Source organism: Actinomadura spongiicola, from assembly GCF_003432485.1.
Lineage (GTDB): Bacteria > Actinomycetota > Actinomycetes > Streptosporangiales > Streptosporangiaceae > Spirillospora > Spirillospora spongiicola.
In genome coordinates, this window is sequence record NZ_QVNQ01000003.1 from 397,622 (window position 1) to 454,584 (window position 56,963).

Below are 56,963 nucleotides of genomic sequence, written 5' to 3' on the forward strand. Positions count from 1 at the left end.
CCGGCGGCAACCTCGGCGCGAAGCCCCCGTACAAGGGCGGCTACTTCCCCGTCCCGCCGATGGACCACTACACCGACCTGCGTTCGGAGATGGTCACGCAGCTCCTCACCGCCGGCATCCATGTCGAGATGCAGCACCACGAGGTCGGCACCGCGGGCCAGGCCGAGATCGACTTCCGGTTCGACACGCTCCTGAAGACCGCCGACCAGCTCATGCTCTACAAGTACATCGTCAAGAACGTCGCACGCGCCGCGGGCAAGACCGTCACGTTCATGCCGAAGCCGATCTTCGGCGACAACGGCTCCGGCATGCACTGTCACCAGTCCCTCTGGAAGGACGGCGCGCCGCTCTTCTACGACGAGGTCGGCTACGCGGGCCTGTCCGACAACGCCCGCTACTACATCGGCGGCCTGCTCCGGCACGCCCCGTCCCTCCTCGCGTTCACGAACCCGACCGTGAACAGCTACCACCGTCTCGTCCCCGGCTACGAGGCCCCGGTCAACCTGGTCTACTCCCAGCGCAACCGGTCCGCCTGCATCCGCATCCCGATCACCGGCTCGAACCCGAAGGCCAAGCGCGTCGAGTTCCGCGTTCCCGACCCGTCCTGCAACCCGTATCTGGCGTTCTCCGCCATGCTGATGGCGGGCCTGGACGGCATCAAGAACAAGATCGAGCCCGCCGAGCCCGTGGACAAGGACCTCTACGAGCTTCCGCCCGAGGAGGCCCGTGCCATCCCGCAGGTTCCCGGCAGCCTTCCCGAGGTCCTCGCGGCCCTGGAGTCCGACCACGACTACCTCCTCGAAGGCGGCGTCTTCACCCCGGACCTCATCGAGACCTGGATCACGATGAAGAACGAGTTCGAGATCGACCCGATCCGCCTCCGCCCCCACCCCCACGAGTTCGAGCTGTACTACGACATCTAGCCAAAGCCACCCGGGGCACATTCAGGGCACCTCAGCCTCACGGAGGCCGTCGACTGCCTGCCCGTTGCAGTCGAGGGCGGGCAGGCGCGGACAGCTCATTATCCGGGTCGAGACGCATGCCGTCATTGTCCTTCCCGTGCAGCACGTCCCGGGAACGGCGCGGGAAAGAACAAAGCGTGCCGAAACAGAGTTCCGGCACGCTTTGTGGTGAGCGACGGCTACACGGGCAGCGTGATCTCGGCGTTCCAGGTGGCATGCCAGGTCTTGCGGCCAACGATCCCGTCCACCTCGAGTCGTGCCATCTTCTGGAGATCCCTGCAGTCGTCCTCGGATTTCGGGCCGTAGATGCCGTCGACCTTGAGATTGAACCCACGCTTGTTCATCTGGGTTTGCCAGTTCTTCACGTCGTTGCCCTGCCCCTTCATCTCCGGGGGCTGCGTGAAGTCGTAACCAGGATAGGCCGGTCCGGCCATGTCAAATCCCTCCTCGATAGGATCGGGTCCTTACTGGCCAGACTCCACAATGCCACGTTAATACCGCAATGCCCGACAGGGAACATTCCAGCAAAGGCGCCACCTCCGACCTCCCTCGATACGCCGTAAGATGAAAATTCAATATATGTCGTAAGCTGAAAATTCAATGGCTTCTCCAAGCCATGGTCCGAACAGCCCCACTCGGCCTCCGCCTCCTGTGGTCGCGGTCACTAAAGATCACCACGAGGTGGCGAATCAGATCTACGACATCCGAGCGTCCGGGAGGTGGGGCGGAGGGCCCGGCGGTCGCGACCGCCTGGCCCCGCGTCACTTGTGCCTCGACCGCGGTCGCGTCACGCTACTGAGGTGACCAAGATTCCGGAACCGGCTGAGATGAGGGGTTCACCCCACTATCGGGCCTTCCTCCCCCACGGCGTGGCCCTGACGGTCGCGTTCGCGGTCGTGAGCGCGTTGGTACCGCTGTGGCTCCTGGCCCTGGACTCGCGGCTACCGGACGGGCTGCTGATCTTCGCCTCGACCCTTGTCGGATCCGCGGTCGGTGTCCTCCCCGCGCAGCGGGTCGTGCTGTCGACCGACGGCCGCCTCCGCATCACGGGGTTCGGGCAGCGGTTCGACGTCGACGCGCGTCGCCTCACCGCGATCACCGTTTCGCGGAGGGCGCGTGCCGGGTTCGGTTTCGCCGTGGTCCACTGGGACGGTGGTCGACGCCGGCTCTGGCAGTCCATGAAGTACCTGCCCAGGCAACCCACCGGTTTCGGCAGGTGGTTCGGCCGCGGCCCCGTCGCCGAGGACTTCCGCAGCCTGGTGTACCGCCTCTACCTGAGCAACCCGTCGATGACCGTCGAGGGTGTCCGGCCACCGGCCTGGTGGCGGTCACCGAACGGTGGACAACACCCTGGCGAAGTCGCTGGTCTGCACTGACCCGGCCACTGATCAAGCGTCGACGCGGACATCCTTCCCCTGACATGTCCGCGAATTCGTCGTGAAGGCGGACGCTCACCACCGGAAGGGAGCAGCCCGCTGTGGTCGACTCCGTCAAACTGGAGGACTTCGCCGGCACCTCGGACGACCAGCGCCTCACCAAGGCCCTGTCGTACGTGGCCGCGCAGACCTACAAGCCCGCGATCCTGCTCGCCCAGCACCGGCAGTACGTCTTCGCCAAGCGCCGGATGATGTTCGACGGGTTCGCGCTGGCGGGGCCGCCCGTCTCGGGCAGCGAGTTCCGCTACAACGGCAAGGTCAAGGTCAACGTCCCGGGGTCGGGGTGGCTGGACATGACCGGTTCCCAGCTCAAAGGCATCTCGATCAAGAACCTATCGTTCGAGGGGAACAAGGAGACGACCTTCTTCGTCGACAAGACCGACCAACAGACGGTGCTGTGGGCCAGCCACCTGGAGAACCTCGGGTTCAGCCTGTTCAAGCACGTCATCTGGGGCGCGCACACCGCCGTGACGTTCTCGGGGTACTGGGACGTCAACAACTGCTACGACACCGAGTTCAAGCTCTGGGGCAGCGACAACAACTACTGGCCCGACGGGATGCTGCTGGACTCCCCCAACCACCCCCCGGGGGAGCGGTACCACATCCGGCTGCCGCATCTGAGCAAGTCCAACATCGGCCCCGTCTTCGTGACCGGCAAGCACAACGTCACCCCGATGCGCGTCGACGGCGGTCGCGGGCTGGTCGTGTCCGGCGCCCGCCTGGAGGCGCAGCAGGGGAACCCGACCTGGGGCAGCCAGCTCATCATCACCGGCGGCAAGTTCCTGCGTTTCAGGGACGTCTTCTTCTTCAACGGGATGGGCAAACCGGGCTCCACCGGCCACCCCAGCGCGTCCCTGCACCGCGGCGTCGTCACGATGACCGGCGGCACCGACGTGGTGTTCTCCGGCTGCGTCTTCTCCGGCGGCGACGGCCAACAGACCACCTCGACCCCGCCGGGCACTCCGCACCTGTACGTCGCGGGCGGACGCCGCATCCGCATACGCGACCACCAGTCCTCCGACGCCCCACGAATCGTCCGGTCCACAAAGGTGCCCGCCGCGGAGTTCACCACGGACCCCGACCTGACCGTGACGACCGGCTGAGGACGCGGCCGACGCGAGGCGCCGCCCCCCGGCCCGGATCCGGTAGGAATCTCCCGATGGACGGAGGAGCGCAGACCGATCCCGGGCCGCCCTCACTTACCGCCCGATGTGTGGATCTCCTTCTCGATCACCGTGCCGCTCACCGATCCCTACACCGGGTGAGGACGAAGATCCGATCGCGCCACCGTCGGGAGCGGAACCTGAGGGAGCGCGCGTCCGCCACGAGCGGCGCCAGACGCACCGAGACCTCCACGCACGCCCCAGGGACGTCGTGACAGGGCCGCAGCGGGTCGCCCGTCGAGGAGATGAACCAGGGGACGCCGCCCACCCCGGCCTTGACGCTGATGCTCTCGCCGATCATCGGCAGCGACGGTGAGAAGACGCGCAGCAGCGGCGTGGCCTCGTCGTAGCGCGGAACGCACGTCCAGCCCGCGAACGCGAGGGCGTCGGCGAGGGCGTCGAGGTGGGCGCTCATTCGCCGCGCCACACGATGGCGCCCGTCGCCGCGTCCCGCCACGCCTCCCCCACGGTGCGCAGGTCGATATAGGCGGCGCTGCCGTCCGGCGCGAGCGCGACCCTCCGCACCTCCCCCGACGCCCTACTGTCGATACAGCGGAGCGCCTGATGAACATGCCTGATCGCAGCGTCCCGATCATCGGTCACCCCGCTCCGACCGGCATCCGCCGCCCGGACGTCCCACGCGTAAAGCGTTGGTGGCTCGTTGATTCCCGGCATGCGTACGCCTCTCCATGTTGTGTCCGTAACGTCACGGAGAGTTTGTTGCCGGTGCGGGGTGGTGACGGGCGCGGAACGTGCCCGTTGGCGGGAGGGTGCAGTGTGCGCCCCTGCGACGGGATGCGCGGTGCGGCTAGACGGGAAGGTCGAGGAGGTGGGCGAAAGTGCGGGCGCGGCGGTCGATCATCGGGCCGCCGTGGTCGACGGCGTCAGAGGCGATCTGCCGCGCCTGCGGTGAATAGTGCACCGAGTCGTTACAGACCGGGTAGGCGCGTTCCAACCAGTCGAGCGCCGCGGAGTAGTCGCGGCGCTGGTGGTAGGTGCGGGCCGTCTCCACCATGAGGCGGGCGCGCCGCTCGCGGCTCGGAATGCTGTCGGGGTCGATCCGCTGCGCCTCCTCTCGGGCGGCCGAGGTCTTGGCAAGGTCAGCGCGAACGGAGACCTCGTGGACGGCCACGTTGGACACGCCGAACTGCGTCCACGGGTGGTGGTAGCCGGTGGGGAGGCGGTCGGCCGTCGCGCGGGCCTCGTCCAGGTAGCGGAGTGCGTCGCCCTCCCGGCCGTCACGGGCGCTCGTCGTGGCGGCGTGCAGGTGGAGCGCGCCGTACATGGCCTGAAGTTCGGTTGGGCCGTCCTCCAGCCGGGGCCTGAGAATCCCCGCCGCCTCGTTGACAAGGTGGAGGGCTCCGTCCAGGTCGCCCATGGAGCGTTGGACGATCGCCAGCGTCCAGGCGGCGCCCGCCAGCGGAATCGGCCGGTCCGCCGTGTGTGCTGCGGCGACGCCACGGTCGGCGACGACCCAGATCAGTTCGGGTTCGGCCGCCCAGACGAGTTCGTGCTGCACGAGGGCGTACACGTCCGAGAGCAGCGCGTTGGCCGCCCTGCGGTCGTGGTCCTGGCGCGCGGCGAGGCGGACGTCGCGGAGGAGTGCGGGCAGGACGCGGCCGACGTCGGTGCGATGGGTGGGCGAACCGTGCCACAACCGCCACGCCTGCGAGACGCGGCTGGTCAGTGTCTGGAGGTCGAGTTGTGACCTGGTGACGGTGAGCATGGGGTCACGGACGGCGTCGCGGATCGCCGGGATCGCCGCGTGGGGAATGCGGGAGAACGAGGCGAGCGGGATGGACGCGGCGTCGCCGATGTCCATGTCGGTGCCCGCGAGCAAAGCGACGTCTCCGATACCGAGCACCTCGGCCAGCCTGACCAGGGTGGGCAGGCGAGGTGGTAGGCGGCGGCCGGTCTCAATGCCCTTGAGCCAGGACGCGGACTTGCCGACGAGCCCGGCGAGCGTAGGGCGAGTAAGTCCCTTGCGCTCACGGAGAACCTGGATGCGCTCGCCGGTGCGTCTTCCCACGAGATCGTCCATGGTTTCAGGCTAGGTGGGAGTGCCGAAGTCATGTGGCGGAGTGCGCGAGTTGGGGGCGGGGTGACGGACGAGCGCAAGGGTGCGCTTCGGCGTGCGCGCCGGACCGTGGCGGCGCGGGAAGAACGCGCCGAGAGGGGCTGTTGAGCGGGAAACCAGGCGATCAGAAGGGACGGCGATGGCCGAGGTCAGGGTGGAGCGGACCGAAGACGGGTTTCAGGCCGTCAACGACCGGGGCGCGCGGGTCGCCATCGGCGACTCCGGCGAGGAGGGCGTGTTCACGCCGGTCGAGTTGCTGCTCGCGGCGCTCGGCGGTTGTGAGCTGGTGACCGTGGAGCCGCTGACCGTGCAGCGCGGGCACCGGATGGTGCGGCTCGCCGCGCGGGTCCAGGCCGACAAGGTCGCGACGAGCACGCTCGGCACGATCACTGTCACCTATGACGTCGAGCTGCCCGAGGGCGACGCGAAGGCCGCGGACGTGCTGCGGGCCGTGGCCGGGCGGGTGCACGAGAAGTACTGCACCGTCGGCAACGCCCTGCGGGAGCCGATGCGGGTCGACCAGGTCGTGTGAGCCCGTCCGGGTGCGCCGATCGGGGGGGCGGCGCACCCGGACGAGCGGTCAGTAGCGGAGGCCGTGTCCGTACGGGTAGAGACCCTTGATCGTGACGGGCAGGCGTCCACCGGGCTGCTCGCCGAAGACGACGCGGGCGGCGGCCTTGTGCATGGTCAGGTCGATCCGCTGGGTGCGCGCGGTCGTCCCGTAAGTGGCGATGTACGCCTGGACGTCCGGGTACGAGGTGAGGTCGTACGGCAGGCCGATCGCGATCGCCGCCACCGGCTTGCCCGTGGCACGCAGGGCGTCGACGAGTTTCGCCTGGCCCGGCGGCAGCTTCCCGGACGAGAACGTGGCGACGAGGATCCGGTCGGCGGACGCGGCGCGCCGGACCGCGGCGGCGATCTCGGCGTCGGTCGGGTCGGTGGTCGCGGACTGCCAGGCGTCCACCGGGCCGTCCGCGACGGCGGCGATCTCGTCGGCGAGGACCTGCGTCTGGACGGCCCCGGCGACGAGCGTCCTGTCGCCCGAGTCCGGGTCGTAGGGAAGGATCTCCCCGTTGTTCCTCACCAGGGTCGTGGCGGCGACGCCCATGTCGAGGGCGCGGCGCTGGAAGTGGCGGTTCCCGGAGACCTTCTCGGCGGTCTTCGGGTCGACGTAGCGCTGGTCCGCCACCCGGTACTTGCATTTGAGGGCGAGGACGCGGCGCACGGACGCGTCCACCCGCTCCTCGCTCAGGGATCCGTCGCGCAGGGCGTCGGCGAGCGCGTCGACGGCCTCGGCGTGGGTCGCGTAGTCGCCGGTGGCCATGACGACGTCCGCGCCCGCGTTGATCGCCATGACGGTGGCCTCGCGGGTGCCCCAGTTCTTGGCGATGGCGTCCATGTCCATGGCGTCGGTGACGATGAGCCCGTCGAACCCCATCTCCTGGCGGAGCAGGCCGGTCAGGACCTTCGGCGACAGCGTGGCGGGCAGTTCGGGGTCGACGGCCTGGACCACGACGTGCGCCGTCATGATCGAGTCGGCGCCCGCCTCGACGGCGCGGCGGAACGGCGGCAGGTGCACCGCGTTCAGGGTCGCGCGGTCGTAGGTGACGGTCGGCAGTTGGAGGTGGCTGTCGAACTCGGTGTCGCCGTGCCCGGGGAAGTGCTTGGGCGTCGCGATCGTCCCGGCCCGCCGGTAGGCGCGGACCTGCGCCTCGACGAGGTCGGCGACCAGGGCGGTGCGCTCACCGAACGACCGGACCCCGATGATCGGGTTGGCGGGGTTGGTGTTGACGTCGGCGACGGGCGCGTAGTTCCAGTGGAAGCCCATCGCGCGGGCCTCCGCCGCGGTGATCACCGCGGCCTCGCGGGCGAGGTCGCGGTCGCGGGCGGCGCCGAGGCCCATGGCGTTGGGCAGCGGCGTGGTGCCCAGGCGGACGTTGTGGGTGGTGCCGAACTCGAAGTCGCCGGAGATCAGCAGCGGCAGGCCCAGCCGGGTGTCGCGCGCCCAGCGCTGCATCTGGTTGGCGTAGCGGGCCGCGCGGTCGGGTGTGGCCGGCTCGTGGGTGAGGATCGAGCCGATCTTCAGTTCCTGGACGGCGCGGCGGGCGTTCTCGGTCGGCAGGTCGTCCGCGTCGGCGCCGGTGGACGCCATGACCATCTGGCCGACCTTCTCGGCGTCGGTCATCCGGGCCAGCTGGGCGTCGGGGTCGCAGCCGCCGCCGCGTCCGGGTGGCTGCTGCGCCTGGACGGGCGGGGTCAGCGCCAGCCCGACCGCCGTGATCACGGCGACGGACAGCAGGGCGCGGCCGCTGTGGTTCATGCTGTTCCCTCCCTCGGGCTTAATGGTCTAGACCAGTCCATACCGCCCTGGAGGAGCAATGGTGAATGTTGCCAAAAACAGGAATCTTCGGGCAGGCGGCCCGTCAACCGCAGGTGGTTCCGGCGCGCGGGACGGTTCCGTGAAGTAGATAGGCGTGGACGGCCGCGCGGACGCACCGGTCGCCGGTGTCGTAGGCGCCGTGCCCCTCCCCCTTGAGGGTGAGGAGCGTGGCCCGTCCGCCCAGTTCCCTCGTGAGCGCGTGCGCCCACCGGTAGGGGGTCGCCGGGTCGCCGGTGTTGCCGATGACGAGGACCGGCGCGGCGGACGGCGCGGAGACCGCGCGGGCCGCGTCGTCGCCCGGCACCGGCCAGCCCGAGCACTGCAGGAGCGCCCAGGCCATGGACGTCCCGAAGACCGGCGAGGCGCGATGGAACGCCGGAAGCAGGCGCCGCACGTCGGCGGGGCCGTGCCGGTCGGTGCCGTCCGCGCAGGTGATCGCGGTGTTGGCGGCGGTCAGGTTGGTGTAGGCGCCGTTCTCTTGGCGGCCGTTCTGGGCGTCGGCGAGCAGGAGGAGGAGCGTGCCGTCGTGGCGTTTGACGGCGTCGACGAGGGCCTGCGCGAGGTACGGCCAGGCGTCCCGGGAGTACAGTCCGGCGATCACCCCGGTCGTGCCGAGACTCTGGGTGAGCCTCCGGCCGCTGATCGTCGGCAGCGTTCTCGTGTCGAGCCGGTCGAGGATCCGTCCCACGGACCGCACCACGGACGGGCCGTCCGAACCGAGGGGGCACGACCTGCGGCCGAGGCGGGCGCACGCCGTCCCGAAGTCGCCGAGGGCGCGCTGGAACCCCGCCGCCTGCTGGAGCGCGAGGTCGGCGCCGCCGATCGTGGTGTCGACCGCGCCGTCGAGGACGGCGCGACCGACCCGGTGCGGGTACCGGTGCGCGTAGGCGCCGCCGAGCCAGGTGCCGTAGGAGATCCCGAAGTAGTGCAACCTGTCGTCGCCGAGCGCCGCACGGATCAGGTCCAGGTCGTGGACGGCGTTCACGGTGCCGACATGGGGCAGGAGCCTGCCGGAGCGGGCCTCGCACTCCTTCACGAACGCCGCGCGGCCGTGAAGGTAGGCCGCTCGTTCGGCGGCGGTGTCGGGACTGTCGTCCTGGGCGAGGAGCCGGTCCATCTGGCGGGCCCCGGCGCACCGCACCGGAGCGCTGCGCCCGACGCCGCGCGGGTCGAAACCGACCAGGTCGTAGCGGGCGCGGAGGGCGGCGTACTGGCCCGCGACCTGCGTGAGGGTGTCGACGCCGTCACCGCCCGGGCCGCCGAAGTTGAACAGCAGCGAGCCGATGCGGTGCCGCCGGTCGGTGGCCGGAACCCTGATCAACTCGATGTCGATCTTCTCCCCGGACGGCCTGGAGTGGTCGAGGGGCACCGACAGCGTCGCGCAGCGGAACTGGGACTGTGGCGGGCTCGCGCCACGTGGGGGTTTCGGCAGGCCGGCGCACCGCTTCCAGTCCGGTGCTCCGACGGTCGCGGCCTCGGCCGGGCTCGGTAGACTGGTGAACGCCGCCTGGCGTGCGCGGGTACCGCCGGCGGAGTAGTACAGGCCGGAAGCGGCCACTGCTGCGGCGCCGACGGTGATAATGCCAACTATCACCCAAAAGCGGCTCATTCGTCCCCCCGTTCGTGTCGTGGGGGGCGCTGCTGACCTACCCGGGGGCTCCTATGCTGACTCCTGATCAACTCCATAGGCTCCACGCGGGGGAAGCGGAGGGGGAGGTGTCCCCGAGGCCCATCCCCCGAAAGTCCGGACACCGCATCGGGGTCGTACTACTCAGGTCTGAGACGAAGACCATTCGTCGCGGTGATCTCAATCAGGGGGCCGTGCGGCAAAGATAGGTACCATGGCTCAACCGCCCCCCCACACAGCGGCCGCAACGACGCGGCGACGGGTGCTCACCGCGCCTCCGGTGTGGCGTGAGCTTCTTCTGGTCGTGCTCTTCTATGCCGGATATACGCTGACGCGCATCGTCCTGGTTCAGGACGGCACCGGACCGGCGTTCGCCCACGCCGACCAGATCCTCGGAGCCGAACGCGCGCTCGGAATCGACATCGAGCTGTACCTGAATCATACGCTCCTCTCGGTGCCCTGGTTGGCACGTACGGCGAACGTCTTCTACGCCACGATGCACTTCATCGTGACGCTCGGTGTCGTACTGTGGCTGTACCGTTATCGGCCGCAGCATTATCGCTGGCTGCGCACGTCCATCATGGTCGCCACCGGTCTCGCGCTGATCGGCTTCTGGCTGTACCCGCTGGCTCCGCCGAGGTTCCTGCACAGCGAGGGTTTCGTCGACCCGGTGACGGCGCTGCACTCGCTCGGCCTGTACGCCAGCGACGCGTCGGGCACCCTCACCAACCAGTACGCGGCGATGCCGTCGATGCACGCGGGATGGTCGCTGTGGTGCGGCCTCATCCTGGCCAAGCTGGCGACCCAGAAGTGGGCCAAGGCGCTCGGAGCGCTGTACCCGGTCACGACCGTGTACGTGATCCTGGCCACCGCCAACCACTACCTGCTGGACGCGGTCGCCGGGACGGCACTGGTCGGCGGCGCGCTGTGGGTGTCGTGGATCCTCTACACCAGATGCCCGAAACCCCTGGTCGTCGCGTGGGCCCACGTCTCGGACCGGGTCGCGCTGCGGGCCCGTCCCACCACCCGCGAGGCGCGTCCGGGCGCCACCGCGGCCACGCGGGGCGCCGCCACGCGAAGCTCCGCGACCGCGGGCGGAGCCACCCGATATTGATCGATACCGCCGCCTCCTCACGACCCCACGTACATCTCCAGGAGTACGTGGGGTCGGTCGTATCGGCGGGGGGCGTTGCCGGGCGCGTCAGTCGGCGCCGTAGAAGACCCGGTCCACGACGGCGCGAGCCCGGCGGGCGTGCCGGCTGTAGTCCTCCAGGAGGTCGCCCGGGCCGGGGTAGCCGAGCACCCGGGTGACGGCGCTGCGCTCCCGGTGATGGTCGCTGGGCAGCAGGTCGGACGCGCGGCCCCGCACCAGCATGATCGAGCCGCGGATGCGGGTGGCCAGGCACCACGCCTCGGCGAGGACGGCCGCGTCCTCGGCGTCCAGGAGCCCGGCCGCCACCGCGGCGTCGAGGGCGTCCAGCGTGCGGGTGGTGCGCAGCCCGGGGACCTCGTGGGCGTGCTGGAGCTGGAGGAGCTGCGCCACCCATTCCACGTCCGACAGCCCGCCGGGCCCGAGCTTGGTGTGCAGCCGCCGGTCGGCGCCGCGCGGCAGCCGCTCGGACTCCATCCTGGCCTTCAACCTCCGGATCTGCCGGACGGCGTCGTCATCGACGCCGCCCTCCGGCCAGCGGACCGGGTCGATCAGGTCACGGAACCGGTCGCGCAGCTCCGGGTCGCCGATCAGCGGGTCCGCGCGCAGCAGCGCCTGCGCCTCCCACGGCTGCGACCAGCGGGCGTAGTAGGCGGCGTAGGACGCCAACGTCCGGACGAGCGGCCCCCGCTTCCCCTCGGGACGCAGGTTCGGGTCGATCTCCAGCGGCGGGTCGGGCGCGGGCAGCGCGAGGAGGCGGCGCAGCTCCTCGGCGACGGCGTGGGCGGCGCGGCCCGCGGCCCGCTCGTCCGCGCCGGGCTCCGGGTCGTGGACGAACATCACGTCGGCGTCGCTGCCGTAGCCGAGCTCGTGCCCGCCGAACCGACCCATGGCGATCACGGCGATCCGGGTCGGCACCGGCCGTCCCGACTCCGCCTCGACCTTGGTGACGGCGGCGCGGAGCGCGGCCTCGACGGTGGCGGCGGCGATGCCGGTGAGCGCCTCCCCGACCTCCCGGACGTCCACGAGGCCGAGCAGGTCGCCGACCGCCACCCGGAACAGCTCCCGGCGGCGCAGCCCCCGCACCACCGCGACCGTCTCCTCGGCGGGCGTCGTCCCCTCGGCGTGCCGCCGGACCGCCGACAGCGCCTCCGAGCGCAGCGCCTCGAACGGGCGGGGGGTCAGGTCGGCGTCGGTGCCGAGCATCGCGACCGCGTCGGGGGCCCGGAGCAGCAGGTCGGTGGCGTAACGGCTACAGCCGAGGACCCACGCCATCCGCTCGGCGACGGTCACCTCGTCCCGTAGCAGCCGCAGATACCAGGGGGTGGTGCCGAGCGCGTCGCTGACCTGCCGGAACCCGAGCAGGCCCGCGTCGGGGTCGGGGGCGTCGGCGAACCAGCCGAGCATGACGGGCAGCAGCGTCCGCTGGATCGCGGCGCGCCGCGACACGCCCGAGGTCAGCGCCTCGATGTGCCGGAGCGCGCCCGCCGGGTCGGCGTATCCGAGCGCCTCCAGCCGGGCGCGGGCCGCCTCGGGGGTGAGCCGCGCCTCCCGTCCCGGCAGCCGCGCCACGGCCAGCAGCAGCGGCCGGTAGAACAGCTTCTCGTGGATGCGGCGGACCTCGCGGGCGTGGCGCCGCCACTGCGCGGTGAACTCCCCGACGGGGTCGGCGCGCAGCCCGAGGGCGCGGCCGACGCGGCGCAGGTCGGCCTCGTCGTCGGGGACGAGATGGGTGCGGCGCAGCCGGTGCAGCTGGACGAGGTGCTCGACGCGCCGCAGGAACCGGTACGCCGCCGCCAGCGCCGCCGCGTCGTCGCGGCCGACATAGCCGCCGCGGGACAGGTCGGCGAGGGCGTCGAGGGTGGCGCGGGCGCGCAGCGTCTCGTCGGCGCGGCCGTGGACGAGCTGGAGCAGCTGCACGGCGAACTCCACGTCCCGCAGCCCGCCGGGCCCGAGCTTGAGCTGGCGTTCGGCGTCGGCGGTGCGCCGGTCCAGGTCGGCCTCGACGCGGCGGCGCATCGCCTGGACGTCCTCGACGAAGCTCTCGCCGCCGGCGGCCCGCCACACGATCGGGGTGATCATGTCGAGGTAGTCGCGGCCGAGGTCGGCGTCCCCGGCGACGGGACGGGCCTTCAGCAGCGCCTGGAACTCCCAGGTCTTGGCCCAGCGCTCGTAGTAGGCGCGGTGGCTGGCGAGGGTCCGCACCAGCGGGCCCGCCTTGCCCTCCGGGCGCAGCGCGGCGTCCACCTCCCACAGCGCGCCCTCCGCGGTGGTGGCCGAGCAGGCCCGCATCATCGCCGCCGCCAGCCGGGTCGCGGCGCGCAGGGCCGCCTCCTCGGAACCGCCGGACCCGCCGGACCCGGCGTCGCGCGGCTCGGCCACGAAGATCACGTCGACGTCGCTGACATAGTTGAGCTCGCGCGCCCCGCACTTGCCCATGCCGATCACGGCGAGCCGGCACGAACCGTGCTCGGGGACCTCGGCGCGGGCGATCGCCAGGCCCGCCTCCAGCGCGGCGGCGGCGAGGTCGGCCAGCTCGGCGGCGACGTCGGCGACGTCGGCGGCGCCGATCAGGTCGCGTCCGGCCAGCGCGAGGAGCCGCCGCCGGTACGCGACGCGCAGCGCGGCGAGGGTCTCCGCGCCCGCGCCGGGCGCCACCGGCTCCTCGGCGGACGGGTCGGCGCCCACGGCGGCCAGCAGGTCGTCGCGGGGGCTCCCGGCGGGCGGGGCCGCGCCGTCCCGGAGCACCCGCCAATGCTCGGGGTGCCGGACGAGATGGTCGCCGAGCGCGGCGCTGACCCCGAGGACGGTGGTGAGCCGCTCCCGCGTCCCCGCCTCCTCCGCCAGGGCCTCGCGGAGTTCCCCGCCGGCGCCGTTCTCGTCGGCGGACGGCAGCAGCCGCAGCAGCCCGTCCAGCGCCAGGTCGGGGTCGGCGGTGCCGCCCAGGGCTTCGAGGAGGACGTCGAGGAGATCGTCCTTCTCGACGTCGAGGAGGAGACGCTCGGCGCGGGCCGCGTCGGTGAAGCCGAGCCTCGCCAGGCGCCCGGCGAGGGACGAGCGGCGCTCAGGAGTCCGGGACTCGGTCACGGGGTCCACCGTAATCCGGCGGCCCGTGTCACAGGACGGCGAGGAGCCGTTTGCGTTCGAACTCGGTCACCTGGCGGCGGTAGTCCTCCCACTCCTGCCGCTTGTTGCGCAGGAAGAAGTCGAACACGTGCTCGCCGAGGATGTCGGCCATCAGCTCGCTGCGCTCCATCGCGTGGATCGCCTCGTCCAGGTTCTGCGGCAGCGGCTCGATGCCGAGGGCGCGCCGTTCGGCGACGGTGAGGGCCCACACGTCGTCCTCGGCGCCCGGCGGCAGCTCGTAGCCCTCCTCGATGCCCTTGAGCCCGGCGCCGAGGATCGCCGCGAACGCCAGGTAGGGGTTCGCGGCCGTGTCCAGCGACCGGAACTCGATGCGGGTCGAGTGTCCCTTGTGCGGCTTGTACATCGGGACGCGGACGAGCGCCGACCGGTTGTTGTGCCCCCAGCAGATGTACGAGGGGGCCTCTCCCCCGGCCCCGGCGGCGGACCCGACGTTGCCCCACAGCCGTTTGTAGGAGTTGACCCACTGGTTGCACACCGCGGTGATCTCCGCGCAGTGCCGCAGCAGCCCCGCGATGAACGCCCGCCCGACCTTGGACAGCTTGTACTCGGCGCCCGGCTCGTAGAAGGCGTTGCGGTCGCCCTCGAACAGCGACATGTGGGTGTGCATGCCGGAGCCGGGATGCTCGGTGAACGGCTTCGGCATGAAGGACGCGTGCACGCCCTGCTCCAGCGCGACCTCCTTCATCACCAGCCGGAACGTCATGATGTTGTCGGCGGTGGTGAGCGCGTCGGCGTACCGCAGGTCGATCTCCTGCTGGCCGGGGGCGCCCTCGTGGTGGCTGAACTCCACCGAGATGCCCATCGCCTCCAGCATCGTGATCGCGTTGCGGCGGAAGTCGTGCGCGGCGCTGTGCGGGGTGTGGTCGAAGTATCCGGCCGCGTCCGCGGGCTCGGGCTCGCGCCCGTCCTCGGGCTTGTCGTTGAGCAGGAAGAACTCGATCTCGGGGTGGGTGTAGAAGGTGAAGCCGAGGTCGGCGGCGCGGGCGAGGGCCCGTTTGAGGACGTAGCGGGGGTCGGCGAAGCTCGGCGTCCCGTCCGGCATGAGGATGTCGCAGAACATCCGCCCGACGCCCGGGGACTCCGACCGCCAGGGCAGCACCTGGAACGTGGACGGATCCGGCTTGGCGATCATGTCGGCCTCATAAACCCGGGCGAAGCCCTCGATCGCCGAGCCGTCGAAGCCGATGCCCTCGCCGAAGGCGCCCTCCAGTTCGGCGGGGGCGACGGCCACGGACTTCAGGAAACCGAGCACGTCGGTGAACCACAGCCGGATGAAGCGGATGTCGCGCTCCTCCAGCGTTCGGAGCACGAACTCCTGCTGACGGTCCACAACTTCTCCCTCGATACTGCCTGCCGCTACGTCGCAGTATGCCCCGCCGCTGTTACCGCGACGTTACGCACGCGCGGCGTTCCCGGACGTTCCCCTCGGACGTTACCTCCGTCCGGAACATATCCGACCAGCCGGGCTCCTCCGACAACTCAGGCAACCTTCAAGAATCCGGCTTCGGGCTAGTCGGTCTCGCCGACACGGGCGGCCGCCGGGTCGAGGACGCGGGACAGGAACGTCCGCGTCCGCTCGTGGGCCGGGTCGTCGATCACCCGCGCGGGCGGGCCCTCCTCGACGACCACGCCGCCGTCCATGAACACCACCCGGTCGGCGACCTCGCGGGCGAAGCCCATCTCGTGGGTGACGACGAGCATGGTCATCCCCCGTCCCTCCCCCGGCCGGGCCAGGCCGCGCATGACGCCGAGGACGTCGCCGACGAGCTCGGGGTCCAGCGCGGACGTCGGCTCGTCGAACAGCATCACCTCGGGCCCCATCGCGAGCGCGCGGGCGATCGCGACCCGCTGCTGCTGGCCGCCCGACAGCTGCGCCGGATAGGAGCCGGTCTTGTCGGCGAGCCCGACGCCCTCCAGCTGCTCGCGGGCGATCCGCTCCGCCTCCGCCCGGCCCCGCCGCAGCACCTTCCGCTGCGCGATCACGACGTTGCCGAGCGCCGTCAGGTGCGGGAACAGGTTGAACGACTGGAACACCATGCCGATCCGGCGGCGGACGGCGTCGATGTCGACGTCGGGGGCGGTGACGTCCACGCCGCCGACCCTGACCGTCCCGGCGGTCGGCTCCTCCAGCAGGTTGACGCAGCGCAGCAGCGTCGACTTGCCCGACCCGGACGGGCCGATGACGCAGACCACCTCGCCGGACGCGACGCGCAGGTCGATGCCGCGCAGCACCTCGTTCGCCCCGAACGCCTTGCGCAGCCCGCCGATCTCGATCGCGCCGCCGGACGTCTCCGTCTTCACCGCCGTCATCGCCGCCCCCGGCGCTGCCGCGCCTCCAGCCGCCGGGCCAGCAGGCTCAGCGGAATCGTGATGATCAGGTAGCAGACCCCGGCCACGATGATCGGGGTGGTGTTGCCGACCTGGCCCGCGAGGTCGCGGCCGAACTTGGTGAGCTCCCGCTCCTCCAGGACGATGCCGAGGAACAGCACGAGCGAGGAGTCCTTGCAGAGCAACACCAGCTGGTTGGTGAGGGGCGGGATGACGATCCGGAACGCCTGCGGAATGACGATCGACGACATCGCCCGGCCCGCCGACATGCCGAGCGACCGCGCCGCCTCCGTCTGCCCCTTCGGCACGGCCTCGATCCCGGCCCGGATCGTCTCGGCCATGTAGGCGGCGCCCGCCAGCCCGAGTGCGAGACCGGTCTGCCCGACGGCCCCGCCGGGCGCCGGGGAGCCGAACGCCAGCGGCACCCCCACCGTGATGAAGATGAAGATCAGCAGGAGCGGCAGGCCGCGGAAGATCTCGATGTAGACGGCCGCGAACCAGCGGTAGGGCGCGACCGGCGACAGCCGCATCAGCGCGACGACCAGGCCGAGCGCCAGCCCGATGCCGAACCCGACCGCGGTGTACACGACGGTGTTGCGCAGGCCGACCGTGATGATGTCGGGGAAAAGGTCCCGGGCGACGTCCCGGTTGGCGAAGTTGGCGCGCAGCCTGTCCCAGTCGGCCAGCAGCGCGACCAGCACGACCACGGCGAGGAACAGCCCGTACTGGCCGCCGAGCGACAGTTGCCGGCGGCGCCTGCGCGACAGCCCGCCGGGCGCCGCCGCCTCGACCGGCTCGGCCGTCACGAGCCGCCGCCCGCCGACGGCATCGGCCCGATCCACTTCTCGTGGATCCGCTGGTAGGTGCCGTCCGCCTTCGCCTGCGCGATCACCTGGTTGGTGAGCTTGACGAGTTCGGGGTTGTGGCCCTTGCGCATCCACATGCCGTACTGCTCGCCGGTGTTGAGGTTCGCGACGATCTCGTAGGCGGCGTTCGCCGGGTCCTTCAGCCAGCCCTTGACGACCGGGTCGTCCTGGACGATGACGTCGACCTGCCCGGTGCGCAACGCGTCCAGCTCGGCGTTGGAGTTGTCGAACGAGCGCGGGTCGAGGCCCTTGCCGCGGACGAACTCCTCGCCCGTGGTGCCGGCCTGCGAGCCGAGCTTCAGCTTCTTGGCCTTGACGTCGTCGAGCGAGGTGACGCCGCTGCCCTTCTTCGCCATCAGCGACTGCGTGGCGTCGAAGTAGGGGGCGGACACGTCCATGAACTTCACCCGGTCCGGCTTGATCGTCATGCCGCCCATCTGGATGTCGCACTTGCCGGCGTTGAGCGCCGAGCCCGTCCGCATCGTCTCGAACGGCGTGTCGACGATCTTCTGCTCGACACCGAGCCGCTTGGCGACGAGGTCGATGATGTCGACGTCGAACCCGACGACCTCGCCGGACTTCTTGTCCTCGAACTGGAACGGCGGGTACGGCAGATGGGTGCACGAGGTCAGCGCGCCCTTCTCGATGAGCTTCACACCCTGCACGGTGGCGCCCTCGTCGCCGCCGCACGCCGATGCGGTCAGTGTCAGCGCCGCGAGACCCGCGCCCAATACCCAACGCCTCGTCCGTCCGGACACGTTTTTCCTCCTGGGGGAGCGATCTTCGATGGGGAGCGATCGGGTGGAGTTCTACGTGGGTGGTCGTCGAACTATCCCACGCCGGTCCACACGAGCGGGAGACCGAACGACGGTGAAACCGAGATCATCCCCGCCGATCGGTTTCCCGAAAATTGACGTGCCGATCGAACGCCCCCGACGAAATGATCATTAACGTGGTCAGGGTCGTGGACATCTCTCTTCTTCTCTCGATGACCGACCGGGTGCCGGCACTGGCCGCCGCCCCGTCGGCGATGCATCCGGAGTCGTGGCGGCTGGGCGCGCAGGTGGAGACCTGGGCGCGCGGGCGCGGGCTGGTGCTCGGAGATCCGGACACCTCGCCGCTCGGCCGGGCCCGCTGCGAACGGCTCGCCGCCCGGGTCTTCCCGACCGCCGACCTCGCCGCCGTGGATCTGTTCGCCCGCTGGCTGACCTGGACGCTCGCGCTGGACGACACGCTGGACCACCCGCCGCTCGCCGACAGCGGCAGCGCCGTCCACGCGCTGTACGACGACCTGTTGCGCGCGATGCGGCGCGGCCACGCCCGGCCGGGGGCGCGCCCGCTGGAGACCGCGCTGGTGGAACTGTGGGACGTCACGTCCACCGGCATGAGCCGCGAGTGGCGCCGCCGGTTCATGTTGCAGTTGGAGGCGCACCGGGATGGCTGCGCGGAGGAGGCGGTCAACCGCCGTGTCCGGCAGGTCCCGTCGGAGGCGCAGTTCGCGTCGCTGCGCCGCCGGGCGTGCGGCCCGTTCCTGTACGACCTGGTGGAACCCGTTCTCGGCGTCGAGCTTCCGGCGCGGCTGCTGCGGACGCCGAGCTGGAAGACCCTCGCGCACAGCGTCGCCGACGTGGTGGCCTGGTCCAACGACGTCGCCTCGCACGATCTGGAGGCGGCGCGCGGCGACGTCCACGACCTGCCCGCCGTCCTGGCCCACGCCCGCGGCGTCGACCCGGGCGACGCCGACACGATCGCCGCCCTGGTCGCCGGCAGGATCGCCGACCGGCTGGAGGACGCCTGGACGGCCGCGCGCCGGCTCCCCGAGATGCTCGACCGGCTGGAGCTCACCGTCGCGCAGCGCGCCGCCGCCGCGCAGGTCGTCAAGGTGCTGCTGGACGTCCCCCGCGCCCACGTCGACTGGCTCGCCGAGTCGGGCCGCTACGAGCCGCCCGGCGCGAGCCCCGCCCCGGGACGCCTGGACGCGCTCGCGTCACTGCGCTGACGGGCCCGCGAGGGCGTCGCCCGCGGCCGTGCGGACGTAGAGGACGCGGCGGCCGAGCCGGTGACCGGTGACCAGGCCGCACGCGCGCAGGACGCCGATGTGCTGGCTGACCGCCCCGGGAGTCACTCCCAACCGCCGCGCCAGCTCCGCCGTCGAGGCGGGCGTCGCGAGCGCGGTGAGCAGCTCGGCGCGGCGGCGGCCGATCAGCGCGGCGAGCGCGTCCCTCCGGTCGGCGGGCGGACGTCCCGTCTCCCACAGGGTCGCCACACCGGTCGGCGGATAGCTGAGCATCGCCTGGTAGGGCGGCACCATCACCGACACGTTCGGCCACACGAACACGCTCGGAACGAGCAACAGGCCCTGCCCGTCCAGCCCGCCGTGGAACGTCCAGCGGCGGTCGACGCGCAGCGTCCCCGACCCCCAGGACACCGCCTCGTGCAGGTCGCCGAACACTCCCGCGGCACCCTGCGCGGCGAGCGCGGCCGTGCGGCGCAGCACGTCCCCTTCGAGCAGGTCGCGGACGCGCGTCCAGTACGGTTCGACGGCGGCGACCCAGTACCGTTCGAGCGACTCGACCAGCGTGTCGAGGGCGCGTTCGGGGTCGTCGACCATCGCGTGCCACGCGGGCGGCGGGCGGCTCCCGTGCTCCATCTGGCGCAGCTCCGCCGCGACGACCTCGGGTGGCGTGTCCCCGACGGTCTCCAGCTCGGCGTCCAGGTCCGGTAACGGGGTGGCGGGCGGCGGGGTGAGGAAGTCCGGGATGTACCCGGTGGGCCGGACCACCGCGTCGAGCGGTCCGAGGTCGAACCCGCGCAGCCGGGGACGGACGGCGTGCACCCACGGCAGGTGCAGGGCGTGCCCGGACGGGTCGGCGAGCACCCGCAGGCTGCGCACCAACTCCCACAGCGGCGAGAACGCGAACCGGACGCGCGCCACGTCGTCCGGGGCGAACACGAACTCGATCATTTAGTTCAGGCTAAATCAGTTCCGCGTACGGCGCGCCGCGCGGACCATCGTGCAAGTGACCACTCTGGAAGGCGCTCCCGTCGGCCCCCCGTCGGGACGGATCGCGGCGTTCCTGCGTCCCCGGGTCGGCGGCCTCCCCCGGACGTTCTGGACACTGTGGGCGGGGACGCTCCTCAACCGGCTCGGCAGCATGGTGGAGCCGTTCCTCGGCCTCTACCTGACGACCATGCGCGGGCTGTCGCTGGGGCAGGCGGGCATGGTGATGGCGGTCCTCGGCGCGGGCTCGCTCGCCGGGACGCTCGTGGGCGGCACGCTCGCCGACCGGATCGGACGGCGCGCCACGCTGACGCTCGCGACCATCGGTTCCGGTGGGGCGATGCTCGCGCTCGGCTACGCCCAGGGGCTCGCCGCGCTCGTCGCGGCGGCGCTGCTGCTCGGGCTGCTGCTCAACATGTACCGGCCCGCGGCGCAGGCGATCGTCGCCGACATCATCGACCCGGCGGACCGTCCGCGGGCGTTCGGGCTGCTGTTCTGGGCGATCAACCTGGGCTGGGCCGTCGCGATGGTGCTCGGCGGGACGCTGGCGCGGCAGGGGTTCCTGTGGCTGTTCTGGATCGACGCGATCACGTGCGCCGGGTTCGGTGTGCTGACGTGGCGGGCCATTCCCGAGACCCGCGTGCGGGGCGGCGCCGCCTCGGGCGTCCTGACCGGATTCGGTCGGATGCTCCGCGACCGCGTGATGGTCGGATACACGCTGATCACCCTGACATACACGTTCGTGCTCCTGCAGGCCATGACGACGATGCCGTTGGCGATGAAGGAGGACGGCCTCGGCCCGGAGGCGTACGGCATCGCGATCGGCGCGAACGGTGTTCTGATCATCATCCTGCAGCCGCTGGTCAACGCGTGGCTCGCCCGCCGGGACCACAGCCTGGTGATGGCGGCGGGCTGCGTGCTGGTCGGCATCGGGTTCGGGCTCACCTCGCTCGCCTCCTCCATCACCGCCTACACCGCCACGATCCTGGTGTGGACGATCGGGGAGATCATCGCGGCGACCGTCCTGCAGGCGATCGTCGCCGACCTCGCCCCACCCGACCTGCACGGACGCTACAGCGGTCTCTACGGGATGGCATGGTCGGGCGGCTTTCTGCTGGCGCCGCTCGGCGGCACCCAACTGCTCGGCGCGGGCGGCGCGTCCCTGCTCTGGCCGACCTGCGCGGGCATGATGCTCGGCGCCGCGGTCGGGCTGTGCGCGCTCGCCCCCGCGATCAGGCGCCGCCACGACACCGCGCCCACCACCTCCTTTTCGTCAAAGTGACGAAACAAGCTTCGGGCACTTATCCTTGGACCGTGGCACACCTCAGGATCGCGCTCGCACAGGTGAACTCGACCGTCGGCGACCTCGACGGCAACGCCGACACAGTCGTGGAATGGGCCCGCCGCGCCGCCGAGGCGGGCGCGCACCTGGTCGCGTTCCCCGAGATGATGTTGACCGGCTATCCGGTGGAGGACCTGGCGCTTCGCGCGTCGTTCGTCGAGGCGTCCCAGCGGGCCCTCGCGGGCCTGGCCCGCAGGCTCGCCGACGAGGGTCTCGGCGACCTGCCCGTCGTCACCGGCTACCTCGACCGGCGGACCGGCGGGCCCGTCCGCGCGGGCCAGCCCGCGGGCGCGCCGCTCAACGCGGCCGCGTGGCTGCACGGCGGTGAGGTCCTGGTCCGCTCGGCGAAGCACCATCTGCCGAACTACGGCGTGTTCGACGAGTACCGGATCTTCGTGCAAGGTGACCGGCTGCCCGTCGTCCGCGTCAACGGCGTCGATGTCGCCACCGTCATCTGCGAGGACCTCTGGCAGGACGGCGGACCGGTCAGCGCCGCGGGCGAGGCGGGCGCCGGGCTGCTCCTCGCCGTCAACGCCTCCCCCTACGAACGCGACAAGGACGACGTCCGCCTCGACCTGTGCGCCCGGCGGGCGCGCGAGGCGGGCTGCGCCCTCGCCTACGTCAACATGGTCGGCGGCCAGGACGAGCTGGTCTTCGACGGCGACTCGGTCGTCGTCGACCCCGACGGGACACCGCTCGCACGCGCGCCGCAGTTCGTCGAGCACCTCCTCGTCACCGACCTGGCGCTGCCCGCCGCTCCCGCGACCGTCCCGGACGACGCCGCCATCGACCGGCACGTCCTGTCCGCGGCCCCCCTGCCCGACCGTCCGGCGGAGCCGCCGACCCTCGCCGAACCGTTGGACGACCTGGCCGAGATCTACGCCGCTCTCGTCCTCGGCACCCGCGACTACGTCCGCAAGAACGGGTTCCGCTCCGTCGTCCTCGGACTGTCCGGCGGCATCGACTCGGCGCTCGTCGCCACCATCGCCTCCGACGCCATCGGGCCCGAGAACGTCCACGTCGTGCTGCTGCCGAGCCGCCACTCCTCCGAGGGCTCCGTCGTCGACGCCGAGGACCTCGTCAAACGGCAGGGCGTCAACGCCCGCACGATCCCCATCGCCGACATGGTCGAGGCGTTCGAGAGGCAACTCGACCTGCACGGTCTCGCCGCGGAGAACCTTCAGGCCCGCGTCCGCGCCAACATCTGGATGGCCCTGTCGAACGAGCACGGTCACCTCGTCCTGACCGGCGGCAACAAGAGCGAGCTCGCGACCGGCTACTCCACCCTCTACGGCGACTCCGCCGGGGGGTTCGCCCCCATCAAGGACGTCTTCAAGCTCACCGTCTGGGAACTCGCCCGCTGGCGCAACGCCCAGGCGGGCGCCGACCTGCCGTTCCTGCACCCGTTCCCGCACGAACCGATCCCCGAGGTGATCATCGTGAAGGAGCCGTCCGCGGAACTGCGCCCGGGTCAGCGCGACCGCGACACGCTTCCCGAGTACACGGTCCTGGACCCCGTCCTGGCGGACTACGTCGAACGCGACATGGGCCGCGACGCCCTCGTCGCCGCCGGGCACGACGCGGCCCTCGTCGAACGCACCATCCGGCTCGTCGACCTCGCCGAGTACAAGCGCCGCCAGTACCCGCCCGGCCCCAAGATCACCCCGAAGAACTTCGGCCGCGACCGCCGTCTTCCCATCACCAACCGGTGGCGCGAACCGTCCACCCGGAGCTGACGCGTCCGCGGGTCAGGTGGGGGCGTGCGCGCGTAGTCGGCCGATCAGGCGCAGGACGAGTTCACCGGCGGCCTCGTCGTCCCAGGGGCCGGGTCGTCGTTCCGCGAGCGCGTCGTCCGCCGCGCCGAGCGGTACGGCCTGGACGGCGCCTTCGGCCACGCGCACGTCGATCGACACCGCCGTCCGGGCGTACTCCTCGGGCGACAGGCGTGCGGTGCCGGACACCCACGGCCAGGGATCGTTCTTCTGCGGAGACGGCGGCGTCGACCGTTCGAGTTCCTCGGCCAGCAACCGGCCCAGCAGAGCGGGGCCGGCCTGGGCGCGGACGGACGCCACCGGCGTCACCGGCCCGGCTTCGCCCCAGGGGACGATCTGAAGCAGGCCGTCCGTTTCGTACACCCGTACCGCGCCGTGCGAGGGCCGGGCGGGGCTCGTGCGCTCCTTGTCGAAAGAAGGAGCGGGCCGGGAGCCGTGCAGGCTCGGTTCGAACCACGTGTCGCGGGCGTCCTCGTCCCAGGAGACACCCGGCGGGAACTCCCGTACGCCGCGGCCGGGGAGGAAGTCGGCGAACAGGTCCGTCCCGTCCCCGAAGGCCAGCGGGACGTTCAGCCCGGTGAGCCGGTCGAAGACCGCGCGTCCGGCTCGTTCCAGCAACTCCTGACGGGCCTGCGCCGGGACGTTCCGCAGCTCCAGCGACAGTTCGAAGTCGTAGGGCGCGAAGGCGGTGTCGTCGCCGGTCCCGTACAGCTCGCGGTCGAGTGCGGAGAGGTCGACCGAGAGGACGCCGTCGGGGGTCGTCCAAGGGTCGGACCGCAGGGTGAAGGCGAACTCGTCCGCCGACGCGAAATAGCCGGGCACGTCCAGGGCGACGGCGATCCGCGCCATGGCGGCGGCCGGGTCGCCCGGGTGGCGCAGGCAGATCTGAACCGTGCTACTCATTCGCCAAGTCTTCCAGGGCCTGGAGGCCGGGCGCCTCCTGCTCCTCGACCTCGTCCGGGATGGCGCCGCCGCTCGGGTCCTCCGGCGCGCCGCACCACCTGCGGAGCGCCTGCATGGGGATGAGCGCCTCCTTGGCCGCCTCCCGCAGGCGCCGCTCCCACACCGCCCGCGCGTTCTCCCCGTCGGCCCCCGCGTCGGGACGCGCCAGGTAGGACGCCGCGTCGACCGACGCCCACAGGTAACCGACCGTGCGCCCGCGGAGCAGGACCGGGTAGTACCGCACCGGCTCGTCGGTGGACGTCGCATAGTCGCCGGTGAGCTCCTGGAGCGCCCGCAGGCTGGGCGCCTCCCGCTCCTCGGCGTCCGCCGGGATGGCGCCGCCGCGCGGATCCTCGGGCGCGCCCTTCCACTTGCGCAGCGCCTGCAACGGGGTCAGACCCTCGCGGGCCGCCTCGCGCAGCCGCAGCACCCACGGCACTCCCGCGTTGTAGCCGAGCGCTCCGGCGTCCGCGCGGTCCTGCCAGTAGGCGGCGTCGTCGGCCACCGACGCCCACAGGTAGCCGACCACCTTGCCCTGCAGGACGACCGGGTAGTACCGCACCGGCCCGTCGGTCGACGCGGGATAGTCCGTCGCCGGAACCTGCATCGGCCCCAGCGGCTCCCATGCCTTCCGACGATCCACGGGCGTCCCGTCAGGCCAGGTCGGCTCCTTGGCGAAGAAGTCCTTGAGCGGATCCACCCAGTCGGGATTCAGCCGTTCGGTCAGCTCGTCGACGTTCGCGGCCTCCTCCTCGGAGGCGTCGGCGGGGACGCCGCCGCCCTCCGCGTGCTCGGGCGCACCCCGCCATTTCCGCAGCGCCTCCAGCGGCTCCAGGCCGCCCGTGGCCGCCGCGTCCAGGCGTTCCGACCACACCAGCGGAGCGCGGAGCGCGGCGCGCGGCCCCTTCAGCCGCCGCACGAACCCGGCGGCCTGTTCGGTCTTGGCCGCCCACAGGTAACCGATCAACTCCCCACCGAGAGTGACCGGAACATACCGGACGCTCCCCCGCGCGCCGTCCGCGTAGGACGACGCGGCGCGTCTGGGCCGCCGCCCGCTCATGTGATCGTCAGCCTCCTCGTCACAGTCCGTCGTTCACCGGGGTCTCCAGCACCTTGGCATAGAGATGGACCTTCCCGTCCGCCTCGACCCGCGCGTCCATAATCTCGTATCGCGTGTTCCGGGGGAGAATCAGCTCGCGCTGGTCGGGGAAGAGGCTGTTCCTTCCCATCCAGAGGCCGCGTGAGCCTTCGGGGACGTCCATGTGCATGACGATCGGATGGTGTTGGCCGTCGATCGGCGGAGTCGTCCGGCCCAACGCCGTCGACATGAACGACTGCTCCGTCTGGACGGTCCCGATCAAGGAGCGCGGGTTGCCGTTGAACCCGTTCATGAAGTTCACGTCGTGCAGCCCGCGAAGGACCTGCACTCCCTCGGGAAGCCGGTGGCTCAGCGCCTGGTCGATCAACCGGACCCGCTCGTTGAACTCGGCCACGGTCGGGAAACCGTCGAAGCTCCTGGCGATGATTCCGCGCGCCCCGGAGTGTTGGATCCACGCCTCCAACCGCCGACCGGGCTGCGGGTTGTTGAGGATGTCATCGACGATGTGGCGCTGTTCCGGTGTCAGATCGGTTCGGTGCGCCGCGTCGTAGATGTCGCTCATGGACGGCGGGCGGCCGTGGTTCATCTCGAAGAGCGACCACCCGGGACCCACGTTCGCGTACCACTGCCGCAGGCTGTCCCCGACATCGGCCAGGCCGCGCAGGTGCGGGTTGTACGGCCAGGAGTGGCGGGTGTACTCCCTGATCGCGGCGCGCTCCTCCGCCGGCAGGTCGTTGTACTGGTCGGAGAGGTGCCGGTCGCCGTATTCCTGGCCGTCGTCGTCTTCGTCGAACCGGCGGATGCCGTCGTCGTCCATGTGTCCGGGAAGCGGATCGGAACCGCCCGGGTCACCGTCCGGGTCGCCGTCGGGGGTCGGGTCCGCACCGTCCGGGGTCGGGTCGGGGGTGCCGGGGGTGCCGGAGCCGTTCTGCTGCGGCCCCTGCTGACCGCCGTCGGGGTTCCCGTCACCCGGACCGCCCGGGTCGCCGGGACCGCCGGGGTCGCCCGTTCCGCCGTCGGCGCCGTCCTTCACGGGGGTCGCATCGGGACCGTCACCCTCAGGGGCCTTGGCTCCGCCGCCACCGCGCGGATCGTTCGGCGGCTCGGTGCCGCCCTTCGGCGTCCCGCCGTCGCCGCCGTCGCCGCCGTCACCGTCGTCGTCGCCGTTCTTGCCGTCACCGTCGTTCCCGTCGCCGCGGGGTCCACCCTCATCGGGCGTGACGAAGCGGCGGCTGTCCGGGTCCCAGGTGCCGAGGTCGTGCTCGCCATCGGCGTCGATCTTGGTGATCTTGCCGTTCTCGAAGACGATCTTCGACCCGTCCCCGAGGTAGGTCTCGATCCGTCCGAGCTGGTTCAGTCGGGCGTCGCCCTCGCCGAGCATCCGTCCGAGGCGGCTCTTGAGCCCGTTGACGACATGGTCCTCGCTGAGCCCGGCGCGGCGGCCGTCGATGACGATGTCGCCGGACAGGCGGGTGCCGTCGGGCTGCTCGTTGAACTTGTCGAGCCCGTTCTTCAGCTGGTGGTCGAACGCGCGGCGGGTGTTCTTGCCGACGTCCTTGTACTCGGTCGGGGTGCCCGGGTCGTCGGGGCCGCTGCGCTCCAGGGCGTCCATGGACTTGAAGCCGTCGCCGCTGTCGGGGTGACGCGGCAACCGCGTGACGAGCCGGCCCTCGTCCGCCCGCTGCTCGGCGGTCTCCCGCTCCTTGTCGTCGAAGCGGTCGATGTCGTTGGCCTCGGGCGGGTCGTAGACACCGGGACGGAACTTGTCGCCGACGGGGCCCGGCTGCGTGGGGTCCTGGTCGTCGAAGTGGTCGGGCGGGATCTCGTGCCCGTCCGGCCGTCCGTCCGTTCCGGGCCCGTCCCCGTCGTTCCCGGGGTCGCCGTCGGGGGTGCCTCCATCGCCGTCCGGAGTCGATCCGTCCCCATCCGGCGTCGGGTCCCCGCCGTCCGGCGTCGGGTCCGCACCGTCGGGAGTCGGGTCCGCACCGTCGGGAGTCGGGTCCCCGCCATCGGGCGTCGGGTCCGCACCGTCGGGAGTCGGGTCCCCGCCGTCCGGCGTCGGGTCCCCGCCATCGGGCGTCGGGTCGCCGCCGTCCGGCGTGGGGTCCGCGGTGGACGGGTCGTTGCCGCCGTCGGGGGTGGTGTCCTGGGGGTCGCGGTCGTTGCCCGCGGGGTCGCGGCCGGTGCTCGTGGGGTCGTCCTGGCCGTTCTGCTGGTTCTGGCCGTTCTGCTCGTTGCCGCCGACGTGCGCGGGGTCGCGGTCGGGGGTGTTCTGGAGGTCCTCCATGTCGTCCAGGGAGTTCTGGAGGTCCCCGGTGTCCATGTCCAGGTTGTTCACCTGGTTCTGGAGGTCCTGGGTGCTGGGGTTCTGCTGGAAGCCGACCTCCTGCTGGTCGACCCGGCCGTCGCCGTCGCGGTCGCCGCTCTGGCGGCCGCCTCCGTCGGTGTCGGCGTCGCCGCGCTTGAGGAGCTTGATGCCCGCGCGGACCAGGCCGACGCCGACGAAGCAGCTGCCGATGTTGAGGATGCTGGAGGTGATGACGTAGCCGGGACGGTCGCCCCACTCGCGCCACGGGACGAAGGAGTGAGCGACCTCCTTCCAGTTGTTGCCGAGGTTGCTCCAGAAGTGGGAGTCCTCCTCCCACACCCAGCCGTTCTCACCGTGCAGGCCGACCAGGCCCGCCGTGTCCTCAAGGACGCCCATCCAGTTGTTGCCGAGGTTGCTCCAGAAGTGGGAGTCCTCCTCCCACACCCAGCCGTTCTCACCGTGGATGCCGACCAGGTCCGCGACGTCGGTGACGATGCCGACGGCGAAGTCCTTGACGCCGTTCCAGGCGTCCTCGTACCAGGGCGCGTCGTACTCCTGCGGCTTGGCCCAGGGGGTCTCGATGCCCTTGGGCGCCTGGCCCAGGCCGTACCCCTTCTCCCCGGCCTTCGGGTCGCCGTCGCCCGGGATGAAGTGCGTGCCGCCGAAGACGCCGGTGATCTTGTTGGCGCAGGCGCGCTCCGCCTCCTGGTACGCCGCGATCGCCGCGAGGATGTCGTCGTTGAGCTGGTTGTGCTCCTTGACCTTGTCCTCGTCCTCGCGCCAGTCGTCGTCGCCCTCGATGCCGGCGCGGAACTGCTGGGCGTGGCTCTTCAGGCCCTGCAACCGGCTGATGAGCGGTCTGATCTCCCCCGCGAACGTCACCAGCGCGCCGCCGACCGTGGTGACCTCGCCCTTGAAGCCGTGACCGGCGGTGGCGATCGGCTTGGTCGCGGCGAACAGCTGTTGTTCATGGGGCGCGGTATAGAACGCGTCCAGTCCCTGCCAGGCCGAATGGATGTCGTCCCCGGTCTGGGCGATCGCGGTCCCGTCCTTCTGGAGCGCCCGTCCCGCCTCCTCGACTCCGTCGGGATCGGCCTTCGGAATCGGGATCGCGTTCGGGTCGATCACTCCGCTCAACGTCGCACCACCCTGTGTCCTGCGGTTACGCGGTCGTTACGTTTCTGTGTCCGACGCACGGCGGCGCGGCGTCGTTCGGCCGTTCTCCGGCCTTTACTTCCCGATCTTGGGAGCGGGCGCGTTCACCGCGGTGCGCTGCGCCTCCGCCAGCATTTCCATGTCGCCGTTGATAAAGGCCTTGGTGGCTTTGACCGCGCCGGTGATACAGGCGCCACCCTTCGTCACCATGCCCTTCAACCCGGGGGTCGTGTACTCCACGTACTCCTTCAGCGCGGTTCCGACGGGCATGCTCGCCGCCGCCGTCCCGGCCTGTCCGACGTGGGTACCGAAGGTCTCCAGCTGTTTGACCAGGCCCCCGCCGCCTTCGCCCCCCTCGCCCGCGAGAAGGCCGCCGACCTTGGAGACGACCGAGCCCACTCCTGACGGCTTGATGTCGTACGTCGTCAACCCGCGTCCCCCTTTGAGAACCTGCCCGCCCGGAAGTTGCCGGGCGGCCTTGCCTCCGGCCACCGCGTCCCCTGCGGCGGCGTTCCGTCCACGATGTCGGCGAACTCGGCCAGTGCGGCACCGATCCGCTCGCCCTCGGCGCGCGCCTGCGCGACGAGTAGGGAGGCGGCGGCCTCGGCGGCCGCGACCGGGTCACCGTCCGGCACCCCCGATCGAACCGCCTCGTCCTCGGGCGGTTCGACGGTGCTTTCCGGGACGCCGGCCTCCGGGAATTCAACCAGCTCGAACTTCATGACTCCACACCGAAGCGGCGACATCGCCGTTCTATCCTGATCGTCCGGAGCCGTCATGTCTAGTGGACCGGGCGGATTGGAACGTTTCCACAGTGGATCGGTATCGTACGGAACTCAATGGCCGTGGCGCGCGTCTCACACTACGTTGTCGGTGTGTTTCCGATCGGCCACGGCTTCCCTCCCGGGTGGCATGACGGGCGTCGGAGAAACTATCGTCGATGCCAGGCATCGGCAATTGCGAACAATCATGTGCGACGACCTCTGGCAAGCGAGGTAGTGATGGGTCGATGGGACCAAGGGCAGAACACGCTGATTCACCTGGCCAAACAGACCGGGGCATCGGGTGAGGAACTGGCGGGTCTGGTTCGGCAGCTGATCGTGGCCGCCGAGCCGCTGTCCGGCAAGTTCAACGGGGCGGGCAAGGCGGCGTTCGACAGCTTCAAGGCTCGCTCGGACCAGATCTGCGCGGATCTGAAGGGCGGGCTGGACCGCGTCAACACCGGTCAGCTCGGCATGGAGCGCGCGTTCTCCGGCGGTGACCAGGAGATGGCCGACGAGGGGAGCCGCGCCATGGGCGCCGCCAACTTCGACGGCGCGAAGTTCCGCACCGCCTGACACGGGGACGAAGGAAAGGGGACAGCACGGTGACGGACGGACGGCGTAGTTACGACACCGGAGCCTCGGGCGAGGCCCAGGGCAACATCCAGGTGATCGTGTCGCGGTTGGAGGCCCTGATCGGCACCCGCGACACCGACGTCAAGGCCGCGATGGCCGACTTCGAGGCGACCGGGGTCTCGGACGAGTACCACGCCAAGGAGTTGAAGTGGCACTCCGCGGCCAACGAGACCCGTGAGATCATCCGCCTGGTGAAGGCCACGCTGGAGAAGAACGACGAGATCGCGCACACGACGCTCGGCAAGGCGAGCGCCGCGGTACAGGCGATCTGAACGGCCGCCGACCGGTCACCGGTCGGCGGCCGGCCGACGCGGGAGGGAACGCGAAAGGTGCGCGTCCCCTCCCGCGTCAGTGATATGTACAGGTTTCCGGGGCACGCGGGGCGTAGGAGGGGAGGCGGCGTTGGCACGCGACTACGACAACCAGTTGCTGGAGTCGGTGACGGTGCGGCGCCGCCGGCTACGCGACGCGCTGCTGTTCGGCCCGCAACGCACCCGCCGCACGTTCGACGAGCACGTCGGAAAGATCATCGCCGGGTTGTGCGTGGCGGCGGTGCTGTGCGCGGGCACCGTCGGCTGGTCGTACCTCCAGTCGGTGTTCCAGGAGCAGAAGCGCGAGCGGGCCGCGCAGGAGCAGCAGCCCACGGGCGGGGGCGCCGCGCCGGTGCCCGCCGACTGGGTGGGCGCGCAGGTGACCTTCGGCCGGCTGCGGCAGGCGCTGACGAAGGCGGGCGTGCCCGGCGGTCTCTACGTCCTGCCGGGCGAGCCGCGTCCGAGGCCCGCGAAGGTCGCCGGCTACTACGTCATCGCCAGGGGCCAGGACAACTTCACCGGCGGGGTCGTCGAGTTCCGGCAGGCGCGGATCGCGGCCGAGTTCACGACCGAGGACGAGGCGTGCCGCTGGCTGTACGGTGAGCTGGTCGTCACCGAGACGCCCCCGCACAGGCTCGACCCGCCGGCCGAGCGGAAGGCGTTCGAGGACGGCGCGGCGCTGAACTCGCAACTGCGGGGAGAGATCGCCGCGGCGGGGGGCGCGTCGACGACGTTCACGCTGAAGCAGGGCGCGCTGATCGACCGGTTCGGGCCGGAGAGCGGGGCGACGCTGTTCCCGTTCGGCGTCGGGTACGGGTTCCGCGGGCTGCCGGAGGCGGTGCGGGCCGGCGTCCCCGCCGACGCGCCGGCCGGCTACCACCGCTACCGGGTCCGCCGCCAGTTCAAGGTGGCGGCCTCGATCTCGCCGCGGGTCGGGGCGTCGCCCGGCGGCGCGGTGCGGTTCACCATCGAGCCCGGCCTGTTCCCCCGGCCCCCGCTGCTGCCGACCGTCCGGATGCTGCTCCGCGACGGCTACCTTGAACGGGTCTCGGGCACGGCGGTCCCCAGGTGAGAGTCCGGACGGAAGGGCGTTCATGAGCGTGTGGAGCCGGGTGACCCTGGTGGGAGAGGCCCGGACGGTGGACATGGTGTTGCCGGCGCAGGAGCCGCTCGGCGCGCTGATGCCGGACGTGCTGCAACTGCTGGGCGATCCGGTGCGGAACCCGCCGCAGCTGAGGCATCTGGTCACCTCCACCGGCGAGGTCCTCGACCCCGGGTCGAGCCTCGCCGACCGGCAGGTGCCGGACGGGGCCGTGCTGCGGCTCGTCCGGTCCGACGAGCCGGTGCCCGCGCCGGTGGTGCACGAGGTGCCGGAGGTGGTGGGCGACTCGCTCGACCTGCGGCTGCTGAGCTGGAGCCCGGCGGCGGCGCGGTGGACCGCGACCTTCACGCTGGTGGCGCTGGCGGTGGGCGCCGGGCTGGTGATCCGGGCGGGTTCCAGCGCCGCGACGGCCGCGATCGCGACGGCCTGCCTGGCGGCGCTGCTCCTGGTCTGCGGTGTCGTGATCGGCATGGCCGGGCGCGAACCCGCGGGGCTGGCGATGACCCTGGGCGGTGGCGCGGCGGGCCTGCCGGCACTGTGGTGGGCCGCCGCCGCGCACGACTGGCCCGCCTGGGGCCGTTGGGGCGGCGCGGCGTTGCTGCTCGCCGTGCTGGTCATGCTGCTCGGGCTCAGCTCACCGCTGGGGCGCGGCGCGCTGGTCGGCGGTGCCGCGGCCGCCCTGCTGGCCGCGATCGGCACGGTCTGTGCCGCGGCGGGGCTGGATTCCGACCGAACCGGGGCGGTGCTCGCGCTGTCCTGCGTGGTGTTGCTCAGCGTGCTGCTGCGGACGGCGCTGTCGCTGTCCGGGCTGACCTCCCTCGACGACCGGCGCAGCGCCGGCGGCGCGGTGCCGCGGGTCGACCTGATGGCGGCGCTCGACCGGGCGCACCGCACCATGGTGATCGCCACGTTGGCGGTGTCGGTGGCCGCGGCCGTCGCCGGGCTGGGCGCCGCCACCGAGCTCGGCGGGTCGCGGGGCGGCTGGAACGCCGCGCTGGCCGCGCTGCTGGCGCTCGTCGTCGCGGGCCGCGCCCGCGTCTTCCCCCTGGTCCTGCAGAAGGCGGCGCTGCTGGCGGCTGCGGTGGTGATCGTCGTCGGGCTCGGGGTGCGGTGGGCGGAGCAGGTGTCCTGGGGCATCGCGCCCGCGCTGGGTATGCTGCTCATCGGTCTGGCGGCCGCGGTCGTCGTGCTCACCGTCCAGCCGGCCGAGCACACCCGGGCGCGGCTGCGACGGATCATGAACCGGATCGAGGCGACGGCCGTGATCGCGATCATCCCGGTCGCGATCGGGGTCTTCGGCATCTTCGCACGACTGCGCGAGACGTTTTGAGAGGAAGCTTGGCTGACCTCGACGGGGACAGGCCGGCTGAGGAGACCGGGCCGGCCCTGGAATCGACGGTCGTCGATCCTCCCGTCACCTCCCACCGACCGGCGAGACTCCCCCATGAGGGTGCGCCCCCCGCGCCCGAGGCGCGACCGCCGGGCGCGTCTCCTCCCGCGCGACCGCCGTCGTTCGGGGCCGGGACCGGCGCGGAACCGCCGCGTCCCGCCGCTCCCCCACCGCCGCGACCGACAGCCCAACCGGCGCCGGGCCCGGCATCGGTGCCCCGTCCGCAACCACGACCGACCTCGCCACCGACCTCCCCGCCGCACGCGCAGACCCCACCGGAACCGCCCTCGCAACCGCAGCCGGGGCCCGCCCCGGTGCCTCCACCGGTGCCCCGTCCGCAACCACGACCCGGACCGCCGCCGGCCTCGCCGCCGCACGCGCAGACGCCACCGCAACCGCCCTCGCAACCGGAGCCGCGACCGCAGCCGGGGCCCGTGCCGGTGCCTCCGCCGGTGCCGCCGGAGGAGTTGGAGCGGGGGACGGTGCACGGCGACTCGCTGCTGCGTCGCGTGTCCCGCGGCGCGGTCCGGCCGTTCCGCCCGTCCGACGATGTGCAGGCGCTGGCCGAGCACGGGGCGTGGATCCAGCATCCGGTGACGACCGGACGGCGTATCGCGGTGACGGGCCTGCGCGGCGGCGCGGGCAAGAGCACGGTCGCGGCGCTGCTCGCGTCGGTGTTCGCGCGGTACCGGCAGGATCGGGTGCTGGCGCTGGACGTCGATCCGGAGCTCGGGTCGCTGCCGCTGCGGCTCGGCGCCCCGCCCCGGCACACGCCCGCCGACCTCGCCGGTCTCGATCTCGGCGCGGTGCCTTTCGAGGAGGTCGAACCGCGGCTGACGCGGCTCGGCGAGAGCCTGTGGGCGCTGCCCGGTCACCGCGGAACGATGGGCGGCGGCATGAACGGCGACGTCTACCGCGCGGTGGGCATCCCGCTGAGCCGGTTCTTCGGAATCGCCGTGACGGACTGCGGCGCCGGGATCAGCACGGACCTGCACCGGACGGTGCTGTCCGCGGCGCACGCGCAGGTACTGGTGACCCCCGCGACCGTCGACGGGGCCGCCAGTGTGGGCCGTGCGCTCGACTGGATGAACGCGTCCGGCTTCGAGGGGCTGGTCTCCCGGACCGTGGTGGTGTTCGCGGTGCAGAGTCCGCATCTGAAACGGCTCGCGGACGTGCGGAAGGCCGGAGAGATCCTCGCCGAGGCCGGGGTCGCCTCGATCAGGCTTCAATTCGACCGGCAGTTGGCCGCCGGATCGGTGCTCGACACCGGGCGGCTGGCCTACGCGACCCGGGTCACCGCCGTCTCGATCGCCGCCGAGGCGCTGCGACGGGCGCTGACGGCGTGACGGTCACGAGCGCAGCCGTTCCATCGGCTCGCCGCGCCGCCACCGGAACGTGGTGGGCGCGCACGGATCGGAGGAGGACGCGTGCATTTCCTCGGTGACGTCGGCGAACGCGGGAAGGGCGTCCCGGGCGGTCGAGGTGAGCGGGTGGAGCAGCATCGTGCTGTGCGTCGGCACCGAGAACAGCGCACCCTCCGGCCCCGCCTCGGGGACGAAACGCGCGATCTCGGTCAGCAGGACCGGAACGTACCGGGATCCCGGCTTGCTGACCACGCGGACCGACTCCCGCAGCGTGAGGGGCTGGTCGCGGACGTCCACGTCGGCCACCTCCTCGTGCGTGCGGGTGACGACGTAGCCGAGCCGCCGCAGCCCGAGCAGGTTCGCCCGCGCCTTGGTGAGCGGGCCGCCGTACTCGGGATGGTCGATGACGATCACCCCGTCGAAGAACGGTCCGGCGCTCACCGCCATCAGGGGCTCGCGGTCGGCGTCCGACAGCTTCGGCACGATCCGGAGCCGCAACAGTTCGCGGACGTCCCCCAGCAGCTCGATGTCGGCGATCGACAGCACGACGAGGTCGCCGGCCTCGCGGATCCAGTCCTCGACCAGCCGCGGCCAGCGTTCGGACGGCTCCCGGGCGCACCTCTCCAGGGCGACCCAGGTGGAGACGCCGCGTGCGTACCGGCCCACCGGGAAGATCACTCTGGCCGTGGGGACGTCGAAGGTCGCGCCGGGGAACACGACGGGCAGGAGGTCCTCGATGAGGGCGTGCACCCGGCCGGACACCTCCACGATCGGCATGTCCATCGAAACCTCCAAGGGTGATCCGGCTTCCCTGGAACCGACATTAGGGTTGTCTGACGCCAACATGAACGTCGAGGAGTGACGGTCGTGACCATCCGGGTAGTCCATCGACCGGCCCGTACCATCCTGCCCCCTCCGGAGCCCGAGCCGCGTCTCATCGAGGCGCCGCCCACCCTCCCGGAGGAGGGCGCGCAGGGCAACCAGGTGCTGATGATCCTGCCCATGGTCGGGATGATGGCCTCGCTGGCGATCATGACGGTGCTGCGGAACCCGGCGTTCATGGTCTTCGGGGCGGTGCTGCTGGTCGTGGCGGTGCTGGCGGGCGCGGCGATGCTGCTGTCGCGGCGCGGGCAGGTGTCCCGGCAGCGCCGCGCGCAGCGGGAGCGGTATCTGGAGTATTTGGAGACGCTGCGGGAGGAGCTGGCGGCCTGGGAGGCGGCGGAGCGCGCACGCGCCCGCGTCTTGGACCCGCCGCCGGAGGCGCTGTACGACATCGTCCGCGACCCGACCCGGCTGTGGGAGCGCCGACGCCGCCAACCCGACTTCCTGCGGGTGCGGGTCGGTACCGGGTTCATGCCGGGCGCGCCGCTGGACCTCGGGGAGCAGGGCACCGCGCTGACGCCGACCGACCCGTTCATGCTCGCGGAGGCGCGGGCGGTGATGGACCGGTTCCGCAGCGCGCCCGACATGCCGCTGACCTTGCCGCTCGACATGGCGGGGAACGTCAGCGTGGTCGGCACGCGCCAGGACGTGCTGCGGCTGATGCGGGCGTTGCTGGCCCAGTTCGCGGCGTTCCACTCGCCGCAGGACGTGGCGGTCGCGGTGGCCTGCGGCGCCGACCGCGCCGCCGACTGGGACTGGGTGAAGTGGCTGCCGCACGTCCTGGACCGGCATCGCCACGACGGCGGCGCGCCCGTCCGGCTTATCGCGCCGAGCCCGCTGCGGCTGGCCGCGCTGCTCGCCGACGACCTGCGGGAGCGCACCGACTTCGCGGCCGAGGTGCGGCGCGGGCTCGGTCGCAGGGACTCCTTCCAGCTGCTGCGCAGGCTGCTGGTGGTGCACGACACCCACGGCGAGGTCGCCGCCGACCTGGTCCGCCCGGACGAGACGGTGCCGCCCGCCGACCTGGGGGCGACCATCGTCCATCTGGTGGCCGACCAGCGGCAGGAGCCCGGCGACGTGAGCGTCCGGATCCGGGTGGACGGCGACCGCGTCGAGGTGGAGGACCTGCGCGACCCGGCCGGGGCGGCGATGGCGGGAACGGTCGACGACGTGCCGTCCGGAATGCTCGTCGGGCTGACGCGGATGCTGGCGCCGCTGCGGCTGTCGCGCGAGTCGGCCGAGGAGAGCGCGGCCGAGGGCGGCGAGATCGACTTCACCGCGCTGTGGGGGGTGGACGACCCGGCCGAGCTGGACGTGTCGCGCATGTGGGCGCCGCGCAGCGAGCGCGCGTTCCTGCGGGTGCCGATCGGGCTGGACGACGCGGGCGAGCCGGTGGTGCTGGACCTGAAGGAGGCCGCGAGCCTCGGAATGGGGCCGCACGGGCTCTGCGTCGGCGCGACCGGTTCCGGCAAGAGCGAGATGCTGCGCACGCTGGTGTTGACGCTCGCGGCCACGCACCCGCCCGAGCAGGTCAGCATGGTGCTGGTGGACTACAAGGGCGGCGCCACGTTCGCGCCGTTCGCGGACCTGCCGCATGTGGCGGGCGTCATCACCAACCTGGAGGACGACGCCGGGCTGATCGAGCGGGCCTACGCGAGCCTGTCCGGTGAGGTGCAGCGCCGCCAGCAGTTGCTGCGCGACGCGGGCAACATCGCGAACATCGGGGACTACGCGTTCGAGCGGACGCGGCGGCCCGAACTCGCGCCGCTGCCGTACCTGCTGGTCATCATCGACGAGTTCGGTGAGCTGCTCACCGCCCGGCCCGACTTCATCGAGCTGTTCCTGTCGATCGGCCGGATCGGGCGCAGCATCGGCGTGCATCTGCTGCTGTCGAGCCAGCGGATCGAGAGCGGGAAGCTACGGGGCCTGGAGACGTACCTGTCGTACCGGCTGGGGCTGCGGACGTTCTCCGAGGAGGAGAGCCGGACCGTCCTGGACACCCCGGACGCCTTCCACCTGCCCGCGCTGCCGGGGTTCGGGTATCTGAAGGTCGACACGAGCGTGTACCAGCGGTTCAAGAGCGGGTACGTGTCCGGCCCGTACCGGGGGCCCGTGCAGACGGTGCAGGAGGGCGACAAGCGGCCGCCGGTGCGGGTGTACACGGCCTACAACGTCGCGGGCCCGCCGGACGCGTCGCGCGGCGCCGAACAACCGGATCCGGGCGCGGCGCTGCCCGAACGTTCCGCCGGTCCCCGGCTGCTGGACGTGATGGTCGCCGGACTCGTCCGGCACGGCCGCAGAATTCAGGACATCTGGCTGCCGCCGCTGCCCGCGCTGGTCACCCTGGACGGCGTCACCGGCCCCGTCCGGATCGACGACGACGGCATGCGCCTGCCGGTGCGGGTCGAGCCGATGCGGGTGCCGATCGGGCTGCTGGACGACGCCCGCCGCCAGTGGCAGGGCGTGTGGTACCTCGACCTGGCGTCGGCGGGCGGCCATGTCGCGCTGATCGGCGGCCCGCAGACCGGCAAGACGACGCTGCTGCGCACCCTGGTGCTGTCGCTGGCGCTGACCCACTCCCCCGCCCAGGCGGCGGTGTACGGGCTGGACCTGCTCGGCGGCGGGCTCCAGGCGCTCGCCGGGTTGCCCAACGTGGGCGGCATCGCGGGCCGCAGCGACCGTGAGCGCGTGCGCCGCACCGTCGAGGAGGTCCACGGGATGCTGGACCACCGCCAGGAGGTGTTCCGGCGGCACGGCATCGACAGCGTGCAACGGCTCCGGTCGATGCACGCGGCCGGGCGGGTGCCGGAGCTTCCGGCGGCGGACGTGGTCCTGGTCGTGGACGGGTTCGGCGCGATCCGCGCCGACTTCGAGGAGATCGACGAGATGATCACCGACGTCCTCACCCGTGGCGGCGGATACGGCGTGCACCTGGTGGCCGGGATGCTCCGCTGGAACGACGTGCGCATGTCGGCGCAGTCGATGTTCGGCCGCCGCGTCGAGCTGCGGCTGAACGACCCGGCCGACTCCACCGTCGAGCGGAAGCTGGCGCAGACGATCGGGGCGAGCCAGCCGGGCCGGGCGCTGACCGACGACAAGCTGTTCGCGCAGGTGTCGGTGCCCGCGCTGGGGCACGTCCCCGACCCGGCCGGGCTGGGCGCCGCGGTGGAGGCGGCGGTCGGCGCGGTCCGGTCGGCGTGGACGGGCCCGGTCGCCCCGCCGGTCCGGGTACTGCCGCACCGCCTGGACGCGGCCGAGCTGCCCGGCCCCGCCGAGCAACCCCACCTCGTGCCCATCGGGCTTGAGGAGCGTTCCTTCGAACCCGTCCTGCTCGACCTGTTCGGCACCGACCAGAACCTGCTCGTGCTCGGGGACGGCGGGTGCGGCAAGTCCGCCCTGCTGCGCCTCATCGCCAGGAGTCTGGTCGAGCGGTACACGCCCGAGCAGGTCGTGTTCGCGGTGATGGACCCGCGCCGCTCGCTGGGCCGGGACGTCGTGCCCGAGCCGTACCTCGGCGGGTACGCGACGACGCCGCGGGTGTGCACGGGCCTCGCGGCGGGCGTGGCCAAGGAGCTGGAGGGACGCATGCCCGAACCGGACGACGAGGACGCCGCGCCCGACGCCGCCACGGCCGGCCCGCGCATCGTGGTCCTCGTCGACGACTACGACCTGCTCACCACCGCGGGCCAGCAGCCGATGGCGCCGTTCGTCCCGTTCGTCCCCAACGGGCCGGACATCGGGCTGCATTTCGTGGTGACGCGCCGTGTCGCGGGCGCGAGCCGCGGCCTGTACGACCCCCTGGTTCAGTCGATGCGCGAGATCGGCACCGGCGCGCTCCTGATGTCCGGGGACCGTTCCGAAGGCCAGATCTTCCCCCGCGTCCACGCCGACCCGCTGCCCCCCGGACGCGGTAAGTGGATCAGGCGCGGTGAGGGTCCGCGGCTCGTGCAGGCGGCGCTGTCGAAGGAGGAGAACCCGTGACCTACGACCTGGTCGTGCTGACCAGACGTGCCCCCGACGTGCGCGCCATCGTGGACTCCATGGTGGACGCGGGTGAGACGCTGCGGGTGCGCGGCTCCGGCGACGGGGCGCTGATCCAGCTGTGCGACGACACGGACCTCCCCCTGGTGAGCATCGAGTCCGCGCAGCGCGTCGACGTCGCCGGGGAGGTCGAACGGCTGCTCGGCACGGCCGTCACCGCCGGGCTGACCGTCCCGTACTGGTGGGTGGAGGCCCGCGCGACCGGCGCCGACCCGCGGGGCCCGGAGGCGGCGAACCGGTTCGCGGACGCGATGGTGAAACGCCTCGGCGGCGCGGTGTGGCGTTCGGAGGAGCGATGACGGCGGTTCACCCGGCGGTCGACATCGTCACCCGCACGAGCGCCGTGGTGATCCAGGACCGTCCGCTCGTACCCCTGTCGAGCTGGCTCACCGACGTGATGGGACGGTGCGCGGCCATCGGCCAGGCCGTGCAGGTGCTCGCCCCGCACGACGCGCGGCTCACGCTGCCGCTACGGCTGGCGCTCGACGGCAAGGACACCCGTTGGGTCGTCCAGGAGCCGGACGACGGCTACTACGACGGGTTCAGCGGCCTCCCGCTCAGCTGGGACGGCTCGGCGTTCGTCCTCGACCGGGAGGCGGCGCCGCGCGGCCCGTCCGGCACGTTCCTCCGCGAACCGCCCGCCGACCTCGGCCACCATCTGGCGGTCAGCCTCCAGGTCGTCCACCCCGCCACCCAAGAACTGGAACTCGGCGGAACCGTGGAGCGGCTGGCCGAAACCCTGGCCGGTGAACGCCCGGCGTCCTGGGGAACGGCCGAGCCCGCCCTGTCACGCTGGTCTCCCGCAGCAGTAACGGAGCTGTGCCGCCGCCGCACCCCCCGCGCCACGTACCTGGTGTTCATGGGCCCGCACGGCACGGACGTCCCCGCCTTCGGTGGCACGGTCCGGGTCTCCCGGGTGACGTCCGGCGTCAAGGAGACGATCAGCTTCGCCGTGGCGCTGCCCCCGGGCGCGTCCCGTCCCCTGGACGACCTCGAAGGGCTGGCAGGCGTCCTCGCCCGCGACGGCTCCCTCAGCACGCTGGTCGCCCGCTGGTCCCCCGGCCGGACGGACCTGACGTTCCCGGCCCGCTGGTGCGGCCGCCCGCTGCCCCTCGCCCTCGCCGTGGGCCCCGCCGGCGTCGCGGAGATCGGCTCCACCCGCGCCACCGACTCCGGCGGCCACCCGATCGGCGACCCCGACGAGCCGGGCATGTGGTACCCGTTCGGCGACGACGACCCGGAGGCATGGAAGCATTTCGGCGACCTCCTCCGCACCCTCCAGGGAACGGTCAAACGCCCCTGACACAATGGGTATTGCGAACCGTCCAATTTCCATCTTTTCCCGCATTTGTCGTACTCGCCCCCTAGCGTGGACCTTGATCCGGTCGACGACTTTGGGGGTACGCATGACCGCGTGGGACATCGACCCGTTAGGGGTCCAAGGGGTGCTCAACCGGACGGTGTCGGCGTTCAGACCGATCGAGAAACACGTCAAGACTTTCGTGACCAGTTCCCGGGACGCGGCCGAGGCCACCGGCAGCCCCCGCGTCGCGCAGGCCCTCCAGGGATTCGTCCAGCACCACCAGCCGACGCTGACCGGCATCGCCCGCCGCACCAACCGCACCCTCCAGGCCGCCGCCGACGCCACCATGGCGTACGTGCACGGCGACGAGCAGATGGCCGCGCAGACCCCGGGCCGCCGATGATCGTCCCCGACGAGGTCCTCGGCATCATGGCCAAGGTCCACCCCGACGCGGTGGAGGCCGAGGCCCACGACTTACGCAAGGCCGCCACGGGCATCCGCGAGGCGGGCTCGGACGTCCACACCACCTGGCAGGGTTTATCCGCCTTCTACAAGGCCCCGGAAGCCGCCCAACTCTTCTCCGCGACCACACCCGTCCGCGACGAAAGCGCGATGTTCGCGGGCCGATTAGAGAAGGTCACGGGCGCGTTAACGACCTACGCGGCCGAGACACGCGTCATCAAGCACAAGCTCATGGACCTCTACATGCGGGCCGTGACCTTCGTGAACAAGACGTACGCCGAAAAAGAGGACTGGCAGAAGAACGAGGATCTCGTCCGCGAGAACAACGCACTCCTCGCCGCCGTCGACGCCCAGGCCATGGCCTTCCACAACGCGCAGGAAAGGGCCACCCACACCATCTACGCCGCCTACGGCGAAACGGCCCCCGCCCTCCCCACCGGCGGCGGCGACTCGGAACGCCCCTGGGGAACCCCCGAAGAGGCCGACCTCCCCTGGTACCACGACGCCTGGAACGGCGGCGTCTCCCTCGTCAAGGGCTTCTTCGGGGACGGCTTCTGGGGCGACGTGTCCGGCATCTGGGACCTGGTCACCTCCCCCGGCAAATGGGTCGAGTCCTACAAGAGCCTGATGGCGCTGACGCTGCCTCTCAACCCGATCGTCGCGCCTTTCGCGATGCTGGTCCCGTCCGTCCGGCGCAAGGTCCACGAAACCTGGAAGGGCTTCGGCAAGTCCTTCGTCGCCTGGGACCGCTGGAAACAGGACCCGGCCCGCGCCTTCGGCAACACCGCCTACAACGTCGTCACCTCGATCATCCCCATCGGCAAGGCGGGCAGCGCCGGAAAACTCGGCAAGTTCAGCCACGGCGCCTCCAGGGTCGGCGAGGTCGTCGACCCGGTCGGCCTCACCGTCCGCGCCTCCATCACCCTCCCCAAGGTCGCCGACATCACCGCCGCCCTCTCCGGCAAGATCGCCGACCTCACCACCGCCACCAAACTCAACGTCCACCGATTCGTCATCAAACCCGCCATCGACCTGAAGGCCTACGCCCTCAGCAAGACCGCGAACATCCCCGACCGCATCCCTGATTGGCTTCTACGCCAGCACGGCGCAGAAGCAGCGGCCCAAGTCCGCGCCGCCCACAACCCCGACCTGGTCGGCGCCCGCACCGGCCCGTCCGCCAACCTCCAGGACTCCCCGACTCCGACGCGCGAGGCCGGCACCAACACCGCCCCCACATCCGAGTCCCCCGCAGTCGCACACCGAACCAGCGGCTCCGGCACCTCGGGCTCCACCGTGAGCGGAGACATGCTGGTCGACGGCCCTCCCCCGTCGACCGGCTCCCCGCACCCGCCGGGCGGAGGAACTCCGGCGCATGGCGCTCCTCCGGACGGGGGCACACCTGAACTGCAAGAGCGAACGATCGAGGCGAATGACCGGCTTGCACCCCGAAAGACAAAACCGTTCGGTATCAACGAAAAGCTCGAAGGGGACACCAAATACATCGTCACCGATCGAGCGGGACGCGAACGCGGGATCTTCATCACAGACAAGGATGGGAAGATCACCGAGATACACACGAAGTCCGGTGAAAAAAGGAAATGGAACCCGGACCTTCGAAACCCGCTACCAAATGCTACGTACCACATTGACAACAACTGGGTCTTCCGCACCGACGATCAAGCGCGGACGGTCAGCGTCGAGGGGGACCTGCACTACCCCGGCTCCGAGGACGCGCGCCGCATGGCCTCGGACCAACGCAATGCCGGCTACGAAGGAAGCGATGAGTACCGTAGGCTGAACAAGCAGATCACGGACAACTTCGAAGCCGAGCATGGCCGCCCTCCCCTCGAACACGAGGTTAAGCTTTACCACCGGGTCAACTGGAACGGCGGCCACCTCATCGGAACCGCATTCGGAGGTCCCGGCGAGCGAATCAATCTGGTGGGCATGCTGGAAAAGCTCAATCAGGCCCAGAAGGGGACCACCCCACTCAACAACTACAGGAAGCTGGAAAGCTACTTCATCGCCCTCCTGGACGGCACCAAACCGCCGAGGATACGCATTGCCATCGAGGTCGACTATTTAGCGAACAGCAGAGTCCCCACAGGAATCGCCGTAATACACAAGGTCGGCAACCTTCCATTACGGAGAATCGCCTATGATAACATGCCATCCTTCGAATGACCATCGATCGATTGGAGCGGATCATGACCCGTAGGGGTGGGATGTCGCCCGAGGAACAGCAGCAGATTCTGCGCGAGGTCGGCGGCGCCCTTCTACAGGTGGTTCCCGCCGACTGGACGGAGATACACTATACGATGGGAGTGACGGCAGAACTGACCAGCACTCAACTCGAAGCCGTACTCGAAAACGGAGAGGTCATTGAAATCGCCCCTCCGAACTCGCCGCAAAAGAAACTACGGGAACTGCGCGCCGGAATGTACCAGCCAGGCAAAGGCACATGGTTTTCCGCACGGTATGTAATCCAGCGCCCTACCCGATACAGCGTCGACTTCGACTTCGACAACGAACCTGATTTCGGAATGGACATCGGTTTTCAACCGGTACCCCAGACGTACACCAATGACCTGAAGGTCTTCCCGCGCGACGACGACCACATTCCCACCTGGCTCCGGCAAAAGATCAACGAGGCGGAAGAGTGAGCGGGCAACCGAACCGGAATGTCGCATCAGGACGCCCCCAGTCTGTTCTCAGACAGTGACGCACCAGCCACCTCCATCACAGTGGGATACGCGCGCCCGGACACTTCTACCGGGAACACGGATTACCGCCAGCGATAATTGGCCACAGAGAGCAGTCCTGTGGTTAACATAGATCCCATAACACCATCAGAACAAGAAGCCGTCCTGCGAAACGTTGGCAGCGAGATACTCGCAGCAGCACCAGTCGGATGGACCGAACTAGGCTTCCGATTGGTCGCAACCGCTGAATTGGCGAGAAATAGTTTCGAGGCGAAGTTGGAAGACGGTTCCACTGTCCACCTAAGCGCGCCAGACACACCACGAAGAAGACTTCAAGAACTGCGAACCAAAATGTACACACAAGGCAAGGGAACCTGGTTCACGGCCGAGTATGTCATCGTTCGCCCGGGCCGATACAGTGTCAACTTCGACTACGACAACGAACCGAACTTCGGCTTCGAGATCGATCCTCTCACGTACGCCAACGAGATGAAGTACTTTCCTCGCGACGAGGAGTACATCCCCACCTGGCTCAGCCAGAAGATCAACGAAGCGGAAGAATAAGCGGGCAACCGAAGCCGTAAGCGCATTAGGATACCCCCAGCGTGTTCCCGGGCGACGCGACGAAACACGAGGCTCTTATCGATGCCAGACAGGAGGTCGCTGGTGAGCAGCACCGTCGGCATCTACCTCGCGGCCGCGAAAGATGCATCAGCCGTCTCCCATCGCATTGCAATGGCGCTTCGCGCACCCGGATACTTCTACCGAGAGCATGGATACACTTACACGATCAGCTTGACGCCATTGCTCCATGGTTCCGGAGTCGCGACGCTGTATCTCTCCGACAATGACTGGGACGAAGACGAACCGTATCTGTGCGCCGCGTTTCAAGCGTACAACTATGAGCTCACCATCGAGCTGGGCAATGTTCCCGCCTCCCTCCGAGGCGAAATACTGGAACGCCTCGGTCGGCTGATATTCGACCACTTGATGAAGCTCGGGTGTCCGCTCGCTTTCGGTGACGATACGAACATTGTCGCCGACTATCTCCCCGGCCGCGGAGTGAGGGAATTCCCTGCGGACACATCTTGGGACAAGCGAGATCGGGACACCTGGTACGAGCCGGCTCTTCACAGCCCGGACGCGGAACTCTCACCGAGTCACGATCGGCCGACTCCGCCCAGCGGCTCCATGTCAGTTTTCGAGACGGACGGGCTCATACAAATCGTGCCGCGCGTACGCGACACGACTGATCGCAGTCACGCTGTGGCTCCTGTGGCGTCCATGCGCGGAAGCGTGGACCCGTTGGTGTTCGGACGCACCTTGGCGGAGGCCCTCAGCAGCTCAGGGCAAGTCGATCTCGTCGAGGGAGTGGACCCCTGGTCATGGGTGACCGGTACTTCTCGTCTTAACGTCGAGCAGTTCTCACGGTCCGCGGTGTCGGTCGACCTTGAGTTGACCGGTCAGTCACTCATCGCGATCCCGCGCGTTCCGTACCTTGGATCGACTACGAGTATCGCGCAGGGGACGTCAGTCGATGAGTTGGCGGTAAACGATTCCCGATCTTGGGACGATCAGGCCATAGGAGAGACCATACTAAATCTGATCAATTCTGTCCGACTGGGGAGTTGAACTGAACAATAAGGCAAGTTTTCTGAAATCTTCGTAAAGCGGAGCGAGGACACCGCGTGCAGGAAGTCGATAAAGCAACTCTTCCGAAACCTCGAACGGATGGCCCAATTTGCTACACGGTAGGGGTGACCGTGGAGTTGGCCAGCTTGATGCTCCCTGCTGCTTCCATGTCGAGGTCCCCGAGACCCAGGAATACTAGGCCGTGATGAGGAGGGCAGTGACCTAATGAGCGGGCAGCCAAAGCGGTTTGTGAGTCGTCGTCCCTGCCCGATCCCCTGAGTGCTGTTCGGTACGTTCCTGCGGCACTAAGTGGAGAGGTGATCGGCTACCTATACACGGGAAATCTGAATCAGCCGCTGGTTTCGTTCGGTGGCGGGAGGTGATGGACAGGGCGCGTCTCGGGGCCACGCGGAGGCCGATGCCGCCCGGGTATACCGTGTTGCGATGACCGGGCGCACGCCCTGCGGGAGCCTGCCGGGATTCCGGACCGGACAAAGTCTCGATGAGAGCGGAATTCGTCAATGGATATTGAGCGAGCCAGAGAGATCGCAGTGGCATACCTTGCTGGTTTCGCCTCGTCCGCCCGTCCGCTGGCACTGTTCGAGAACGACCTCGCTGAGGACAAGGAGTGGTGCTACGTCTTCCCGTGGAACACGGCGAAGTACGTCGAGACCCGGGTGCCTTCGGATTCCATGGGCCCTGGGGCCGGGCCGGTCGTGCTAGTGAAGTCCACTGGCGCAGTGTGGATGCTGGCCAGTAGCCCGCCCTTCGAGGAGCAACTGGCCGAGTATCGCCGGGCGCATTTAGTATAGGATAGGCGAGACAGTACCCATGCACGGAAAGGCAGGCCGCGAGCACCACGGTTGAGGTTTACATCGCCTATCCGGGGACATGCCCGCCCGTCGCGGCGGATTGCTGTATTGCTGGGCGCATCCGGGGCCTTCGAGAAAAAGGCTAAACAAACATGATCTCATAAGCGGGCGGCCAAAGCGGTCCAATTCATCGTACCTGACCAAGCCGTTGGGGGTGGTTCGGCATGTGCCCGTGACGCTCAGAGGTGAGGTGAGGTGAGGTGATCGATGCTTCCCGCCGCATCTACGCCAAATCCTGGAGACCAGGAAAAACGAGCTGCGATGAACGAGGGGGGCTGGTGACCTCATGAGCAGGTGGCCGAAGCGAGTCGAGTCGTCGTACCTGCCCGATCCCCTGGGTGCTGTCCGGTACGTTCCGGTAACTCTCAGCGGCAAGGTGATCGGCTATCTGTATGCGGGTAAGTCAGAATCCGCCGCCGGGTTCGTTCGGCGGCTGGAAGTGATGGACATGGCGTTTCACGCGCCCTGGGTCTGGTCGAAGCGTTTGACCGAAGCCCGTACAGCCGGGCTTGAAGCACTGGAGGCGCTACGGAAGTGGCGGGGTGCGCCAGAAGATCCGGAAGGCGGAGCGATCGCCGCAGACGCGCCTGAGGACGAGGCGGAGAGCCTAGATGCGCTGGAAGAACTGGCTAACCCTGGCTACGTGGACCCGCTCAAGGACTTTTTCGCCCAAGAGCCGACCTGGCCGGACGGTACTCCCATTGACCGAAGGAAGGGCTGGGGGCCACTGTCGCCGATGAAAGTTCCGGAGACGAGCTATCCGGCGTCGACCGATGGGCCAGTGCGGTACTTCCCCGTCGTCCTTCAGGGCAAGGTGGTCGGTTACCTGTGGGCGTCGGTGAGCGATGACGCGGCACATTGGCAGGATCGCGGGGATGCCGGAGCGCTCGGCTACAACGCGGGCGTGCCGTGGGTGATGCGGTTGCGTGAGGCGGGCGCGCAGGGATTGACACCGTTGCAGGCGTTGCGCAAATGGAAGGGTGCGCCCGAGGATCCTCGTGGCGGAGCGATTCCGGCGGATGCCGAGGAGCGGGAGGCGCCGAGCCTACGGGCGCTTCAAGAGTTCACTGGTGACTATGCCGCGTCCACCGATCAGGCCGTGCGGTATTACCCGGTCCGGCTTCATGGGAGGACGATCGGCTATCTGTGGGCGTCGGTGCCCGACGACGCGGCGTCCTATCTGCCCCGACCCGATGCGGGAGCCGACGGGGAGAACGCACGAATTGTGTGGGAGCAGCGGTTGCACGAAGCGGTTCTGGACGCGCTCACGCCGTTGCGGGCCGTGCGGAAATGGTGCGGCGCCCCAGAGGACCCGCGCGGCGGCGCCATTCCCGGGGAGGGCGAGGAGCAGCTGGCACCCAGCCTTCAGGCCCTGGAGGACATCGCGAACGAGTAGGTGAGGGGCTGAGCGTGGCCGTTGTCTTGGGTGGTTCGGTGTGAGGGGGTGCAGATGACTAAGGATGTGGTGGCGTTGGTGGGCAGCGAGCCGGATTTGGGGGCTGTGGTGGCGGGGATGGTGGCGGCTGGGAGTGAGTGGCGGGTGGAGGGGGTGGCGGACGGTGGGGCTGTGCGGTTGTGCGATGAGGATGGGCGGGCGGTGGTGACGATCGAGACACCCGTTCTGGTGGAGGTGGCCGGGGAGTTGACCCGGTTGCTGGGGCCCGAGGTCGGGGAGGTGGAGACGCCGGTGTGGTGGGTCGAGGCGCGGGGGGACGAGTTCAGGGCCGGGTCGGAGGTGGTGGCGTTGCGGTTCGCGGCTCGGCTTGTGGAGCGGCTCGGGGGCAAGGTCTGGGTCGGTGACCCGGAGTACGTCAGGGACGTCACGTGATCGACGTGATGGCGGAGCGGGTCGGGGTGGTGATGCAGAACCGGCCCGTGGTGGCGTTGTCGTCGTGGACGGCGGAGGCGATCCGGGTGTGCGCCGAGGCGGGTAAGGGGCTTCAGGTCGTCACGCCCGCGCATTCTCGGTTGACGTTGCCGCTGCGGCTGGCGCTCACTGGGCCCGAGTGTCGTTGGGTGGTGACCGATCCGGCGGGTGGTTACTACGACGGGTTCAATGGCGCCTCGTTGGCTTGGGACGGTGGAGCCTTTTCGCCGGATGGCGGGACCGCCGAGGCTTTCAAGGAGGCGGGTGCGGATGGGACGCAAATCGTTGTAGACGCGACCGTCCGGCACACGGCGTACGACACGTTGAGCGTCGGGGTCGTCGCGCAGGTGATGTGTGAGGAGCTGGGCGGGGCTCCGCCGGAGGGGTGGGGGACGTCGGAGCCGGCGGGGATCGCGTGGGATGTGGAGCGGCTGACGGAGTTGTGCCGTGACCGGGCCCCGCAGCCGACATGGTTGGTGTTCGTGGGAGAGGGGGTCGTCGGGACGATGACGGTGCGGCGGACGACGTCGGGTGTGCAGGAGACCGTCACCGCGGGGGTGGGGCGCGAGGTTGACGTGCGGGGGCTCGTGGAGCGGTTGGACGCTGGGTTCTCGCTGGTGTCGGTGGTGGCGCAGAAGGTGCCGGGACGGGCCGACCTCACGGTGGAGCCGCGGTGGTCGGGGCCGCCGGTGCCGGTCGGGATGGCGGTCGGGCCGGAGGCGCAGGCGGAGGCCGGGATGCCCGTCACCGGCAGGGCGGACTGGGTCGAGCTGAGCGCCGGGCCGGAGGGGTGGGCGGAGTTCGCCCGGATCCTGCGAGGGTGAACCCCGCTACTCCCGGTGGTGGTTCTCGCCGGGCCAGGACTCGCCGGGCCAGCCCTCGACCTGCTCGGACGCGTCCGGGTCGACGCCGGGGACGATCTGCTCGCACCACACGACCTTCCCGGCGGCGGTGCGGCGGGTGCCCCAGCGGTGCGCGAGCTGGCTGACGACGAGGAGGCCGCGGCCGTTCTCGTCGTCGTCCTCGGCGCGGCGGAGGCGGGGCAGCGCCGCGGACCGGTCCAGCACCTCGCAGACCAGGGTGCGTTCCAGGAGGAGCCGCAGTTCGATCGGGCCCGGCGCGTAGCGGAACGCGTTCGTGATCAGCTCGGACGCCAGGAGCTGGGTGGTGTAGTCGAGCTCCTCCAGGTCCCATTCGGCGAGTTTGCTGCGGACGAGGCCGCGGGCGCGGCGGACGGCGGCCGGGTCGGCGGGCAGCGTCCAGGAGGCGAAACGGTCCTCCGGGAGGCGGCGCAGCCGGGCGATCAGGACGGCGATGTCGTCGCGGTGCTGGTCGGCGTACACGCCCGCGAGGGTGGCCTTCGCGAGGTCGTCCATCGAGTGGTCGACCGAGTCGGGTCCGAAGATCGTCTGGAGGCGGGCGAGGCCGTCGTCGATGTCGCGGCCCCGGTTCTCCACCAGGCCGTCGGTGTAGATGACGAACAGGCTGCCGTCCTCGACGGTGAACTCGCGGCTCTCGATCGCGGCGCCGCCCGCGACACCCAGCGGCGGCGCGGGCGGGACCTTGAGGTAGTCGTTGTCGCCGTTCGGGCCGGCGAGCAGCGGCGGCAGATGCCCGGCGGACGCGATCTCGATGGTGCCGGTCGTCGCGTCGTACACGGCGTACACGCAGGTCGCGAAGTGCGGCTCCTGCTCGCCGAGTTCGATCATCAGCTCGTGCATGACGTGCAGGGCGTCGGCGGGCGGCAGTTCCAGGTTCGCGAGCGTGTGCAGCGCGGTGCGCAGCCGTCCCATGGTGACGGCGGCGCGGACACCGTGCCCGGCGACGTCCCCGACGATGAGGGCGACACGGGCGCCGGGCAGCGCGATCGACTCGTACCAGTCGCCGCCGACCTCGACGAGCTTGCTGCCGGGCAGGTAGCGGTGCCTGACCTCGACCGACGACGGCGCCGACAGCCGGTTCGGCAGAAGGCTGCGTTGCAGCGCTAGCGCGGTGGCGCGTTCGCGGCTGAACCGGCGCGCGTTGTCGATGACGATCGCGGCGCGGGTCGCGAACTCCATGCCGATCTCGACGTCGTACGGGTCGAACTTGCGGAACCCGGGGACGCGGGTGCAGGCGATGAAGCCGAGCAGCGTGTCCCGGGCGATCATCGGCAGCAGCACCATCGACACGCCGGTCAGCAGCTCCCCCGCCGGGCCGCGCCGCCACAGCCGCCCGATCTCGGACGCCTCGTCCACGTCGATGTGCGGCAGGTGGACGGGCCGCGCCGTGTCCATGACCTGCCGGTACGGGGTGCCCTCGGGGAACACCAGGACCTCGCCGACGGGGAACGTCGACGTCCACGCCGCGTTCCCGTCGTCGGAGCTGACGGCGACACGGCGCAGCACCGCCGACCCGGACTCGGCGTGCACCTCGTCGGCGGCGACGAGGCTCTCCAGCACGAGGACGGACGCGGCGTTGCAGTAGTGCGGGACGACGACGTCGACGAGCCCGCGCGCCGACTGGTCGAGGTCGAGGGACGCGCCGAACCGGGTGAGCTGGTCGTCCATCAGCGCGCGCCGCATGAGCGCCGGGTCCTGGTAGCGCTCGCTCGGCGGCAGCGCGACACGGACGAACAGCAGCGTCGCGGGCGCGGCGCCGGAGTCGCCGCCGACGAGGGGCTGCGCGGTCACGACGGCCTCGGTGGAGGTGCCGTCGCCGCGCAGCACGGTGATCACGCCGTTGCGTTCCTGCCCGCCGTCGCCCTTCTCCAGGAGCGCGTCGAGTTCGGCCTTGGCCTCCTCGCTCACCAGCGCGGTGGCGGCATGGCCGATGAGGTCCTCGGGGGCACGGCCGAGGACGGCCCTGGCGTTCGGCCCGCACTGCACGATCCGCCGGGCACCGTCGATGCCCAGCACCAGGGTCCGGGACGCGGAATCGGTCGCGGGGGCTTCGCCTCGCGGCGCCATGACGGATCTCACCTGACGCGCTCCAGACAGCCGATCGTTTGAGCCCTACCCAGCGACAGTATGGGGCATGACACCGTTTCAAGGGGAGAAGATCACGCTTACCACGCCGAAATCCCTTCCGTGAATGCGTCTCCGAGCCACATTCCGGACGCCCAACGGTCGGATCGCCCCTCCCCGCGGGGTCCGCGCGGGGAATGGCGGGACTACCCGAATCGTTGGGAAAGTGGCACGATCGGTTCCGTCTGGGTACGCCACCGTGGCGCCTCAAGACCGGAGGTTTCGCATGTCTTCTTCTGTCGCACCCTCCAGCCGGCCGACCGCACTGTACGGCGGTACGAGCGGGCGCAGGGTGACCGTACGCGACATCGCCGCCGCCAAGGAGCGGCACGAGAAGTGGCCGATGCTCACCGCCTACGACGCGCTCACGGCGCGGATCTTCGACGAGGCCGGCATTCCGGTGCTGCTCGTCGGCGACTCCGCCGCGATGGTCGTGTACGGCTACGACTCGACCATCCCCGTCACCGTGGACGATCTGATCCCCCTCACCGCGGCGGTCGTCCGCGGCTCCAAGCGGGCCATGGTGGTCGCGGACCTGCCGTTCGGCTCGTACCAGACGGGCGTCCCCGAGGCCCTGTCCGCCGCGACCCGGTTCCTCAAGGAGACCGGCGCGCACGCGGTGAAGCTGGAGGGCGGCCGCCGGATCCTCCCGCAGGTGGAGGCGATGGTCGCCGCCGGGATCCCGGTGATGGGCCACCTCGGCCTCACCCCGCAGTCGGTGAACGCCTTCGGCGGCTACCGGGTGCAGGGCCGCGGGCAGGACGGCGACGAGCTGATGGCGGACGCGAAGGCGTTGCAGGCGGCCGGCGCGTTCTCCGTCGTGCTCGAGTGCGTGCCCGAGGATCTCGCCGCCCGGGTGACCGCGTCGCTGGCCATCCCGACGATCGGCATCGGCGGCGGCAACCAGACCGACGCGCAGGTCCTGGTGTGGCAGGACATGGCGGGGCTCACCCCGCGCACCGCGAAGTTCGTCAAGAGGTTCGCGGACATGAACACGCTGCTCAGTGAGGCGGCCCGCAGCTACGCCGACGAGGTGGTGAGCGGCGTCTACCCGGCGCCCGAGCACACCTACCGCTGAGCGTCGTCAGGAGCCGGCCTCCCGGGACTGGTCCTCGGGAGGCCCTCCCATCGTGCCCGTGTCCGTCCGCCGCCGCCGTGTCGAACGCACGACGATCAGCCGGTCGCCGGCGTGGAGCTCCGCGCATTCGGGGTGGTCGAACGGCAGGGTCCGGCCGCCACGGATCACCGCGAGCGCCGGCTGGTCCACCGCGCCGATCGGGCCGCCGACCTCGTCCGGGTCCACCTCGCGTTCGGCGAGGTCGAGGCCGCTGCCGCGTTCCAGCAGGTCCTCGATGACCTCGCTGACGGCGGGCTGGACGGTGGACACCCCGAGCAGCCGCCCGGCCGCCTCCGAGGACGTCACGACATGGTCGGCACCGGACTGCCGTAGCAGCGGGACGTTCTCCGACTCGCGCACCGCCGCCTGGATTCCGGCGGTGGGGTTGAGCTGACGCGCCGTCAACGTGATCAGGACGGCGGTGTCGTCGCGGGCGCTGGCCACCACGACCTCCCGGGCGCGCTGGACGGCGGCCTGGCGGAGCACAGAGCTGCGCGTCGCGTCCCCGACTACGCCGACGAACCCGGCCTCCGTCGCCTCCGCCACGACGCGGGGGTCGGGGTCGACGACGACGATCGAGCCGCGGTCGACGCCGGTGCTCAGCAGGGTCTTGATGGCGCTACGGCCCTTCGTGCCATAGCCGGCCACCACGATGTGGTCGCGCACGCGCGTACTCCAACGGGATCTGCGCCAGTCTTGGCGGGTGCGTTCCGCGAGCACCTCGAGTGTGGTGCCGACGAGGACGATGAGGAACAGTACCCGTACGGGCGTGATGAAGACGATGTTGACGAGGCGGGCGGTGTCCTGGACGGGGGTGATGTCGCCGTAGCCGGTGGTGGAGACGGTCACGGTGGCGTAGTAGAAGGCGTCGAGCAGCGACAGGGTCCCGCCCGAGTTGTCGCGGTAGCCGTCGCGGTCGATGTACACGACGGCCACCACGGCGAAGAGCAGCAGCAGGGCGACGCCCACCCGCCTGGCGACCGCGCGCAGCGGGCCCGCCCCGGCCGACGGCAGCAGGACGAGGGGGCCCTTGGCCGCATCCGGATCCTTCATCCTCGGTCCGGAATCCTCAGACGTCGGTGACGCGCAGGCCCGCGTGGGCCTTGTAGCGGCGGTTGATGGAGATGAGGTTGGCGGTGAGCGCCTCGACCTGGTGGGCGTTGTGCAGCCGCCCGCCGTAGACGCCGCGCATGCCGGGGATGCGGCCCGCGAGAGCCTGGACGAGGTCGGTCGCCTCCCGGTCGTTGCCGAGGACGAGGACGTCCAGTTCCATCTCGGCCACGCCGGGGTCGAGCAGCAGTTTTGCGGAGACGTGGTGGAACGCGGCGACGACGCGGCTGTCGGGCAGGACGGCGGCGGCCTGCTCGGCGGCGCTGCCCTCCTCGACGGGCAGCGCGAACGCGCCCTTGCCCTTCTCGAAGCCGAGCGGGTTCACACAGTCGATGACTATCTTGCCGGCGAGTTCGGCGCGCAGCGACTCCAGCGTGGCCCGGTGCCCGTCCCACGGCACCGCGACGATGACGACGTCGGACCCTCCGGCGGCGACCGCGTTGTCGGCGCCGGAGACGGGCAGGCCCGCGTCCGGCCCGGAGGTGAGTTCGTCGGCCGCGGCCCGGGCGCGTTCGGCCCTGCGCGAGCCGAGCGTCACCCGGTGTCCGGCGAGCGCGAGCCGGCGCGCGAGCCCCTTGCCCTGGTCCCCGGTGCCGCCGAGGATGCCGATCGTCAGGCCGCTCACGTCGGGCAGGTCGTGGGCCGTCTTCTGCTGCTCCGTCATGCCGCCGAGTCTGCCAGGCGGGCGGGCCGCCGGCGCGCGGCGGGCTCCGCACATCGCGGAAAGGCGCCTGCCGCGGCGGCCGGGTGGGGCACCATGGTGCCCGTGGACGCCGAGCAGATCGTCATGTTGCGCGAGGTCCTGTCGACGACGGGCTGGCTGGAGCGGACCGCGGAGTTCGGCCGCGCGCTGCGGGTCACGTCCCGCACGCCCGGCGGGTTACTCCTCGTCGGCACGCCCGGCGACGATCCCTGGCATCTGGCGGCGCACCTGGACGACGAGAGCCGGCTCGGCGACGCCCCGGGCCTCGCGCCGACGCTGGTGCGCTGGGCGCCGCCCGCGGACGCGCCCCCGCATCTGCGGGTCGGGCCGGCGCGGCTGGAGGCGGCGCGGCGCGGCGAGACGCTGCTCGTCGTCGCGGAGGACGACGCGCCCGTCCCGCTGCTGGAGCGGGTGGACGACGCCCGCCGCGTCGGGGCGACCATCCTGGCGTTGGAGGGCGGCGACCGCGAGTTGCGGGGCCTGGCCCATGAGGCGCTGACCGTCCCGCCGGAGGAGACGCTCCTGTCGTTCGACGGCGCGCAGCATCTGGTCAGCGCGGCCGCCGGGCAGGAGCCGGCGCGGGCCCCCCGGGGGCTGCGCAGCCGCCTCGCCAGGCTGCTCGACGCGGTGTCCGGGCCCGTCGTCGACTGAACCGAACCCGGATCCTCGCCCTACTCGTCGGTGTTCTGTTCGCGCCAGGCCTCGTTGCGTTGGCGCGCCAGTTCGAGCGCGCCCGCCGCGGCGTGTTCGGACTCGTAGGGGCCCATGCGGTCCTTGCCGGGGCAGCCGGGCCCGTGCTCGACCTTCATGTGCTTCAGGCAGAACCACCAGTCACCGTCGTCACCGGCCATCGGCGCTCCTCTCGATCTTGCGTCGGCACGGGATTCGTTGCCGCGATCCCGCTGACTACACTTTCACCATGACGACCCAGCTTCTCCGGCCCGGACACGTTTCCCCCATGCGCAAGGTCCCGTCGAACATTCCGCGGCCCGAGTACGTGGGGAAGAAGCGCCCGAAGACCGGCGAGCCCGACGTGAAGACGCCCGAGATCATCGAGCGGATGCGGGTGGCCGGGAAGATCGCCGCGCAGGCGCTGGAGGAGGTCGGGCGGCACGTCCGGCCGGGTATCACCACCGACGAGCTGGACGTCATCGGCCACGAGTTCCTCCTCGACCACGGCGCCTACCCGTCCACGCTGGGCTATCGCGGCTTCCCGAAGTCGCTGTGCACGTCGATCAACGAGGTGATCTGCCACGGCATCCCGGACGACACCGTCCTGCGCGACGGCGACATCGTCAACGTGGACATCACCGCGTTCATCGGCGGCGTCCACGGCGACACCGACGCCACGTTCCTGTGCGGTGACGTGGACGAGGAGTCGCGGCTGCTGGTGGAGCGGACCCGGGAGGCCATGATGCGCGGCATCCGGGCGGTGCGGCCGGGCCGGGCCCTGAACGTGATCGGACGGGTGATCGAGTCGTACGCGAAGCGGTTCGGGTACGGGGTCGTCCGCGACTTCACCGGGCACGGGATCGGCACGACGTTCCATTCCGGGCTGGTCGTCCCGCACTACGACGACCCGAACGCCACCACGATCATCGAGCCGGGGATGACGTTCACGATCGAGCCGATGCTGACGCTCGGCACGCACGACTACGACATCTGGAAGGACGGCTGGACGGTCGTCACCAAGGACCGCGAACGCACGGCGCAGTTCGAGCACACGCTGCTGGTGACCGAGGACGGCCACGAAATACTCACCCTGCCGTGACAGACCTCTTGATCTAGAGTCCGATTCGCCCCACCGCCGGCCGGGAGACCCTCAAGAGATGAACGCCCCAGCGCCGTACGAGCCGAGGGTTCCCTCCGACAGCATGCCGCCGGGGCGCGCGGCGCTCAGCGTGACATGGGCGGCGCTGCCGTTCCTGACCCTCGGCTACGCCACCCCGTTCACGTTCGCGGCGGCGGCGCTGTGGCGGCGCAGCGTGCATCTGCTGGTCTCCACCGCCGCCTACCTCGGCGTCTTCGTGGTGATGCTGTTCCTGCTCCCCGACCTCCGGAAGGACGACGGCGCCGAAGGCATGGTCGGGGTGCTGCTGTTCATCCTGGCGGTGGTGGGTTGCGCGCACGCGTTCCTCATCCGCCGCCGGGTGTTCGACCCGCACGGGCTGTCGGGCGTCGACAACGACTCCGTCGTGGAGCAGGTCAAGCGGCGGCGGCTGCTGCGGGACAAGGCTCGGGAGCTGGCGGAGGCCGATCCGGGCCTGGCGAAGGAGCTGCGGATCGGACGCCCCGACCTGCCGCGCCAGTACAACGACGGCGGGCTCGTCGACGTCAACCACGCCCCGGCGGAGGCGCTGACGCTGCTGCCCGGCATCACGCCGGAGCTGGCGGCGAGGATCGAGCGGGTGCGGGCCGAGACGGGCGGGTTCATGTCCGCCGAGGAGCTGTCCGCGGTCGCGGGCCTCCCCCCGGACCTCACCGGCGACCTCGTCGATCACGCCGTCTTCATCCGCTGATCTCGGGTACGAACCGGGCGTGACCCCGAAGAAGCGGAAGAAGGACGCCGAAGACGACGAGAACGCCGCCGAACGGGACCGGCTCGCCGAGTACCGGGGCAGGCGCGACCCGGGCAGGACGCCGGAGCCCGTGCCGCGGGAGAGTGCGGTGCCGCGCGGCGACGACGACACGTTCGTCGTCCAGGAGCATCACGCGAGCAGCCTGCACTGGGACCTGCGGCTGGAACGCGACGGCGTGCTGGTGTCGTGGGCCGTGCCGAAGGGCCTGCCGTGGAGCCCCGACACGAACCATCTCGCCGTGCACACCGAGGACCACCCGCTGGAGTACGCGACGTTCGAGGGCGAGATCCCGCGCGGCGAGTACGGTGCCGGAAAGATGACGATCTGGGACGCGGGCACGTACGAGACGGAGAAGTGGTCCGAGCGCGA

51 protein-coding genes (2 of these 51 running past the window's edge) are annotated in these 56,963 nt (G+C 70.7%); 30 read left to right on the top strand and 21 right to left on the bottom strand.

Annotation, left to right across the window (positions count from 1 at the left end; translation table 11 throughout):
* Positions 1-923, top strand: partial view of a type I glutamate--ammonia ligase gene (gene glnA / locus D0T12_RS10580; RefSeq protein WP_117399329.1) — the 3' portion only. 502 nt of this gene lie to the left of the window's left edge; only the last 923 of its 1,425 coding nucleotides appear in the window; its start codon lies beyond the left edge, outside the window; its stop codon occupies positions 921-923.
* A 218-nt stretch (positions 924-1,141) separates the two neighbouring features.
* On the opposite strand, the gene D0T12_RS10585 is transcribed toward glnA (D0T12_RS10580), so the two are convergent.
* Positions 1,142-1,396 carry a peptidoglycan-binding domain-containing protein gene (locus tag D0T12_RS10585; protein ID WP_117399330.1) on the bottom strand — a complete coding sequence of 85 codons (255 nt, stop codon included), beginning with the start codon at positions 1,394-1,396 and terminating at the stop codon, positions 1,142-1,144.
* Positions 1,397-1,762: 366 nt separating this feature from the next.
* Here D0T12_RS10585 and D0T12_RS10590 point away from each other — a divergent pair, with 366 nt between their 5' ends.
* Both D0T12_RS10590 and D0T12_RS10595 read left to right on the top strand, forming a co-directional pair.
* Positions 1,763-2,338 carry a hypothetical protein gene (locus D0T12_RS10590; RefSeq protein ID WP_158581463.1) on the top strand — a complete coding sequence of 192 codons (576 nt, stop codon included), beginning with the start codon at positions 1,763-1,765 and terminating at the stop codon, positions 2,336-2,338.
* A gap of 101 nt (positions 2,339-2,439) precedes the next feature.
* Positions 2,440-3,501, top strand: coding sequence for a hypothetical protein (locus D0T12_RS10595; RefSeq protein WP_117399332.1), 1,062 nt, complete (start codon positions 2,440-2,442; stop codon positions 3,499-3,501).
* A gap of 139 nt (positions 3,502-3,640) precedes the next feature.
* Here the strand turns inward: D0T12_RS10595 and D0T12_RS10600 are convergent, their stop codons facing one another.
* Positions 3,641-3,976, bottom strand: a complete 336-nt coding sequence (locus D0T12_RS10600; RefSeq protein WP_117399333.1) for a hypothetical protein — start codon at positions 3,974-3,976, stop codon at positions 3,641-3,643.
* A 393-nt stretch (positions 3,977-4,369) separates the two neighbouring features.
* Positions 4,370-5,602, bottom strand: a complete 1,233-nt coding sequence (locus tag D0T12_RS10610; RefSeq protein WP_117399334.1) for a helix-turn-helix domain-containing protein — start codon at positions 5,600-5,602, stop codon at positions 4,370-4,372.
* A gap of 175 nt (positions 5,603-5,777) precedes the next feature.
* On the opposite strand from D0T12_RS10610, the gene D0T12_RS10615 reads away from it, so the two are divergent.
* Complete coding sequence (locus tag D0T12_RS10615; protein ID WP_117399335.1) at positions 5,778-6,170, top strand: OsmC family protein; 393 nt, start codon at positions 5,778-5,780, stop codon at positions 6,168-6,170.
* A 48-nt stretch (positions 6,171-6,218) separates the two neighbouring features.
* Here the strand turns inward: D0T12_RS10615 and D0T12_RS10620 are convergent, their stop codons facing one another.
* Both D0T12_RS10620 and D0T12_RS10625 read right to left on the bottom strand, forming a co-directional pair.
* Positions 6,219-7,958, bottom strand: a complete 1,740-nt coding sequence (locus D0T12_RS10620; protein WP_117399336.1) for a glycoside hydrolase family 3 protein — start codon at positions 7,956-7,958, stop codon at positions 6,219-6,221.
* Positions 7,959-8,061: 103 nt separating this feature from the next.
* Positions 8,062-9,612: an alpha/beta hydrolase gene (locus D0T12_RS10625; protein WP_233525958.1), complete on the bottom strand. Its 1,551-nt coding sequence runs from the start codon at positions 9,610-9,612 to the stop codon at positions 8,062-8,064.
* A 247-nt stretch (positions 9,613-9,859) separates the two neighbouring features.
* Between D0T12_RS10625 and D0T12_RS10630 the strand changes: the two genes are divergently transcribed.
* A complete protein-coding gene (locus D0T12_RS10630) occupies positions 9,860-10,759 on the top strand; it encodes a phosphatase PAP2 family protein (protein WP_233525959.1) in 900 nt (299 codons plus the stop codon).
* 87 nt (positions 10,760-10,846) lie between these two features.
* On the opposite strand, the gene D0T12_RS10635 is transcribed toward D0T12_RS10630, so the two are convergent.
* The 5 genes from D0T12_RS10635 to D0T12_RS10655 form a co-directional block, all read right to left on the bottom strand.
* A complete protein-coding gene (locus D0T12_RS10635) occupies positions 10,847-13,882 on the bottom strand; it encodes a bifunctional [glutamine synthetase] adenylyltransferase/[glutamine synthetase]-adenylyl-L-tyrosine phosphorylase (RefSeq protein WP_233525960.1) in 3,036 nt (1,011 codons plus the stop codon).
* A 28-nt stretch (positions 13,883-13,910) separates the two neighbouring features.
* Complete coding sequence (glnA, locus tag D0T12_RS10640) at positions 13,911-15,272, bottom strand: type I glutamate--ammonia ligase (RefSeq protein WP_117399339.1); 1,362 nt, start codon at positions 15,270-15,272, stop codon at positions 13,911-13,913.
* A gap of 179 nt (positions 15,273-15,451) precedes the next feature.
* Positions 15,452-16,252, bottom strand: a complete 801-nt coding sequence (locus D0T12_RS10645) for an amino acid ABC transporter ATP-binding protein (protein WP_117399340.1) — start codon at positions 16,250-16,252, stop codon at positions 15,452-15,454.
* Entirely contained in the window at positions 16,249-17,112 is an 864-nt protein-coding gene (locus D0T12_RS10650; protein ID WP_117399341.1) for an amino acid ABC transporter permease, read from the bottom strand. The genes D0T12_RS10645 and D0T12_RS10650 overlap by 4 nt, the downstream gene beginning before the upstream one ends.
* Positions 17,073-17,894 (bottom strand): substrate-binding periplasmic protein, encoded by an 822-nt coding sequence (locus D0T12_RS10655; RefSeq protein ID WP_117399342.1) that lies wholly within the window; start codon positions 17,892-17,894, stop codon positions 17,073-17,075. The genes D0T12_RS10650 and D0T12_RS10655 overlap by 40 nt, the downstream gene beginning before the upstream one ends.
* A gap of 230 nt (positions 17,895-18,124) precedes the next feature.
* Here D0T12_RS10655 and D0T12_RS10660 point away from each other — a divergent pair, with 230 nt between their 5' ends.
* Positions 18,125-19,135, top strand: coding sequence for a terpene synthase family protein (locus tag D0T12_RS10660; protein ID WP_233525961.1), 1,011 nt, complete (start codon positions 18,125-18,127; stop codon positions 19,133-19,135).
* Here D0T12_RS10660 and D0T12_RS10665 read toward each other — a convergent pair.
* Positions 19,124-20,101, bottom strand: coding sequence for a winged helix-turn-helix domain-containing protein (locus tag D0T12_RS10665; protein ID WP_117399343.1), 978 nt, complete (start codon positions 20,099-20,101; stop codon positions 19,124-19,126). The two genes, D0T12_RS10660 and D0T12_RS10665, sit on opposite strands and share 12 nt — an antisense overlap.
* A gap of 55 nt (positions 20,102-20,156) precedes the next feature.
* On the opposite strand from D0T12_RS10665, the gene D0T12_RS10670 reads away from it, so the two are divergent.
* On the top strand, positions 20,157-21,419 hold the full coding sequence (locus D0T12_RS10670; protein WP_233525962.1) for an MDR family MFS transporter: 1,263 nt from the start codon (positions 20,157-20,159) through the stop codon (positions 21,417-21,419).
* 32 nt (positions 21,420-21,451) lie between these two features.
* On the top strand, positions 21,452-23,215 hold the full coding sequence (locus tag D0T12_RS10675) for an NAD+ synthase (protein ID WP_117399344.1): 1,764 nt from the start codon (positions 21,452-21,454) through the stop codon (positions 23,213-23,215).
* 12 nt (positions 23,216-23,227) lie between these two features.
* On the opposite strand, the gene D0T12_RS10680 is transcribed toward D0T12_RS10675, so the two are convergent.
* From D0T12_RS10680 to D0T12_RS10700, 5 genes are all read right to left on the bottom strand, one after another.
* On the bottom strand, positions 23,228-24,154 hold the full coding sequence (locus D0T12_RS10680) for a hypothetical protein (protein ID WP_117399345.1): 927 nt from the start codon (positions 24,152-24,154) through the stop codon (positions 23,228-23,230).
* Complete coding sequence (locus D0T12_RS10685) at positions 24,147-25,253, bottom strand: hypothetical protein (protein WP_117399346.1); 1,107 nt, start codon at positions 25,251-25,253, stop codon at positions 24,147-24,149. Before D0T12_RS10685 ends, D0T12_RS10680 begins: the two co-directional genes overlap by 8 nt.
* 19 nt (positions 25,254-25,272) lie before the next feature.
* The gene (locus D0T12_RS10690) at positions 25,273-28,728 is read right to left on the bottom strand and encodes an ADP-ribosyltransferase (RefSeq protein WP_117399347.1); all 3,456 of its coding nucleotides are present in this window, start codon (positions 28,726-28,728) and stop codon (positions 25,273-25,275) included.
* Between the two features lie 102 nt (positions 28,729-28,830).
* Positions 28,831-29,184: a DUF6507 family protein gene (locus tag D0T12_RS10695; RefSeq protein WP_117399348.1), complete on the bottom strand. Its 354-nt coding sequence runs from the start codon at positions 29,182-29,184 to the stop codon at positions 28,831-28,833.
* Complete coding sequence (locus D0T12_RS10700; RefSeq protein ID WP_117399349.1) at positions 29,181-29,477, bottom strand: hypothetical protein; 297 nt, start codon at positions 29,475-29,477, stop codon at positions 29,181-29,183. The genes D0T12_RS10695 and D0T12_RS10700 overlap by 4 nt, the downstream gene beginning before the upstream one ends.
* 279 nt (positions 29,478-29,756) lie before the next feature.
* Here D0T12_RS10700 and D0T12_RS10705 point away from each other — a divergent pair, with 279 nt between their 5' ends.
* The 5 genes from D0T12_RS10705 (at position 29,757) to D0T12_RS10725 (ending at position 34,301) form a co-directional block, all read left to right on the top strand.
* Positions 29,757-30,092 (top strand): hypothetical protein, encoded by a 336-nt coding sequence (locus D0T12_RS10705; protein WP_117399350.1) that lies wholly within the window; start codon positions 29,757-29,759, stop codon positions 30,090-30,092.
* A 29-nt stretch (positions 30,093-30,121) separates the two neighbouring features.
* The gene (locus D0T12_RS10710) at positions 30,122-30,424 is read left to right on the top strand and encodes a pore-forming ESAT-6 family protein (RefSeq protein WP_117399351.1); all 303 of its coding nucleotides are present in this window, start codon (positions 30,122-30,124) and stop codon (positions 30,422-30,424) included.
* A 130-nt stretch (positions 30,425-30,554) separates the two neighbouring features.
* Complete coding sequence (locus tag D0T12_RS10715) at positions 30,555-31,535, top strand: TNT domain-containing protein (protein ID WP_117399352.1); 981 nt, start codon at positions 30,555-30,557, stop codon at positions 31,533-31,535.
* A gap of 22 nt (positions 31,536-31,557) precedes the next feature.
* Positions 31,558-32,895 (top strand): type VII secretion integral membrane protein EccD, encoded by a 1,338-nt coding sequence (eccD, locus tag D0T12_RS10720; RefSeq protein WP_117399353.1) that lies wholly within the window; start codon positions 31,558-31,560, stop codon positions 32,893-32,895.
* Positions 32,896-33,389: 494 nt separating this feature from the next.
* Positions 33,390-34,301, top strand: coding sequence for a nucleotide-binding protein (locus D0T12_RS10725; protein ID WP_117399354.1), 912 nt, complete (start codon positions 33,390-33,392; stop codon positions 34,299-34,301).
* A gap of 3 nt (positions 34,302-34,304) precedes the next feature.
* Here the strand turns inward: D0T12_RS10725 and D0T12_RS10730 are convergent, their stop codons facing one another.
* On the bottom strand, positions 34,305-35,102 hold the full coding sequence (locus tag D0T12_RS10730; RefSeq protein WP_117399355.1) for a PIN domain-containing protein: 798 nt from the start codon (positions 35,100-35,102) through the stop codon (positions 34,305-34,307).
* Positions 35,103-35,186: 84 nt separating this feature from the next.
* On the opposite strand from D0T12_RS10730, the gene eccCa reads away from it, so the two are divergent.
* The 12 genes from eccCa (at position 35,187) to D0T12_RS10790 (ending at position 48,904) form a co-directional block, all read left to right on the top strand.
* Entirely contained in the window at positions 35,187-39,182 is a 3,996-nt protein-coding gene (eccCa, locus tag D0T12_RS10735; protein ID WP_117399747.1) for a type VII secretion protein EccCa, read from the top strand.
* Positions 39,179-39,541, top strand: a complete 363-nt coding sequence (locus tag D0T12_RS10740) for a hypothetical protein (protein WP_117399356.1) — start codon at positions 39,179-39,181, stop codon at positions 39,539-39,541. The genes eccCa and D0T12_RS10740 overlap by 4 nt, the downstream gene beginning before the upstream one ends.
* Positions 39,538-40,545 carry a DUF6177 family protein gene (locus tag D0T12_RS10745; RefSeq protein ID WP_117399357.1) on the top strand — a complete coding sequence of 336 codons (1,008 nt, stop codon included), beginning with the start codon at positions 39,538-39,540 and terminating at the stop codon, positions 40,543-40,545. The genes D0T12_RS10740 and D0T12_RS10745 overlap by 4 nt, the downstream gene beginning before the upstream one ends.
* Before the next feature lie 103 nt (positions 40,546-40,648).
* Entirely contained in the window at positions 40,649-40,948 is a 300-nt protein-coding gene (locus tag D0T12_RS10750; protein WP_117399358.1) for a DUF6507 family protein, read from the top strand.
* Entirely contained in the window at positions 40,945-43,191 is a 2,247-nt protein-coding gene (locus D0T12_RS36990; RefSeq protein ID WP_117399359.1) for a DNA/RNA non-specific endonuclease, read from the top strand. The genes D0T12_RS10750 and D0T12_RS36990 overlap by 4 nt, the downstream gene beginning before the upstream one ends.
* A complete protein-coding gene (locus D0T12_RS36445) occupies positions 43,188-43,670 on the top strand; it encodes a hypothetical protein (RefSeq protein ID WP_117399360.1) in 483 nt (160 codons plus the stop codon). Before D0T12_RS36990 ends, D0T12_RS36445 begins: the two co-directional genes overlap by 4 nt.
* A gap of 159 nt (positions 43,671-43,829) precedes the next feature.
* On the top strand, positions 43,830-44,273 hold the full coding sequence (locus D0T12_RS36450) for a hypothetical protein (protein WP_158581464.1): 444 nt from the start codon (positions 43,830-43,832) through the stop codon (positions 44,271-44,273).
* Positions 44,274-44,375: 102 nt separating this feature from the next.
* Positions 44,376-45,341: a hypothetical protein gene (locus tag D0T12_RS10770; RefSeq protein ID WP_117399362.1), complete on the top strand. Its 966-nt coding sequence runs from the start codon at positions 44,376-44,378 to the stop codon at positions 45,339-45,341.
* Positions 45,342-45,862: 521 nt separating this feature from the next.
* Positions 45,863-46,153, top strand: a complete 291-nt coding sequence (locus D0T12_RS37375) for a YrhB domain-containing protein (protein ID WP_117399363.1) — start codon at positions 45,863-45,865, stop codon at positions 46,151-46,153.
* 346 nt (positions 46,154-46,499) lie between these two features.
* Complete coding sequence (locus tag D0T12_RS10780; protein ID WP_117399364.1) at positions 46,500-47,609, top strand: hypothetical protein; 1,110 nt, start codon at positions 46,500-46,502, stop codon at positions 47,607-47,609.
* A 54-nt stretch (positions 47,610-47,663) separates the two neighbouring features.
* A complete protein-coding gene (locus D0T12_RS10785) occupies positions 47,664-48,041 on the top strand; it encodes a hypothetical protein (RefSeq protein ID WP_147339473.1) in 378 nt (125 codons plus the stop codon).
* Positions 48,038-48,904, top strand: a complete 867-nt coding sequence (locus D0T12_RS10790; RefSeq protein ID WP_117399366.1) for a DUF6177 family protein — start codon at positions 48,038-48,040, stop codon at positions 48,902-48,904. Before D0T12_RS10785 ends, D0T12_RS10790 begins: the two co-directional genes overlap by 4 nt.
* A gap of 6 nt (positions 48,905-48,910) precedes the next feature.
* Here the strand turns inward: D0T12_RS10790 and D0T12_RS10795 are convergent, their stop codons facing one another.
* Entirely contained in the window at positions 48,911-51,028 is a 2,118-nt protein-coding gene (locus D0T12_RS10795; RefSeq protein ID WP_117399367.1) for a SpoIIE family protein phosphatase, read from the bottom strand.
* Positions 51,029-51,311: 283 nt separating this feature from the next.
* Here D0T12_RS10795 and panB point away from each other — a divergent pair, with 283 nt between their 5' ends.
* On the top strand, positions 51,312-52,163 hold the full coding sequence (gene panB, locus D0T12_RS10800) for a 3-methyl-2-oxobutanoate hydroxymethyltransferase (RefSeq protein ID WP_117399368.1): 852 nt from the start codon (positions 51,312-51,314) through the stop codon (positions 52,161-52,163).
* A gap of 6 nt (positions 52,164-52,169) precedes the next feature.
* On the opposite strand, the gene D0T12_RS10805 is transcribed toward panB, so the two are convergent.
* Both D0T12_RS10805 and npdG read right to left on the bottom strand, forming a co-directional pair.
* Positions 52,170-53,255, bottom strand: a complete 1,086-nt coding sequence (locus D0T12_RS10805; protein WP_117399369.1) for a potassium channel family protein — start codon at positions 53,253-53,255, stop codon at positions 52,170-52,172.
* A gap of 16 nt (positions 53,256-53,271) precedes the next feature.
* Positions 53,272-53,976: an NADPH-dependent F420 reductase gene (gene npdG, locus D0T12_RS10810; RefSeq protein ID WP_199487399.1), complete on the bottom strand. Its 705-nt coding sequence runs from the start codon at positions 53,974-53,976 to the stop codon at positions 53,272-53,274.
* 93 nt (positions 53,977-54,069) lie between these two features.
* On the opposite strand from npdG, the gene D0T12_RS10815 reads away from it, so the two are divergent.
* Positions 54,070-54,666, top strand: a complete 597-nt coding sequence (locus tag D0T12_RS10815) for a hypothetical protein (RefSeq protein ID WP_117399371.1) — start codon at positions 54,070-54,072, stop codon at positions 54,664-54,666.
* A 20-nt stretch (positions 54,667-54,686) separates the two neighbouring features.
* Here the strand turns inward: D0T12_RS10815 and D0T12_RS10820 are convergent, their stop codons facing one another.
* Positions 54,687-54,866, bottom strand: coding sequence for a hypothetical protein (locus D0T12_RS10820; RefSeq protein ID WP_117399372.1), 180 nt, complete (start codon positions 54,864-54,866; stop codon positions 54,687-54,689).
* 68 nt (positions 54,867-54,934) lie between these two features.
* Between D0T12_RS10820 and map the strand changes: the two genes are divergently transcribed.
* The 3 genes in view from map to D0T12_RS10835 are tightly spaced (at most 58 nt apart) and all read left to right on the top strand, a layout consistent with a single transcriptional unit that may run on beyond the window.
* Complete coding sequence (gene map, locus D0T12_RS10825) at positions 54,935-55,786, top strand: type I methionyl aminopeptidase (RefSeq protein ID WP_117399373.1); 852 nt, start codon at positions 54,935-54,937, stop codon at positions 55,784-55,786.
* 58 nt (positions 55,787-55,844) lie between these two features.
* The gene (locus D0T12_RS10830; protein WP_117399374.1) at positions 55,845-56,534 is read left to right on the top strand and encodes a ComEA family DNA-binding protein; all 690 of its coding nucleotides are present in this window, start codon (positions 55,845-55,847) and stop codon (positions 56,532-56,534) included.
* Positions 56,535-56,553: 19 nt separating this feature from the next.
* Positions 56,554-56,963, top strand: the beginning of a protein-coding gene (locus D0T12_RS10835) for a DNA polymerase ligase N-terminal domain-containing protein (RefSeq protein WP_117399375.1). 661 nt of this gene lie beyond the right edge of the window; 410 of the gene's 1,071 nt are visible here — the first part of the coding sequence; it begins with the start codon at positions 56,554-56,556; its stop codon lies beyond the right edge, outside the window.

What these genes read in the sequence shown, in the direction of transcription:
- D0T12_RS10820 (WP_117399372.1), bottom strand. Translation starts at nt 54,866, where the DNA reads ATGGCCGGTGACGACGGTGACTGGTGGTTCTGCCTGAAGCACATGAAG.
- D0T12_RS36990 (WP_117399359.1), top strand. Translation starts at nt 40,945, where the DNA reads ATGATCGTCCCCGACGAGGTCCTCGGCATCATGGCCAAGGTCCACCCC.
- D0T12_RS10815 (WP_117399371.1), top strand. Translation starts at nt 54,070, where the DNA reads ATGGTGCCCGTGGACGCCGAGCAGATCGTCATGTTGCGCGAGGTCCTG.
- D0T12_RS10645 (WP_117399340.1), bottom strand. Translation starts at nt 16,252, where the DNA reads ATGACGGCGGTGAAGACGGAGACGTCCGGCGGCGCGATCGAGATCGGC.
- D0T12_RS10780 (WP_117399364.1), top strand. Translation starts at nt 46,500, where the DNA reads ATGAGCAGGTGGCCGAAGCGAGTCGAGTCGTCGTACCTGCCCGATCCC.
- D0T12_RS10630 (WP_233525959.1), top strand. Translation starts at nt 9,860, where the DNA reads ATGGCTCAACCGCCCCCCCACACAGCGGCCGCAACGACGCGGCGACGG.
- D0T12_RS10620 (WP_117399336.1), bottom strand. Translation starts at nt 7,958, where the DNA reads ATGAACCACAGCGGCCGCGCCCTGCTGTCCGTCGCCGTGATCACGGCG.
- D0T12_RS10610 (WP_117399334.1), bottom strand. Translation starts at nt 5,602, where the DNA reads ATGGACGATCTCGTGGGAAGACGCACCGGCGAGCGCATCCAGGTTCTC.
- D0T12_RS10745 (WP_117399357.1), top strand. Translation starts at nt 39,538, where the DNA reads ATGACGGCGGTTCACCCGGCGGTCGACATCGTCACCCGCACGAGCGCC.
- panB (WP_117399368.1), top strand. Translation starts at nt 51,312, where the DNA reads ATGTCTTCTTCTGTCGCACCCTCCAGCCGGCCGACCGCACTGTACGGC.
- D0T12_RS10705 (WP_117399350.1), top strand. Translation starts at nt 29,757, where the DNA reads ATGGGTCGATGGGACCAAGGGCAGAACACGCTGATTCACCTGGCCAAA.
- D0T12_RS10680 (WP_117399345.1), bottom strand. Translation starts at nt 24,154, where the DNA reads ATGAGTAGCACGGTTCAGATCTGCCTGCGCCACCCGGGCGACCCGGCC.
- D0T12_RS10750 (WP_117399358.1), top strand. Translation starts at nt 40,649, where the DNA reads ATGACCGCGTGGGACATCGACCCGTTAGGGGTCCAAGGGGTGCTCAAC.
- D0T12_RS10600 (WP_117399333.1), bottom strand. Translation starts at nt 3,976, where the DNA reads ATGAGCGCCCACCTCGACGCCCTCGCCGACGCCCTCGCGTTCGCGGGC.
- D0T12_RS36445 (WP_117399360.1), top strand. Translation starts at nt 43,188, where the DNA reads ATGACCATCGATCGATTGGAGCGGATCATGACCCGTAGGGGTGGGATG.
- D0T12_RS10665 (WP_117399343.1), bottom strand. Translation starts at nt 20,101, where the DNA reads ATGATCGAGTTCGTGTTCGCCCCGGACGACGTGGCGCGCGTCCGGTTC.
- D0T12_RS10585 (WP_117399330.1), bottom strand. Translation starts at nt 1,396, where the DNA reads ATGGCCGGACCGGCCTATCCTGGTTACGACTTCACGCAGCCCCCGGAG.
- D0T12_RS10785 (WP_147339473.1), top strand. Translation starts at nt 47,664, where the DNA reads ATGACTAAGGATGTGGTGGCGTTGGTGGGCAGCGAGCCGGATTTGGGG.
- D0T12_RS10685 (WP_117399346.1), bottom strand. Translation starts at nt 25,253, where the DNA reads ATGAGCGGGCGGCGGCCCAGACGCGCCGCGTCGTCCTACGCGGACGGC.
- D0T12_RS10700 (WP_117399349.1), bottom strand. Translation starts at nt 29,477, where the DNA reads ATGAAGTTCGAGCTGGTTGAATTCCCGGAGGCCGGCGTCCCGGAAAGC.
- D0T12_RS10615 (WP_117399335.1), top strand. Translation starts at nt 5,778, where the DNA reads ATGGCCGAGGTCAGGGTGGAGCGGACCGAAGACGGGTTTCAGGCCGTC.
- eccD (WP_117399353.1), top strand. Translation starts at nt 31,558, where the DNA reads ATGAGCGTGTGGAGCCGGGTGACCCTGGTGGGAGAGGCCCGGACGGTG.
- npdG (WP_199487399.1), bottom strand. Translation starts at nt 53,976, where the DNA reads ATGACGGAGCAGCAGAAGACGGCCCACGACCTGCCCGACGTGAGCGGC.
- D0T12_RS10805 (WP_117399369.1), bottom strand. Translation starts at nt 53,255, where the DNA reads ATGAAGGATCCGGATGCGGCCAAGGGCCCCCTCGTCCTGCTGCCGTCG.
- D0T12_RS10730 (WP_117399355.1), bottom strand. Translation starts at nt 35,102, where the DNA reads ATGGACATGCCGATCGTGGAGGTGTCCGGCCGGGTGCACGCCCTCATC.
- map (WP_117399373.1), top strand. Translation starts at nt 54,935, where the DNA reads ATGACGACCCAGCTTCTCCGGCCCGGACACGTTTCCCCCATGCGCAAG.
- D0T12_RS10830 (WP_117399374.1), top strand. Translation starts at nt 55,845, where the DNA reads ATGAACGCCCCAGCGCCGTACGAGCCGAGGGTTCCCTCCGACAGCATG.
- D0T12_RS10795 (WP_117399367.1), bottom strand. Translation starts at nt 51,028, where the DNA reads ATGGCGCCGCGAGGCGAAGCCCCCGCGACCGATTCCGCGTCCCGGACC.
- D0T12_RS37375 (WP_117399363.1), top strand. Translation starts at nt 45,863, where the DNA reads ATGGATATTGAGCGAGCCAGAGAGATCGCAGTGGCATACCTTGCTGGT.
- D0T12_RS10660 (WP_233525961.1), top strand. Translation starts at nt 18,125, where the DNA reads ATGACCGACCGGGTGCCGGCACTGGCCGCCGCCCCGTCGGCGATGCAT.